This window comes from Burkholderia alba, from assembly GCF_034721475.1.
GTDB lineage: Bacteria > Pseudomonadota > Gammaproteobacteria > Burkholderiales > Burkholderiaceae > Burkholderia > Burkholderia alba.
The window spans coordinates 1-52408 of record NZ_JAWJWL010000037.1; the positions used below are offsets into that span (position 1 = coordinate 1).

Annotated in this window: 50 protein-coding genes and 1 pseudogene; 23 read left to right on the forward strand and 28 right to left on the reverse strand. The window is 66.8% G+C overall.

Features of this window, described 5'->3' with window-relative positions; translation table 11 throughout:
* The first annotated feature begins 716 nt into the window (after positions 1 to 716).
* From RZR99_RS28385 to RZR99_RS28400, 4 genes are all read left to right on the forward strand, one after another.
* Positions 717 to 1214 carry an LEA type 2 family protein gene (locus RZR99_RS28385; protein WP_407655515.1) on the forward strand — a complete coding sequence of 166 codons (498 nt, stop codon included), beginning with the start codon at positions 717 to 719 and terminating at the stop codon, positions 1212 to 1214.
* Between the two features lie 169 nt (positions 1215 to 1383).
* Positions 1384 to 1716: a YegP family protein gene (locus RZR99_RS28390; protein WP_323123097.1), complete on the forward strand. Its 333-nt coding sequence runs from the start codon at positions 1384 to 1386 to the stop codon at positions 1714 to 1716.
* Positions 1717 to 1850: 134 nt separating this feature from the next.
* Entirely contained in the window at positions 1851 to 2978 is a 1128-nt protein-coding gene (locus RZR99_RS28395; protein WP_323123098.1) for a class I SAM-dependent methyltransferase, read from the forward strand.
* A gap of 113 nt (positions 2979 to 3091) precedes the next feature.
* Positions 3092 to 3940, forward strand: coding sequence for a class I SAM-dependent methyltransferase (locus RZR99_RS28400; RefSeq protein ID WP_323123099.1), 849 nt, complete (start codon positions 3092 to 3094; stop codon positions 3938 to 3940).
* 30 nt (positions 3941 to 3970) lie between these two features.
* On the opposite strand, the gene RZR99_RS28405 is transcribed toward RZR99_RS28400, so the two are convergent.
* Entirely contained in the window at positions 3971 to 4549 is a 579-nt protein-coding gene (locus RZR99_RS28405; protein WP_323123100.1) for a DUF1415 domain-containing protein, read from the reverse strand.
* Between the two features lie 51 nt (positions 4550 to 4600).
* Positions 4601 to 5218: a TetR/AcrR family transcriptional regulator gene (locus tag RZR99_RS28410; protein WP_323123101.1), complete on the reverse strand. Its 618-nt coding sequence runs from the start codon at positions 5216 to 5218 to the stop codon at positions 4601 to 4603.
* Positions 5219 to 5378: 160 nt separating this feature from the next.
* Between RZR99_RS28410 and RZR99_RS28415 the strand changes: the two genes are divergently transcribed.
* The 3 genes from RZR99_RS28415 (at position 5379) to RZR99_RS28425 (ending at position 8890) form a co-directional block, all read left to right on the forward strand.
* A complete protein-coding gene (locus tag RZR99_RS28415; protein ID WP_323123102.1) occupies positions 5379 to 6662 on the forward strand; it encodes an MFS transporter in 1284 nt (427 codons plus the stop codon).
* A 145-nt stretch (positions 6663 to 6807) separates the two neighbouring features.
* The gene (locus RZR99_RS28420; protein WP_323123103.1) at positions 6808 to 7413 is read left to right on the forward strand and encodes a nitroreductase family protein; all 606 of its coding nucleotides are present in this window, start codon (positions 6808 to 6810) and stop codon (positions 7411 to 7413) included.
* Positions 7414 to 7630: 217 nt separating this feature from the next.
* Positions 7631 to 8890, forward strand: coding sequence for an Hsp70 family protein (locus tag RZR99_RS28425; protein WP_323123104.1), 1260 nt, complete (start codon positions 7631 to 7633; stop codon positions 8888 to 8890).
* Between the two features lie 149 nt (positions 8891 to 9039).
* Here RZR99_RS28425 and RZR99_RS28430 read toward each other — a convergent pair whose 3' ends face one another.
* Positions 9040 to 9243 carry a cold-shock protein gene (locus RZR99_RS28430; RefSeq protein ID WP_323123105.1) on the reverse strand — a complete coding sequence of 68 codons (204 nt, stop codon included), beginning with the start codon at positions 9241 to 9243 and terminating at the stop codon, positions 9040 to 9042.
* A gap of 430 nt (positions 9244 to 9673) precedes the next feature.
* Between RZR99_RS28430 and RZR99_RS28435 the strand changes: the two genes are divergently transcribed.
* On the forward strand, positions 9674 to 11272 hold the full coding sequence (locus tag RZR99_RS28435) for an APC family permease (RefSeq protein WP_323123106.1): 1599 nt from the start codon (positions 9674 to 9676) through the stop codon (positions 11270 to 11272).
* Positions 11273 to 11370: 98 nt separating this feature from the next.
* On the opposite strand, the gene RZR99_RS28440 is transcribed toward RZR99_RS28435, so the two are convergent.
* From RZR99_RS28440 to RZR99_RS28470, 7 genes are all read right to left on the reverse strand, one after another.
* A complete protein-coding gene (locus RZR99_RS28440; protein WP_323123107.1) occupies positions 11371 to 12162 on the reverse strand; it encodes a DODA-type extradiol aromatic ring-opening family dioxygenase in 792 nt (263 codons plus the stop codon).
* A 126-nt stretch (positions 12163 to 12288) separates the two neighbouring features.
* Positions 12289 to 12885, reverse strand: a complete 597-nt coding sequence (locus tag RZR99_RS28445) for a UbiX family flavin prenyltransferase (protein ID WP_323123108.1) — start codon at positions 12883 to 12885, stop codon at positions 12289 to 12291.
* 25 nt (positions 12886 to 12910) lie between these two features.
* Positions 12911 to 13222, reverse strand: a complete 312-nt coding sequence (gene grxD, locus RZR99_RS28450) for a Grx4 family monothiol glutaredoxin (protein ID WP_323123109.1) — start codon at positions 13220 to 13222, stop codon at positions 12911 to 12913.
* Between the two features lie 77 nt (positions 13223 to 13299).
* Positions 13300 to 14148, reverse strand: coding sequence for a peptide chain release factor N(5)-glutamine methyltransferase (gene prmC, locus RZR99_RS28455; protein ID WP_323123110.1), 849 nt, complete (start codon positions 14146 to 14148; stop codon positions 13300 to 13302).
* Positions 14149 to 14158: 10 nt separating this feature from the next.
* Positions 14159 to 15241, reverse strand: coding sequence for a peptide chain release factor 1 (gene prfA / locus RZR99_RS28460; protein ID WP_323123111.1), 1083 nt, complete (start codon positions 15239 to 15241; stop codon positions 14159 to 14161).
* Between the two features lie 82 nt (positions 15242 to 15323).
* A complete protein-coding gene (gene hemA / locus RZR99_RS28465; RefSeq protein ID WP_323123112.1) occupies positions 15324 to 16622 on the reverse strand; it encodes a glutamyl-tRNA reductase in 1299 nt (432 codons plus the stop codon).
* Between the two features lie 64 nt (positions 16623 to 16686).
* Complete coding sequence (locus RZR99_RS28470) at positions 16687 to 17409, reverse strand: response regulator transcription factor (protein WP_323123113.1); 723 nt, start codon at positions 17407 to 17409, stop codon at positions 16687 to 16689.
* A gap of 171 nt (positions 17410 to 17580) precedes the next feature.
* Between RZR99_RS28470 and RZR99_RS28475 the strand changes: the two genes are divergently transcribed.
* The 4 genes from RZR99_RS28475 to RZR99_RS28490 are packed head-to-tail and all read left to right on the forward strand — an operon-like array spanning position 17581 to position 20885.
* The gene (locus tag RZR99_RS28475) at positions 17581 to 17835 is read left to right on the forward strand and encodes a hypothetical protein (protein WP_323123114.1); all 255 of its coding nucleotides are present in this window, start codon (positions 17581 to 17583) and stop codon (positions 17833 to 17835) included.
* 20 nt (positions 17836 to 17855) lie between these two features.
* Positions 17856 to 19670: an aminopeptidase P family protein gene (locus tag RZR99_RS28480; protein WP_323123115.1), complete on the forward strand. Its 1815-nt coding sequence runs from the start codon at positions 17856 to 17858 to the stop codon at positions 19668 to 19670.
* 43 nt (positions 19671 to 19713) lie between these two features.
* Complete coding sequence (locus RZR99_RS28485) at positions 19714 to 20265, forward strand: cysteine hydrolase family protein (protein ID WP_323123116.1); 552 nt, start codon at positions 19714 to 19716, stop codon at positions 20263 to 20265.
* The gene (locus RZR99_RS28490) at positions 20262 to 20885 is read left to right on the forward strand and encodes an HAD family hydrolase (protein ID WP_323123117.1); all 624 of its coding nucleotides are present in this window, start codon (positions 20262 to 20264) and stop codon (positions 20883 to 20885) included. The genes RZR99_RS28485 and RZR99_RS28490 overlap by 4 nt, the downstream gene beginning before the upstream one ends.
* 97 nt (positions 20886 to 20982) lie before the next feature.
* On the opposite strand, the gene ettA is transcribed toward RZR99_RS28490, so the two are convergent.
* Together ettA and RZR99_RS28500 are read right to left on the reverse strand one after the other, a co-directional pair.
* Positions 20983 to 22650 (reverse strand): energy-dependent translational throttle protein EttA, encoded by a 1668-nt coding sequence (gene ettA, locus RZR99_RS28495; RefSeq protein ID WP_323123118.1) that lies wholly within the window; start codon positions 22648 to 22650, stop codon positions 20983 to 20985.
* A gap of 179 nt (positions 22651 to 22829) precedes the next feature.
* Positions 22830 to 23156, reverse strand: coding sequence for a DUF3761 domain-containing protein (locus tag RZR99_RS28500; protein ID WP_323123119.1), 327 nt, complete (start codon positions 23154 to 23156; stop codon positions 22830 to 22832).
* Positions 23157 to 23283: 127 nt separating this feature from the next.
* Between RZR99_RS28500 and RZR99_RS28505 the strand changes: the two genes are divergently transcribed.
* Positions 23284 to 24276, forward strand: coding sequence for a glycerophosphodiester phosphodiesterase family protein (locus tag RZR99_RS28505; RefSeq protein WP_323123120.1), 993 nt, complete (start codon positions 23284 to 23286; stop codon positions 24274 to 24276).
* Here the strand turns inward: RZR99_RS28505 and gcvA are convergent.
* On the reverse strand, positions 24273 to 25205 hold the full coding sequence (gcvA, locus tag RZR99_RS28510; RefSeq protein ID WP_323123121.1) for a transcriptional regulator GcvA: 933 nt from the start codon (positions 25203 to 25205) through the stop codon (positions 24273 to 24275). The two genes, RZR99_RS28505 and gcvA, sit on opposite strands and share 4 nt — an antisense overlap.
* A gap of 187 nt (positions 25206 to 25392) precedes the next feature.
* Here gcvA and RZR99_RS28515 point away from each other — a divergent pair, with 187 nt between their 5' ends.
* The 3 genes from RZR99_RS28515 (at position 25393) to gabP (ending at position 29215) form a co-directional block, all read left to right on the forward strand.
* Entirely contained in the window at positions 25393 to 26655 is a 1263-nt protein-coding gene (locus RZR99_RS28515) for an MFS transporter (protein ID WP_323123122.1), read from the forward strand.
* 274 nt (positions 26656 to 26929) lie between these two features.
* Positions 26930 to 27274, forward strand: a complete 345-nt coding sequence (locus RZR99_RS28520) for an MmcQ/YjbR family DNA-binding protein (protein ID WP_323123146.1) — start codon at positions 26930 to 26932, stop codon at positions 27272 to 27274.
* A 549-nt stretch (positions 27275 to 27823) separates the two neighbouring features.
* Complete coding sequence (gene gabP / locus RZR99_RS28525; RefSeq protein ID WP_323123123.1) at positions 27824 to 29215, forward strand: GABA permease; 1392 nt, start codon at positions 27824 to 27826, stop codon at positions 29213 to 29215.
* A gap of 115 nt (positions 29216 to 29330) precedes the next feature.
* Here the strand turns inward: gabP and ychF are convergent, their stop codons facing one another.
* Together ychF and RZR99_RS28535 are read right to left on the reverse strand one after the other, a co-directional pair.
* On the reverse strand, positions 29331 to 30425 hold the full coding sequence (gene ychF / locus RZR99_RS28530) for a redox-regulated ATPase YchF (protein ID WP_323123124.1): 1095 nt from the start codon (positions 30423 to 30425) through the stop codon (positions 29331 to 29333).
* A 232-nt stretch (positions 30426 to 30657) separates the two neighbouring features.
* Positions 30658 to 31023, reverse strand: coding sequence for a hypothetical protein (locus tag RZR99_RS28535; protein ID WP_323123125.1), 366 nt, complete (start codon positions 31021 to 31023; stop codon positions 30658 to 30660).
* A 575-nt stretch (positions 31024 to 31598) separates the two neighbouring features.
* On the opposite strand from RZR99_RS28535, the gene RZR99_RS28540 reads away from it, so the two are divergent.
* From RZR99_RS28540 to RZR99_RS28555, 4 genes are all read left to right on the forward strand, one after another.
* Positions 31599 to 32780, forward strand: a complete 1182-nt coding sequence (locus tag RZR99_RS28540; RefSeq protein ID WP_323123126.1) for a UbiH/UbiF family hydroxylase — start codon at positions 31599 to 31601, stop codon at positions 32778 to 32780.
* A gap of 99 nt (positions 32781 to 32879) precedes the next feature.
* Positions 32880 to 33608, forward strand: coding sequence for a DsbC family protein (locus RZR99_RS28545; RefSeq protein WP_323123127.1), 729 nt, complete (start codon positions 32880 to 32882; stop codon positions 33606 to 33608).
* A 92-nt stretch (positions 33609 to 33700) separates the two neighbouring features.
* Positions 33701 to 35503 (forward strand): M61 family metallopeptidase, encoded by a 1803-nt coding sequence (locus RZR99_RS28550; RefSeq protein WP_323123128.1) that lies wholly within the window; start codon positions 33701 to 33703, stop codon positions 35501 to 35503.
* 154 nt (positions 35504 to 35657) lie between these two features.
* On the forward strand, positions 35658 to 36254 hold the full coding sequence (locus RZR99_RS28555; protein ID WP_323123129.1) for an FMN-dependent NADH-azoreductase: 597 nt from the start codon (positions 35658 to 35660) through the stop codon (positions 36252 to 36254).
* Between the two features lie 220 nt (positions 36255 to 36474).
* Here RZR99_RS28555 and RZR99_RS28560 read toward each other — a convergent pair.
* The 8 genes and pseudogenes from RZR99_RS28560 to rpe form a co-directional block, all read right to left on the reverse strand.
* A pseudogene (locus tag RZR99_RS28560) lies at positions 36475 to 37275 on the reverse strand (uracil-DNA glycosylase); the annotation flags it as partial.
* Positions 37276 to 37293: 18 nt separating this feature from the next.
* Positions 37294 to 37920, reverse strand: coding sequence for a CYTH domain-containing protein (locus RZR99_RS28565; protein WP_323123130.1), 627 nt, complete (start codon positions 37918 to 37920; stop codon positions 37294 to 37296).
* A 12-nt stretch (positions 37921 to 37932) separates the two neighbouring features.
* Positions 37933 to 38718: an indole-3-glycerol phosphate synthase TrpC gene (gene trpC, locus RZR99_RS28570; RefSeq protein ID WP_323123131.1), complete on the reverse strand. Its 786-nt coding sequence runs from the start codon at positions 38716 to 38718 to the stop codon at positions 37933 to 37935.
* Between the two features lie 47 nt (positions 38719 to 38765).
* The gene (trpD, locus tag RZR99_RS28575; RefSeq protein ID WP_323123132.1) at positions 38766 to 39797 is read right to left on the reverse strand and encodes an anthranilate phosphoribosyltransferase; all 1032 of its coding nucleotides are present in this window, start codon (positions 39795 to 39797) and stop codon (positions 38766 to 38768) included.
* A gap of 19 nt (positions 39798 to 39816) precedes the next feature.
* On the reverse strand, positions 39817 to 40404 hold the full coding sequence (locus RZR99_RS28580; RefSeq protein WP_323123133.1) for an aminodeoxychorismate/anthranilate synthase component II: 588 nt from the start codon (positions 40402 to 40404) through the stop codon (positions 39817 to 39819).
* A gap of 13 nt (positions 40405 to 40417) precedes the next feature.
* The gene (gene trpE / locus RZR99_RS28585; RefSeq protein WP_323123134.1) at positions 40418 to 41911 is read right to left on the reverse strand and encodes an anthranilate synthase component I; all 1494 of its coding nucleotides are present in this window, start codon (positions 41909 to 41911) and stop codon (positions 40418 to 40420) included.
* Between the two features lie 335 nt (positions 41912 to 42246).
* Positions 42247 to 42963 (reverse strand): phosphoglycolate phosphatase, encoded by a 717-nt coding sequence (locus RZR99_RS28590; protein ID WP_323123135.1) that lies wholly within the window; start codon positions 42961 to 42963, stop codon positions 42247 to 42249.
* 5 nt (positions 42964 to 42968) lie between these two features.
* The gene (gene rpe, locus RZR99_RS28595; RefSeq protein WP_323123136.1) at positions 42969 to 43655 is read right to left on the reverse strand and encodes a ribulose-phosphate 3-epimerase; all 687 of its coding nucleotides are present in this window, start codon (positions 43653 to 43655) and stop codon (positions 42969 to 42971) included.
* A 183-nt stretch (positions 43656 to 43838) separates the two neighbouring features.
* On the opposite strand from rpe, the gene apaG reads away from it, so the two are divergent.
* Both apaG and mltA read left to right on the forward strand, forming a co-directional pair.
* Positions 43839 to 44213: a Co2+/Mg2+ efflux protein ApaG gene (gene apaG / locus RZR99_RS28605; RefSeq protein WP_323123137.1), complete on the forward strand. Its 375-nt coding sequence runs from the start codon at positions 43839 to 43841 to the stop codon at positions 44211 to 44213.
* Between the two features lie 100 nt (positions 44214 to 44313).
* The gene (gene mltA, locus RZR99_RS28615) at positions 44314 to 45543 is read left to right on the forward strand and encodes a murein transglycosylase A (protein ID WP_407655514.1); all 1230 of its coding nucleotides are present in this window, start codon (positions 44314 to 44316) and stop codon (positions 45541 to 45543) included.
* A 172-nt stretch (positions 45544 to 45715) separates the two neighbouring features.
* Here mltA and paaK read toward each other — a convergent pair whose 3' ends face one another.
* The 5 genes from paaK to paaN all read right to left on the reverse strand — a co-directional run bounded on the left by paaK (position 45716) and on the right by paaN (position 51355).
* Entirely contained in the window at positions 45716 to 47014 is a 1299-nt protein-coding gene (paaK, locus tag RZR99_RS28620) for a phenylacetate--CoA ligase PaaK (RefSeq protein ID WP_323123140.1), read from the reverse strand.
* Positions 47015 to 47053: 39 nt separating this feature from the next.
* A complete protein-coding gene (paaI, locus tag RZR99_RS28625) occupies positions 47054 to 47521 on the reverse strand; it encodes a hydroxyphenylacetyl-CoA thioesterase PaaI (RefSeq protein WP_323123141.1) in 468 nt (155 codons plus the stop codon).
* Position 47522: 1 nt separating this feature from the next.
* A complete protein-coding gene (paaG, locus tag RZR99_RS28630) occupies positions 47523 to 48308 on the reverse strand; it encodes a 2-(1,2-epoxy-1,2-dihydrophenyl)acetyl-CoA isomerase PaaG (RefSeq protein ID WP_323123142.1) in 786 nt (261 codons plus the stop codon).
* A gap of 49 nt (positions 48309 to 48357) precedes the next feature.
* The gene (pcaF, locus tag RZR99_RS28635; protein WP_323123143.1) at positions 48358 to 49560 is read right to left on the reverse strand and encodes a 3-oxoadipyl-CoA thiolase; all 1203 of its coding nucleotides are present in this window, start codon (positions 49558 to 49560) and stop codon (positions 48358 to 48360) included.
* Between the two features lie 88 nt (positions 49561 to 49648).
* Positions 49649 to 51355, reverse strand: a complete 1707-nt coding sequence (paaN, locus tag RZR99_RS28640) for a phenylacetic acid degradation protein PaaN (RefSeq protein WP_323123144.1) — start codon at positions 51353 to 51355, stop codon at positions 49649 to 49651.
* A 135-nt stretch (positions 51356 to 51490) separates the two neighbouring features.
* On the opposite strand from paaN, the gene RZR99_RS28645 reads away from it, so the two are divergent.
* On the forward strand, positions 51491 to 52267 hold the full coding sequence (locus RZR99_RS28645) for an enoyl-CoA hydratase (RefSeq protein ID WP_323123145.1): 777 nt from the start codon (positions 51491 to 51493) through the stop codon (positions 52265 to 52267).
* Positions 52268 to 52408: the final 141 nt, after the last annotated feature.

Consider the following 52408-nt stretch of genomic DNA (forward strand, 5'->3'; position numbering starts at 1 on the left):
TTACGTACGGTTATCCACATGCTGAAACCTCGAATGGGAAGAAGACAGATGAGTCCTGCATGAAATCGCCGGCAATAGTTATCCGGCGCCGTTAATCAACGGCGCGATGGAGTAATCCGGCGCTATTCGAGAAGATCGGTAACGGATTACGTGAAGATAATCATGATGTGTTGCCCCTTCCTGATTCTGGATTGTCGAATGAACAGCCGGCGGCGCCGTGGCGGACGCGCGTTCTTGAGTGAGGTCGACGCGCTGCACGCGATGGGCGGCGGGACGCGGAAGTCAGGCGGGAGGCCGCGTGCGCCGGTGGCTTTCGGCGGCCGGACAGCCTTCGGCGCCACTTGACGCATTGCATCCGCCGAAGCGGACGACAATGACTGTCAAGCAGTTTTAAGGTGTGTCAGGCGAAACGAAAGATGGCTAAATATACTTGATGGATTTCAGTAACGGAATCGAAAATTTTCAAAACTATAAATATTACGAAGCTTTCGATCGATTTTTATTTTGCGGTTGATAATCAATATTCGCGGCCCGTTCGATATTCGTAGTGCGGCCGCGGCTGATTTAAAGCCGCGCCGGGAAAACTACGGGAATCCCGCGCTTGTGTGCGCTGGGTTACACAAGCGGCATGACGGCGTGCGGCGGGGAGGGCGGCTCGGGGGCTGGGTACAATGCCTGCTCTCCTGTTCAGAATTCGAGGTTTGCCGCTCATGCCCATCCATTGCTCCGGAACCTTCGCGCGCCGCCTGCTGCTCGTATTTGCCGCGCTGCTGATGCTGAACGGGTGCGCGGCGCTGACGACGCGCGACGCGCCGCGGGTGAGTGTCGTGGGGCTCGAGCCGCTGGTCGGCCAGGGGCTCGAGATGCGCTTCACGGTGAAGCTGCGCTTGCAGAATCCCAACGACGCGGCGATCGACTACGACGGCATCGCACTCGATCTCGAGTTGAACGGCAAGGCGTTCGCGTCCGGCGTCAGCGACGCGCGCGGCTCGGTGCCGCGCTTCGGCGAGGCGGTGATCGCCGTGCCGGTGACCGTGTCGGCGTTCGCCGCGGCGCGCCAGGCGTTCAATCTGGCCGACGTCGCCAGCGCGGGCAAGCTGCCCTACGTGCTACGCGGCAAGCTGGCGGGCGGGCTGTTCGGGAGCGTGCGCTTCAACGACGAAGGCACGCTGAGCCTGCCGGCCACGCCGGCATTCGGCGCGGGCGGCTACTGATCGCCGGCCCGGCGCCGGCCTTCATCGTGTTGCGATCGTCGCTCAAGCAGACGTTAATTGACGACTTCTAACCTTTTTCGGGTGCGATAAGGCCGATTTCGCGATGCCGCTGAACTACACTGGCCGAGGTTTCATCCGACGGATCTTCCACTTTTCCAGGAGCGCGAGCATGGCGGCAAAATTCACGATCAAGAAAGCGACCGACGGCCAGTTCTTCTTCCACCTGCAGGCGGCGAACGGCGAAATCATCCTGCGCAGCGAGTTGTACAAGGCGAAATCGTCGGCGGAGAACGGCATCGCGTCGGTACAGCGCAACGCGCCCGACGATGCGCGCTACGAGCGCAAGGTCGCGAAGAACGGCGAGTTCATGTTCAACCTGAAGGCGGCCAATCACGAGGTGATCGGGACGAGCGAGTTGTACAAGAACGAAGCCGGCCGCGAGAATGGCATCGCGTCGGTGAAACAGAACGCACCGGGTGCGCGCACCGACGATCAATCGTGAGATCTCCGAAGCCGGCTGTATGCGCCGCCGGCTTCCTTTCCGCAGGTCTTTTCCTGCCCGGGTGCAAAGCGCGGTACTGTGTCGTCCGCGCGATGCGCCGCATCGTTTGCAGACCCAACCGTTTTCGATTCTGAGTGACTGATTCCACCTTTTTTCAATGGACCGACGCGGACGGCGCGGTGCGGACGGCGCGCTGGCATTCCGAAGCCGGTACGCCGGCGCCGAAGCGTGCCGTGCCCGCCGACGATCGCACCACCGCCGACGTTGCCTACCGACTCGCCAGCGAAGGCACGGCGCTCGTCTGGCAAGGCGATTACCAGAACGCCCGCCAGCTGTTGCAGGCGCTCGCGCGCCGGATCGACCGCAAGCCGAAGAAAGCGGCCGCGACGCCCGTCGATGCATTCAATTTCCATCGCCTTGCGCAGTCCCAGCGCGCCCGCACGCTCGGCATGCTGCTGATTCCGCTCGAAGCGGATTATTCGATCGCGCTGCGCCGCGCGCCGGACCTGAAGGCCGCATGCGAGGAGGCCTACGGGCCGGGCGGCGAGCGTTCGATCGCGTCGCTGCGCGAACTGCTGGGGCTGGTCGGCGCGCACGAATGGCGCAAGAAGGGCGTCGAAATCGCCGCGCTCGGCGGCCGCATCCATCCGCATTACGGCGTGTTTTCGCCGGTGCGCGGCGAGTACGTGACGCTCGTCGAGCGCGCGCCGCTGCCGTCGACCGCGCTGGCGTTCGATATCGGCACCGGGACGGGCGTGCTGGCCGCGCTGCTGGCGTCGCGCGGCGTGGCCCGGGTGGTCGCGACCGATCAGGATGCGCGCGCGCTCGCCTGCGCGGCGGAGAACGTCGCGCGCCTCGGCCATGCGGCGCAGGTCGAGGTGGTGGAGGCCGATCTGTTTCCGGCCGGCCGTGCGCCGCTGATCGTCTGCAATCCGCCATGGGTGCCCGCGCGGCCGAGTTCGCCGCTCGAGCACGCGGTCTACGATCCGGACAGCCGGATGCTGAAGGGTTTCCTGGCGGGCCTCGCCGCGCACCTGGAGCCCGGCGGCGAAGGCTGGCTGATACTGTCCGATCTTGCCGAACACCTGGGGCTCCGGACGCGCGCCGAACTGCTCGGCTGGATCGACGCGGCGGGTCTCGTCGTGTTGGGCCGCGACGATATCAAGCCGCATCATCCGAAGGCGGCCGATCCGGCCGATCCGCTCCATCGCGCGCGCGCGGCCGAGCTGACGTCGCTGTGGCGTCTGGCCGCGCGTCCGTGACGCACGGCGGTTTTCGGTAAACTGGCGCCTTCTCCGCTCGCTTTTCCGCCGCTGTCCCGCCGCCGCCGTCCCGTTCGACCGGGCGCGCGCGGCGGTCCGGCCGCTTCCCCACGATGTCGAACAAGACCTACGAAATCCGTCCGAACCAGTCGATCGAGCTGCTGAAGGAACTGCATATCCTGACGCGCGACGGCAAGATGAACCAGGACAGCCGCCGCAAGCTCAAGCAGGTGTACCACCTGTTCCAGTTCATCGAGCCGCTGCTCTCGAGCGTGCAGCAGGACAAGGGCGGCGTGACGCTCGTCGATCACGGCGCGGGCAAGTCGTATCTCGGTTTCATCCTGTATGACCTGTTTTTCAACGCGCATCCGGCCGCGGGCTCGCATATCTACGGGATCGAGACCCGCGAAGAACTGGTCGAGCGCTCCGCCGAACTGGCGGCGCGGCTCGGGTTCGGCGGCATGTCGTTCGTCAATCTGTCGGTGGCCGAGTCGATCACCTCGACCCGCCTGCCGGATGCGATCGACGTCGTTACCGCGCTGCACGCGTGCGATACCGCGACCGACGATGCGATCCGCTTCGCGCTCGCGAAGCGTGCGACGCATATCGTGCTGGTGCCGTGCTGCCAGGCCGAAGTCGCGGGCGTGCTGCGCAAGAACAAAGGCAAGTCGCTCGGCAACGCGCTGACCGAAGTGTGGCGCCATCCGCTGCACACCCGGGAGTTCGGCAGCCAGATCACCAACGTGCTGCGCTGCCTGCAACTCGAGGCGCACGGCTATCAGGTGAGCGTGACGGAGCTGGTCGGCTGGGAACACTCGATGAAGAACGAGCTGATCGTTGCGCAATACAAGGATCTGCCGCGCCGCAAGCCGGCCGAACGGCTGAACGAGCTGGTCGGGATGTTCGGGCTCGCCGAGCTGCACGAGCGCTTTTTCGCGCCCGCGCCGCTGCCGGGCGCCTGACACGGGCGGCGCCGCGCCGCGCGCATCGGCTCAGTCGGGCCGCTCGTCCGGGTCCCGCTGCGCCATCCAGTCGCGCCAGCCCGCGTGACCGAGCCGGCGCAGCGTGGCCTGGTTGCGTTCGTAGATATCCGCCGCGTCGGGTACCGCGTCGACCGCGCGCTCGATGCTGGCCTCGCGCAGCAGGTGCAGGATCGGGTACGGCGCGCGATTCGTGTAGTTTTCGATATCGTCGGGCGCGCTGCCGTCGAACTGATACTGCGGATGGAAGCTCGCGATCTGCAGCGTGCCGTCGAGCTTCAGTTGCAGCAGCAGACGGTCGGCGAACAGCAGCGCGTCGTTGTAGTCGGCGAAATCGGCGAGCGTGTCGGGGAAGATCAGCAGCGTCGTGTCGATCCGCTCGGGATCGGCGGCGTCGAGCAGCCGCAGCTCGGCTTCCAGATCGGTCAGCGCCGCTTCGAACGAGGCGGCCCGGCTGATCGCGTAGCGCACCTGCCGCTTCACGTGCACGCTCTTCGCGAACGGACACAGATTGAGCCCGATCACCGCACGCGTCAGCCAGTGGCGGGTGGCGTCGAGAATGGCGTCGTCGGCGGGGCGGGGATCGGTCATGTCAGCGGCGGCTCGGCGGGAAAGCCGGCATTGTAGCGGCGCAGGCGCGCGTCACGCGCACGCCGCGTCGATCAGCAGCCGCGCGACGCGCGGTGCGCTGTCGATCGGGCTCTCGTTCGGACGATAGGTCTGGCTGGCCGCGTAGATTCCTTCGATCAGCAACGCGAGCGCATCGGCGAGCGCCTGCGGCTCGCGCGCGCCGGCCGCCGCCGCGAGCGCGACGAGCCGCGCCATCAGGCGTTCCTTGTTGCCGACGACGAACTGGCGCGCCGGATGGCTCAGTTCCGGAAACTCCGCCGCGACGTTGACGAACGGACAGCCCCGGTAGTCGGGCTGCGTCGCACGTTCCGACAGATCGTCGAAATACTGGAGCAACTGGGCTCTCGGGTTGCCTGGATGCTTGCCGATGCTCGTGTCGAAACGCTCGAAGAAGCATTCGTCCATCCGTTCGAGGTAAGCGAGTACCAACTCGTCCTTCGACGAGAACTGCCGGTACAGGCTCATCTTGTTGACCCCCGCCCGTTCGACCACCGCGTCGACGCCCACCGCCCGCACGCCTTCGCGATAGAACAGATCCTCCGCCGCGCGCAGCAGGTGATCGTGGGCGTCCGCGCCCGCCATCTGCTGGCGCGGACGGCGGGCGGCGGGTTTGGCGGGGGTATCCGACATGGCGGCCTCGGGCGTGAATTTGATTGCTTGACATGTTACCGACCAGTCACTAGGATCGCAACCTGGATTGTGACTGATCGGTAACATGTCGGCGGATTCCCCTTCAACCTGCAGCAGGCCGGCGGGCTCGCACGAGCCGGATGGCCCCGGAGCGACACAGATGAACTGGGCGGCAAAAAGAATCAACGGGCGTTTCCATTACGGCTGGCTGGCGGCGGCGGTCGTGTTTCTGATCTTGCTGGCGGCGGCCGGCACGCGGGCGACGCCGAGCGTGTTGATGGTGCCCCTCGAGCATGAATTCGGTTGGAGTCGCGCGGCGATTTCGCTCGCGATCTCGGTGAACATCGCGCTGTACGGGCTGACCGGGCCGTTCGCCGCCGCGGCGATGCAGCGCTTCGGCGTGCGTCCGACGGTCCTGACCGCGCTGGTCGTGATGGGCGCGGGTGTCGCGCTGTCGTCGATGATGACCGCGCGCTGGCAGATGGTGCTGATCTGGGGCGTGATGGTGGGCGGCGCGACCGGCGTGGCGGCGCTGACGCTGTCGGCGACCTTCGTCACGCGCTGGTTCACCGCTCGGCGCGGCCTCGTGATGGGCCTGCTGACCGCCAGTTCGGCGACCGGCCAGCTCGTCTTCCTGCCGATGCTGGCGGCCGTCGCGCAGCGCTACGGCTGGCGGCCCGTGGTGCTGATCGTCGCGCTCGCCGCGGCGGTGGTGGTGCCGCTCGCCGCGTTCCTGCTGCCCGAACGGCCGGCGGACGTGCAACTGCGGCCGTACGGCGAGCCGGCCGACGCGCCCCGCGCGAGCGAGAGCGCGAAGCAAAATCCGATTGCCGTCGCGTTCGGCACGCTGTTTTCGGCGGGCAGGACGCGCGACTTCTGGCTGCTGTTCTTCAGTTTCTTCATCTGCGGCGCGAGCACGAACGGCTATGTCGGCACGCATCTGATCGCGATGTGCAGCGACTACGGGATGTCGGAAGTGCAGGGCGCGTCGCTGCTCGCCGCGATGGGTATCTTCGATCTGATCGGCACGACCTTGTCGGGGTGGCTGTCCGACCGCTACGACAGTCGGGTGCTGCTGTTCTGGTATTACGGGCTGCGCGGACTGTCGCTGATCTACTTGCCGCACGCGTTCGGGATCGACTTCTTCGGGTTGCCGCTGTTCGCGGTGTTCTACGGGCTCGACTGGATCGCGACGGTGCCGCCCACGGTGCGGCTCGCGACCGACGCGTTCGGCAAGGCCGCGGCGCCCGTCGTGTTCGGCTGGATCGTCGCCGGGCACCAGCTCGGCGCGGCGTTCGCGGCGCTCGGCGCGGGCCTGCTGCGGGCGAGCCTGGGCACCTACACGATGGCATCGATGATCTCGGGCGGGCTCTGCCTCGCGGGTGCGCTGCTCGTGCTGCGGATCAACCGCCGGCCGGCGCGGCTGCCGGCGCCGGCCGTCTGAACCGGGCGGGCCGGCAGCCGCGCGGCACTACGCAGAAATCGCCATTTGCATTGATGTGATGGATCGGGCGGGCGGCGCCGCAAGCGGTTATGCTTGCGGTTCTTCTCCGGGCGACCGCGCCCTTTTTGATTTCGCGAGGAAACGCATGTCCGTCAAACCCGCACCCACCTCTGTCTCGATCCACGAACTGATCGCCGGCCGCTGGAGCCCGCGAGCGTATTCGAACGAAGCCGTCAGCCCCGAACATCTGCATGCGGTGCTCGAAGCGGCGCGCTGGGCGCCGTCGGCGTACAACGTGCAGCCGTGGCGTTTCGTCGTGTTCGATCGCAACAAGGACGAGGTCGCGTTCAAGCGTGCGTTCGCGACGCTGGTGCCGTTCAACCAGGGCTGGAATGCCCCCGCGCCGGTACTGATCGCGGTGACCGCGCATACGCTGAACAACAAGGGCGAGTCGAATCACACGGCGCTCTACGACGCCGGCGCGGCGGCGATGTCGCTGGTGCTGCAGGCGCATGCGCTCGGGCTCGCCGCGCACCAGATGAGCGGTTTCGATCCGAAGGCGTTCCGCAGCGCGTTCGCGATCCCGGCCGATGTGGATATCATCGCGATCATCTCGCTCGGCCATTACGGCGATGCCGACAAGCTCGACCCGGTGCTGCGCGAGCGCGAACGCGCGCCGCGTACCCGCCACGCGCTTGGTGAAGTGGTCTACGCTCACGCGTGGAAGAAACCCTTTTCGTCGGCCGCCTGACGCAACCGGGACCGGGCATGCCGGCGGCATCCTTCCGGGGCCGGATCGGTTTCGAGCGCTGCCGCCGGCCCGCAGCGTACGGCTCGGGGCGGCGGCGGACACGGCCCCGGGCCGTTTCCGTGCCGGGTTCGGGCGCGGCCCGGTTGTGACAGGCCCGGCTTTCGTGATAAAAAGCCGGTCCTTCCGTTTTCGCGCCTGCCATGCGGCGGCTTGAGCCATGACTTATTGCGCGATTGACTTCGGCACGTCCAATTCTGCAGTGGCGTTGCCGCACGACGGCGGCGCGGGCGGCATGCGGCTTGCACCCGTCGAGGGCGAGCACCTGACGCTGCCCACCGCCATCTTCTTCAACAACGACGAGGGTCGGCGCGAGTACGGCCGCCAGGGGCTCGCGTCGTACATCGACGGCTTCGACGGGCGCCTGATGCGTTCGATGAAGAGCATCCTCGGTTCGCCGCTGGCGGAAACCACGACCGATCTGGGCGACGGTTCCGCGATCGCATACACCGACATCATTGCGCTCTTCATGCAGCACCTGAAGCAGAAGGCGGAAGCTTGCGCGGGCGAAGCGATCGGCCGCGCGGTGCTGGGCCGGCCGGTGTTCTTCGTCGACGACGACCCGCGCGCCGACCGGCTCGCGCAGCAGCAGCTCGAAGCGGCCGCGCACGCGGTGGGCCTGGCGGAAGTGCATTTCCAGTACGAACCGATCGCGGCGGCGTTCGACTACGAGTCGCGGCAGGACGCCGAGCGGCTCGTGCTGGTCGCCGATATCGGCGGCGGCACCTCCGACTTCTCGCTGGTGCGGGTCGGCCCCGAGCGGATGCACCGCATCGAGCGCAAGGACGACGTGCTCGCGCATTACGGCGTGCACGTCGCGGGCACCGACTACGACCGCCGCGTCGAGCTGGCGTCGATCCTGCCCGCGTTCGGCTACCGGTCGCTGGATCCCGAGGGCCGCGAACTGCCGAACCGCGTCTACTTCGATCTCGCCACCTGGCACCTGATCAACACGGTCTACACGCCGAAACGGATCGGCGAGCTGAAGCTGATGAAGCACCTGTACCTCGAGGTCCGGCATTTCGAGCGACTGCTGCGGGTGGTCGAGGAGCGGCTTGGTCATGCGCTCGCGGCGCGGGCGGAAGAGGCGAAGATCGGCGTGTCGGCCGGCGGCGAAACGATGATCGATCTGAATGATGTCGAGGAGGATCTGCAGATCGCCTTCGACGCGGCGCAACTGATCGACGCGAGCCGTGACGACACCGCGCGGATCGTCGACGCCGCGCGCGAGACGGTGCGGCTCGCGGGCATCGCGCCGCGCGACGTCGGCGCGCTGTACTTCACCGGCGGCTCGACCGGGCTCTCGTTCCTGTCCGGCGCGCTGGCGGCGGCCTTCCCGGGCGCGCAGCCGGTGTACGGCGATCGGCTCGCCAGCGTGGCGACCGGGCTCGGCATTCACGCGCAGCGCGTCTTTTCCTGATCCGGCGGCCTGGCGTTCCGGGCGTGCGCCGCGAGGCCCGCCGGGCGCTGTCGGCGTTACCTCCCCGCCGTCCTTTCCCATTCGACGCACATAAAACAAAAGCCCCGCCGAAGCGGGGCTTTTGAGGTCTTGCGAAATCTCGCGCTGTATTACAGCGGCTTGATGTTCGCTGCTTGCAGACCCTTCGGTCCGTTCTTGACTTCGAACTCGACCTTTTGGTTTTCTTGCAGCGTCTTGAAGCCGTCGACACGGATTTCCGAGAAGTGAGCGAACAGATCGTCGCCACCGCCTTCCGGCGTGATGAAACCAAAACCCTTTGCGTCGTTAAACCACTTGACGGTACCGGTTGCCATATTACTTGTTCCTAAAAATATAAACAGGGCCGAAGCCCGGGGAGCGCATGAAAATCAAGGAAGGGGGTAATGGGACCAACCGGAGTACCGTTGATGGGCGAACTACGAAAGTACCTATTCACTCGCCGCTTGAAATCCTGCTCGCACGTTATACGACTTATTTTTTCGGCGGTCAACCGGATTCCCCTATTCCAGGGGAAATTTCCGGGATAACCCTCAATTAGAGCTTACAAAGCTTGCAATTGTCATCACTTTTTTGTAGGGGGTGATCGATTTTGCCGCCATTGTTCAGGTGCAACCGTTTAAACTACGCGCCGCGCGGAAGGGTTGCTCCCAGCGGGCGATCCGTCCTCCAAGAATGCATGCGCGGACGCGCCGGGCAGTAGCCGGATACCGTGTCGACCGTGCGTGTTGAGACACAGGAGAGGTTGTGAAGAGTTCTATTCAACGGAACATCGGCCCGTTCGCTTTGATGCTGACCGGGCTGGGTTCGATCATCGGGTCGGGCTGGCTGTTTGGCGCCTGGAAGGCTGCCAAGATTGCCGGCCCGGCTGCCATCTGCGCCTGGATTATCGGTGCAGTCGTCATTCTCGCCATCGCACTGACCTACGCCGAGCTGGGCGCCATGTTCCCCGAGTCGGGCGGCATGGTGCGGTATGCGCGCTATTCGCACGGCGCGCTGGTGGGCTTCATCAGCGCATGGGCGAACTGGATCGCGATCGTGTCGGTGATCCCGATCGAGGCGGAGGCGTCGATCCAGTACATGAGCACCTGGCCCTATGAATGGGCGCACAACCTGTTCGTCAACGGGGAGTTGACGACACCCGGGCTGCTGCTGTCGGCGCTCCTCGTGATCGTCTACTTCATGCTGAACTACTGGGGCGTGAAGCTGTTCGCGCGGGCCAATACGACGATCACGATCTTCAAGTTCCTGATTCCCGGCCTGACGATCCTCGGCCTGATGCTGACGAGCTTCCACTCGGAGAACCTCGGCACCGCCAGCCATGCGAGCTTCGCGCCGTATGGCTGGTCCGCCGTGCTGACCGCCGTCGCGACGAGCGGCATCGTGTTCGCGTTCAACGGCTTCCAGAGCCCGATCAACCTCGCGGGCGAGGCGCGCAATCCGTCGCGCAGCGTGCCGTTCGCGGTGATCGCGTCGATCCTGATCGCGCTCGTGATCTACGTGCTGCTGCAGATCGCGTACATCGGCTCGGTGAATCCGGCCGACGTCGCGAAGGGCTGGTCGCATTTCAGCTTCGCGTCGCCGTTCGCCGAACTCGCGATCGCGCTGAACCTGAACTGGCTCGCGATCCTGCTGTATGTCGATGCATTCGTGAGCCCGAGCGGCACCGGCACGACCTACATGGCAACCACGACCCGGATGATCTACGCGATGGAGCGCAACAACACGATGCCGAAGATGTTCGGCAACGTGCACCCGTTCTACGGCGTGCCGCGCCAGGCCATGTGGTTCAACCTGATCGTGTCCTTCATCTTCCTGTTCTTCTTCCGCGGCTGGAGCTCGCTCGCGGCGGTGATTTCGGTTGCCACCGTGATCTCCTACCTGACCGGCCCGATCAGCCTGATGGCGCTGCGCCGGGCGGCGACCGATCTGGACCGCCCGCTGTCGATCCCCGGCATGAAGCTGATTGCGCCGTTCGCGTTCGTCTGCGCATCGCTGATTCTGTACTGGGCGAAGTGGCCGCTGACGGGCGAGATCATCCTGCTGATGGTCGTCGCGTTGCCGGTGTACTTCTACTTCCAGGGCAAGTCCGGCTGGAGCGGCTGGAGTCGCGACCTGAAAGCGGCCTGGTGGCTGGTCGCCTACCTGCCGACGATGGCCGTGCTGTCGCTGATCGGCAGCAAGGAGTTCGGCGGCCGAGGCGTGCTGCCGTACGGCTGGGACATGCTGGTCGTTGCGGCGATCGCGCTGATGTTCTATTTCTGGGGCGTCAGCACCGGCTACCGTACCGAGTATCTCGACGAGCGCGAGTCGCGCGACGAGATCCTCGAAGGGGTCGGCGCCTGAGTGTCTCTCCGCCCGCCGAACGGTGGCGGCGGACGACAAAAAGCCCGCCCGGGTTCGCCCGGGCGGGCTTTTTCTTTGGGCGGCCGGGGCGCCTTCGTTCAGGCCGGCGCGCTGCCGAACACGTAGTTCGTCATCGCCAGCACGCGCTGGTATGTGCCGAGCGACTGGATGCCGAGCTGATAGTCGTCGTCGGCCGCGCCGAGCGCCGCGTACACCGGCAGCAGGTGTTCGTCGGTCGGATGCATCAGCGCCGCGTGCGGCGCCTGGCGGCGATAGTCGAGCAGCGCATCGATGTCGCGCGCGGCCAGCCGGGCCTCGAACCAGTCGGTGAAGTCGGCGACGCGCGGATCGGCATCGGCGGGCGCGGCGCTGAAATCCGCTGCGCGCAGATTGTGCGTGATCTGACCCGATCCGATCACCATCACCCCTTCGTCACGCAGCGGGCGCAGCGCGCGGCCGATCCGGAAGTGATGCGCGGCGTCCGCGTTCGGCTGGATCGACAGTTGCGCGACCGGCACGCCGGCGTCGGGGAACATCAGCAACATCGGCACCCATGCGCCGTGATCGAGGCCGTGCGGCAGCGTCGCGGTCGCGATGCCGGCCGCGTCGAGCAGCGCGGCGGCGCGGAGGGCGACATCCGGTGCGCCGGGCGCCGGATAGCGGATGTCGTAAAGCGCCTGCGGGAGGCCGTAGAAATCGTGGATGGTGTCGGGCCGCTCGGCGGTGCTCGCGACCGGCTGCCGAGTACCCCAGTGCGCGGACAGCATCAGCACCGCGCGCGGGCGCGGCAGTTCGGCGCCGAGTTCGGCGAACGCGCCGGAAGGCAGCGACGGGTCGATCGGCAGCGTCGGCGCGCCGTGCGACAGATACAGCGAAGGTAGGCGGGTCATGGTGAAAGCCCCTGGGAGTGGTGATTTCCGACCACTATAGGCGTGCACTCCGTATTGATAAACGCTCAATACGGGAATTGATTGAATCTTATATGTTGTTAATGAGGGCTGCGGCCCGGCAGCGCTTCAACCGGCTTCGCGGAGGCCTTGCCACGGCGTCGTACGCGGCGCGCCGAGCGCGAACATATCCAGCACGCGCGTGACCGTGTGGTCGACCAGCTCGTCGATCGTCTTCGGCATCGCGTAGAACGCGGGCAGTGGGGGAAAGATCACGCCGCCCATCTCGGTGACGGCGGTCATGTTGCGCAGGTGGGCGAGATTGAAGGGGGTTTCGCGCACCAGCATCACGAGGCGGCGGCGCTCCTTCAGCGTGACGTCGGCGGCGCGCGCGATCAGGTTGTCGGATAGCCCGTGCGCGACGCTCGCGAGCGTTTTCATCGAGCAGGGCGCGACGACCATCCCGTCGGTCGCGAACGATCCGGACGCGATGCTGGCTCCCACGTCGCGTACCGAGTGGACCACGTCGGCGCGTGCATGCACGTCGTCCTTCGAGAGCCGCAGCTCATGCTGGATGTTGAGCCAGCCGGCGCTCGAGATCATCAGGTGAGTCTCGACGCCGCCCGATGCGCGCAGCATGTCGAGCAGGCGCACGCCGTAGATCGCGCCGGTGGCGCCGGTGATCGCGACGATCAGCCGACGCGGCGGCGCGATGCGCGGTCCCATCGTCGGGAGAACGGAACGGCGCGGCTCAGGCCGCGGCGAACAGTTGCTGCAGTTCGCCCGACTGGTACATCTCCATCATGATGTCCGAGCCGCCGACGAATTCGCCTTTCACGTACAGCTGCGGAATGGTCGGCCAGTTCGAGAATGCCTTGATGCCCTGGCGGATTTCCTCGTCCTCGAGGACGTTGACCGTCTTGAACTGGTCGACGCCGCAGGCCTTCAGCACCTGCACGGCGCGGCCCGAGAAGCCGCACATCGGAAATTGCGCGCTGCCCTTCATGAAGAGCACGACCTGGTTTTCGTCGACGATTTGCTTGATGCGTTGTTGGGTGTCCATGACTGACCTTGAATTGCGGGGCGGTAGATGCGAAATGATACTGGATTTCACCGGGGCCGGCCGGTGCCGGGTACGGGTCAGCCGGGCAGGCGCCCGCCCGTCGTGCGTTCGATGGCGGCGAGATCGGCGAGCGATTCGACGGCGACGAAACCCGCGGCCGTCAGGATCTCGCGGACCGCGTCGGCCTGATCGTAGCCGTGCTCGATCCACAGCGCGCCGCCCGGCGCGAGAAACGCGCCGGCGCCGGCCGCGATCACCCGGATGGCCGTGAGGCCGTCGGCTTCGTCGGTCAGTGCGCCGCGCGGCTCGAAGCGCAGGTCGCCCGCGTCGAGATGCGGATCCTGCCGCGCGATGTACGGCGGGTTGCTGACGATCGCATCGAAGCGCAGCGCCGGGTCCAGCGCCCCGTACCAGTCGCTTTGCAGCCAGTGCGGCGCGCCGCCGGGCCGGGCCGGGTCGAGCAGCCTGGACGCGTTGCGACGGGCGATGTCGAGCGCCTTTGCCGAACGGTCGAGCGCCCAGATCCGCGCGTCCGGCCGTTGCGCAGCGATGGCGATGGCGATCGCGCCGCTGCCGGTGCCGAGATCGAGCACGCATGGCGCGGGCAGGCCGTCGAGCGTGTCGAGCGCGATCTCGACCAGCAGTTCCGTTTCCGGGCGCGGAATCAGGACATCGGGCGTGACTTCGAATTCGAGGCCGAAGAACTCGCGCGTGCCGACCAGTTGCGCGACCGGTTCGCCCGCCGCGCGACGGGCTTCCAGCACCCGATAGCGCTCGATCGCGGCCGCGTCGAGCGGCTCGTCCGCGCGCGTGATCAGTTGCGTGCGGCTCCAGCCGAGCGCGTACGCGAGCAGGATCCGCGCGTCGACGGCAGCGAGCGGCGACGCGCGCAGCAGGTCGGCGACGGTGGCGGGCGTAGCGTGCATGGCGTCGTCGTCAGTCCGTCTCGCCGAGCGACGCGAGCAGTTCGGCCTGATGTTCGCTGACGAGCGACGCGATCAACTCGTCGAGATCGCCGTCCATGATGGCCTCGAGCCGATAGAGCGTCAGGTTGATCCGGTGATCGGTCATCCGGCCTTGCGGGAAGTTGTAGGTCCGGATGCGTTCCGAGCGGTCGCCCGAGCCGATCAGGCTCTTGCGGGTCGCGGCTTCCTTCGCGTGCTGCTCGTGGTACTGCTTGTCCTTGATCCGCGCGGCGAGCACCTTCAGCGCGCGATCCTTGTTCTTGTGCTGCGAGCGGTCGTCCTGGCACTCGACGACGATGCCGGTGGGAAGGTGCGTCACGCGCACCGCCGAATCGGTCTTGTTGATGTGCTGGCCGCCCGCGCCGGACGCCCGGAACGTATCGATGCGCAGATCCGCCGGGTTGATTTCGATTTCGCCGATCTCGTCGGCCTCCGGCATCACCGCAACCGTGCACGCGGACGTGTGGATGCGCCCCTGCGTCTCGGTCGCCGGCACGCGCTGCACGCGATGGCCGCCCGACTCGAACTTGAGCCGCGAGTAGGCGCCTTGACCGGCGATCCGCACGATCACTTCCTTGTAGCCGCCGAGATCCGATTCGCTTTCCGACATCATCTCGACCTGCCAGCGCTGCCGTTCCGCGTAGCGCAGGTACATGCGCAGCAGGTCGCCCGCGAACAGCGCCGATTCGTCGCCGCCCGTGCCGGCGCGGATTTCCACGAAGATATTGCGTTCGTCGTTCGGATCCTTCGGCAGCAGCATCGTCTGCAGCTCGGTTTCGAGGCGGCCCATCCGCTCGCGCGATTCGCGGATCTCGTCCTCGGCGAAATCGCGCATCGACGCGTCGCCCAGCAGCTCCTGCGCGGCCAGCTCGTCGTTGCGGGCGTGGCGCCACAGCGCGTAATGCTCGACCACCGGGCCGATTTCCGCATGCTCCCGCGTCAGCTTGCGATATTGGTCGAGATCCGCGGTGACGTTTTCGCGGCTCAGCAGGTCGTTCAGTTCGGCCAGCCGGGTTGACAGCTGGTCGAGCTTGCTTTGCATGCTCGTTTTCATGGTGTGGAGCGAGGCTCCCGAGGCGTGATGTCGAAAATGGGAAAAGGCAGCCGAACGGCTGACAGGGGGAGGCGGTTGGCCGCTAACGGTCGGAATTATCCGACGATCGGGGCGCGTGCTGGTAGAACCCGCGCATCAATTCGATCAACGCATCGCGGTCGGCGCCGTTCGTGCGGTTGAGCGCGCTCGTCGGGCCGTGGATCAGCTTGTTGGTGAGTGCCTGCGACAGCGCGTCGAGCACGGCGGCCGGGTCGTCGCCGCGGGCCAGCATCTTCTGCGCGCGCTCGACTTCCGCGCGGCGCAGCGCGTCGGCCTGCATGTGCATGTGACGGATCACGGGCACGATGCTGCGCGAATCGAGCCACTGCATGAAGTTCTGCACGCGGGTCTCGATGATGGTCTCGGCTTGCGCGACGGCGGCCTGTCGCGACGCATTGCCTTCCCGCACGATCGCGCCGAGGTCGTCGACGGTGTACAGGAAGATGTCCTTGAGTTTGCCGACCTCGGGCTCGATGTCGCGCGGGACCGCGAGGTCGACCATGAAGATCGGCCGGTGGCGGCGCGCCTTCACCGCGCGCTCGACCGCGCCGAGGCCGATGATCGGCAGCGTCGACGCGGTGCAGGACACGATGATGTCGAACTCGTGCATCCGCGCCGGCAGTTCGGAGAGCGGGATCGCGCGGCCGTTGAAGCGTTCCGCGAGCTTCGCGCCGCGCTCCGCCGTGCGGTTGGCGACCACCAGTTCCTTCGGACCTTGCGCGGCGAAGTGCGTCGCGCACAGCTCGATCATTTCGCCGGCGCCGATGAACAGCACGCGTTGATCTGACACTTTTTCGAAGATACGCTGGGCGAGGCGGACGGCGGCCGCCGCCATCGACACGGACTGCGCGCCGATCTCGGTCGTGCCGCGCACTTCCTTCGCGACGGCGAAGGTACGCTGGAACAACTGGTTCAGGTAGGTGCCGAGTGCGCCGGCCTCGGAAGCGGTGCGCACCGCATCTTTCATCTGGCCGAGGATCTGGGTTTCGCCGAGCACCATCGAATCGAGCCCCGATGCGACGCGGAACGCGTGTCGCACGGCCTCGGACTGCGGCAACGCGTAGACGTGCGGCGCGAGTTCGGCGGCGGGAATCCGGTGATAATCGGCCAGCCAGCGGATGGCGGCCTCGCGGGCCGCGCGGTCGTCGGTCGCGCAGTACAGCTCGGTGCGGTTGCAGGTCGACAGGATGGCCGCTTCGGGCGCATTGGGTGCCGGATGCCCAAGGAAGATGCTCTTGAAGGTCGTCAATGCAGGCTTGAGCTGCTCGAGCGGAAACGCCACGCGTTCGCGCAAGGCGACAGGCGCAGTGTGGTGATTGATTCCGATCGTGAGGAGCTGCATATCAGAGGCTATCGTTTAGCCCCGTATTATAGCGTTTCGACGGGGTCCTTACCGGAGACGCGCGTCAGACCCGCTCGGACCGAGGTTTGCGGGCGGGATCGACGGGTACGGTGTCGAGCTGGTAGCCATAGCCGTAAAGCGGCGTCAGGCGGTAGCCCCGCTCCGGATGAAGGCGCAGCTTGCTGCGCAGCCGGGACGCGTGGGTGTCGAGGGTACGCGACTTCATGCCGCGGCGTTTCTCCCAGACCGACTCGAGAATGTGCACCCGCGACACCGGCCGCGACTTGTTGGCGAACAGCAGCAGGGCGAAGCGGAACTCCTTCGGTGTCAGCAGCACGGTTTCCGTGCCGAAGCGGACGATGCTGCTGAGTGAGTCGAAAGAATATTCGCCGAAGGTGTCGCGCGGGCGGTTGTGCGGGCGCTGCACACCGGCGCGGCGCATCAGCGCGCTGACCCGGGCGAGCAGCTCGGGCCCGCGCACCGGCTTGCGGATGCAATCGTCGGCACCGGCCTGCAGGCAGGCGACGATCTCGCTTTCGCGCGGTTCGGACATGACGGCGATTGCCGGTACGCCGGGCTGGACGAGCCGCGCCCGGGGAATGACTTCCTCCGCGGGGAGATCGCCGGCCCAGCTGGCGACGAGGAAGAGATCGCAGGTTTCGGTGCCGAGCCAGTCGAGGAAGCCGGCGCTGCTCCGGAAGAGATGGCACAGATGGCCGCCCGCGAAAAGCAGCCGATTCACGAATTCCGCGTGGCGTACGTCTGGGTCTATCAGGGCTATTCGCATGGGCGTTTTGTCAGCAGGGTAACGAGGGTGCCCTTGCCTAACGTCATGCCGGACCCTAAACTCATCCGCTACGCGGAAAGGCTGCTGATCTTCTGAATGAGAAAAATCGATGCTAGTCGCGTGAGTCGTTCACGCCTATGGGACGAATCTGAAATTAGAAGAAGGCGCTGAATGAACTGGTTTGGAATCGTTGTTTTGGGCATGGCCGTGGGTTTGCTGGGCGGGTGGCTGCATCCGCTGCGCCGGATCCGGCGCGGCTCGGTGTGGAAGGCCGTGGCGGCCGGCGTGCTCGCTGCAGCCGCCGCCAAGATGGCCGGCAATGTCTCAGGACTCTTTTACGACGGGGAAACGCTCGAATGGCCGGTGTGTACCGGCGTGGCGTTCCTGGCCGTCGCCTTGACGGTGAGCTTGTCCTCCCGTCGCTGAACGCTCTCAGGTGAACAATCATGAATGCCCGACTCCCCGAAACCTCGTCCGTGCCCGTGCGCATTGCCTTGCTGCGCGGCGCGATGGCGCGCGAGGATCTGGCCGCCTATCTGGTGCCGTCCGCCGATCCCCATTTGTCTGAATATTTGCCCGAGCGCTGGCAAGCCCGGCAGTGGCTGTCAGGATTCACCGGCTCGGTCGGCACGCTGGTCGTGACCGCCGATTTCGCGGGGCTGTGGGTCGACAGCCGCTACTGGGTGCAGGCGGAAGCCGAACTGGCCGGCACCGGCGTGGAGTTGATGAAGATGATGGGCGGCCAGCAGACCCAGCCGCACATCGAATGGCTGGCGCAGCACGTGCCGGCGGGCGCGACGGTGGGCGTCGACGGCGCGGTGCTGGGCGTGGCGGCCGCGCGCGCGCTGACGAGCGCGCTGACGGCGCGCCGCATCGCGCTACGCACCGATCTCGACCTGCTCGACGCGATCTGGCCGCAGCGTCCGCCACTGCCCGCCGACGTCGTGTTCGAGCACGTCGCGCCGCAGGCCGACAAGACCCGTGCGGGCAAGCTCGCGCAGGTGCGGCGCGCGATGCAGGACCAGGGTGCGCAATGGCACTTCGTGTCGACGCTCGACGATCTCGCGTGGCTGTTCAATCTGCGCGGCGCCGACGTGAACTACAACCCGGTGTTCGTCGCCCATGCGCTGATCGGGCTCGAGCGCGCGACGCTGTTCGTCGCGGACGGCAAGGTGCCGGCCGAATTGGCGGAGTCGCTCGCGCAGGACGGCGTCGACGTGCAGCCGTACGCGGCGGCGGGCGCGGCGCTCGCCGCGCTGCCGGCGGGCGCCGGGCTGCTCATCGATCCGCGTCGGGTGACGTTCGGTTCGCTGCAGGCGGTGCCGAAGCCCGTGCGGATCGTCGAGGCCGTGAATCCGTCGACCTTCGCGAAATCGCGCAAGACGCCCGTCGAGGCGGAGCACGTGCGCGCGACGATGGAGCAGGACGGCGCCGCGCTCGCCGAGTTCTTCGCGTGGTTCGAGGGCGCGGTCAACCGCGAGCCGATCACCGAAGTGACGATCGACGAAAGGCTGACGGCGGCGCGCGCGCGCCGACCGGGCTATGTGTCGCTGAGTTTCGCGACGATCGCGGGTTTCAACGCGAACGGCGCGATGCCGCACTATCACGCGACGCGCGACTCGCACGCGGCGATCGAGGGCGACGGCCTGCTGCTGATCGACTCGGGCGGCCAGTACCTGAGCGGTACGACCGACATCACGCGAGTCGTGCCGGTCGGCACGATCACCGATGCGCACCGGCGCGATTTCACGATCGTGCTGAAGGCGATGATGGCGCTGTCGCGCGCGCGGTTTCCGCGCGGCATCCGGTCGCCGATGCTCGACGCGATCGCGCGCGCGCCGATGTGGGCGGCGGGCCTCGATTACGGGCACGGCACGGGGCACGGCGTCGGCTATTTCCTCAACGTGCACGAAGGTCCGCAGGTGATCTCCCACTACGCCGCCGCCGAGCCGTACACGGCGATGGAGGAAGGGATGATCACGTCCGTCGAGCCCGGCGTATACCGGCCGGGCAAGTGGGGCGTGCGCATCGAGAATCTCGTGCTCAACCGTGCCGCGGGACAGACCGAGTTCGGCGACTTCCTCGAATTCGAAACCTTGACGCTGTGTCCGATCGACACGCGCTGCGTGCTGCCCGGGCTGTTGCACGACGACGAGCGCGCGTGGCTGAACGCTTATCACGCGACGGTGCGCGAGCGGGTCGGCCGGCATCTGACGGGCGCCGCGAAGGCATGGCTCGACGCGCGCACCCAGCCGATCTGAAGCCGGGCGGGCGCGCGCCCGACAACGAATATCCGAGGTGGAGATGGCGAAAACCGCAGTGATCGTGATCGACATGCAGCGCGGCCTGCTGCAGCGCGCGAGGCCCGCGCATCGGCTCGCCGACGTGGTGGCGGGCATCAACCGGCTGACGGCGGCCGCGCGCGCAGCCGGCGCGCCGGTGTGCATCGTGCAGCACGACGGCGACGCGGACGACGACGTGGTGCCCGGCACACCCGGCTGGCAGCTGCATGCCGACCTGGAGCGCAGCGGCGACGACTGGCTGGTGCGCAAGCGCTTCAGCGATGCGTTCCACGACACGCCGCTGGCCGCCGATCTCGACCGGGCCGGCATCGACAGCGTGATCCTGTGCGGCTACGCGACGGAATTCTGCGTGGACTCGACCGCTCGCCGCGCGGCGCTGCTCGGCTACCGGACGACGGTCGTCTCCGATCTGCACACCACGAACGAGCGGTCGCACGCGAGCGCCGCCCAGATTGCCGAGCATCACAATTTCATCTGGAAAAACTGCTCGTTCTCGGGTAACGCGGTGACGCCGCGTCCGCTCGACGACGTGCTCGCGACGGAGTTTGCATGACGATCAAGGCGGTCGTATTCGATTTCGGCGGGGTGCTGATCGACTGGAGCCCCGAGTATCTGTACAGGCAGCTGATGCCCGACGAGACGGAGCGCCGCTGGTTTCTGACCCACGTCTGCGCAATGGAATGGGTGATCAAGCAGGACGGCGGCCAGACCATCGAGGAAGGCACCGAGGAGCTGGTGGCGAAGTTTCCCGGATATGAGGCATCGATTCGCGCGTTCTATGCGCGCTGGCACGAAATGATCGGCGGCGTGCTCGCGGGCGGGGAGGCGCTGGTGGACCGGCTCGACGCGCAACGGATGCCGTTGTTCGGCCTGACGAACTGGTCCGCGCAGACGTTCCCGTACGCATGGGAGCGTTTCCCGCTCCTGCATCGATTCAGGGAGATCGTGGTGTCGGGGCGCGTGAAGCTGGTGAAGCCCGATCCCGCGATTTATCGCGAGATGGTCGCGCGCATCGAACCGCATCTGCCGGGCATCGCACCGCACGAGCTGGTGTTCATCGACGACAATCCGCATAACGCGGCGGCCGCGACGGCGCTTGGCTGGCACGGCATTCACCACACCAGCGCCGAAACCACGGAAGCACGCTTGCGCGAGCTGGGCGCGCTGGCCTGAAGGCGGATCGTCGGCTTGTTGCGGCACCGGACAAGAAAAAAGCGGGCATCGCCCGCTTTTTTTGCGCCTGAGGCCGCCGCTCGGAGCGGGCCGCCCGTCAGCGGCTGATCGGCTTGTAGCGGAGCCGCTTCGGCTTGGCCGCTTCCTCGCCGAGGCGCGCGCGCTTGTCGGCCTCGTACTCCTGGTAGTTGCCGTCGAAGAACGTCACCTGCGAATCGCCTTCGAACGACAGGATGTGCGTGGCGATCCGGTCGAGGAACCAGCGATCGTGCGAGATCACCAGCACCGAGCCGGCGAATTCGAGCAGCGCGTCTTCCAGCGCGCGCAGCGTTTCGACGTCGAGGTCGTTCGACGGCTCGTCGAGCAGCAGCACGTTGCCGCCCGCGATCAGCGTCTTCGCGAGGTGCAGCCGGCCGCGCTCGCCGCCCGACAGGTTGCCGACGATCTTCTGCTGGTCGCCGCCCTTGAAGTTGAAGCGGCCGATGTACGCGCGCGACGGCGTTTCGTATTTGCCGACCGTCAGCACGTCCGCGCCGCCGGAGATTTCCTCGAACACCGTCTTCGAGCCGTCGAGCGCGTCGCGACTCTGGTCGACGTACGCGACCTTCACCGTCGGTCCCATCGCGATCTCGCCCGAATCCGGCTGTTCCTTGCCCGTGAGCATGCGGAACAGCGTCGACTTGCCGGCGCCGTTCGGCCCGATGATGCCGACGATCGCGCCTGCCGGGATCTTGAAGTTCAGGTTGTCGATGAGGAGACGGTCGCCGTAAGCCTTGCTGACGTTCTTGAACTCGATCACCTCGTTGCCGAGACGCTCGCCGACCGGAATGAAGATTTCCTGGGTCTCGTTGCGCTTCTGGTATTCCTGGCTGTTGAGTTCCTCGAAGCGGGCGATCCGCGCCTTCGACTTCGCCTGGCGGCCCTTCGGATTCTGGCGCACCCACTCCAGTTCCTTCTTGATCGCCTTCTGGCGTGCCGATTCGGTCGCCTCTTCCTGCTTCAGCCGGTCTTCCTTCTGGTCGAGCCAGCTGCTGTAGTTGCCCTTCCACGGAATGCCGTGGCCGCGATCGAGTTCGAGAATCCACTCGGCGGCGTTGTCGAGGAAGTAGCGGTCGTGGGTGACCGCGACGACCGTGCCGGGGAAGCGCGTCAGGAACTGTTCGAGCCAGTCGACCGATTCGGCGTCCAGGTGGTTGGTCGGTTCGTCGAGCAGCAGCATGTCGGGCTTTTCGAGCAGCAGCTTGCAGAGTGCGACGCGGCGTTTCTCGCCGCCCGACAGGTGCTCGATCTTCGCGTCCCACGGCGGCAGGCGCAGCGCGTCGGCCGCGATCTCGAGCTGCTGCTCGGGGCTGCCGCCGTCGCTCGTCGCGAGGATCGCCTCGTACTTCGCCTGCGCCGCGGAGAGCGCATCGAAATCGGCGTCCGGTTCCGCGTAGGCGGCATAGATCTCGTCGAGCTTCTTCTGCGCCTGGAACACGTCGCCGAGGCCGTCCTCGACGGCTTCGCGCACGGTTTTTTCCGGATCGAGCTGGGGTTCCTGGGGGAGATAGCCGATGTTGAGGTTCGGCATCGGCGTGGCTTCGCCTTCGATGTCCTTGTCGACACCCGCCATGATGCGGATCAGCGTCGACTTGCCCGAGCCGTTCAGGCCGAGCACGCCGATCTTCGCGCCGGGGAAAAACGACAGCGAGATGTCCTTCAGGATCTGGCGCTTGGGCGGCACGATCTTGCCGACCCGGTTCATCGTGAAAACGTATTGGGCCATGTGCGTGAGAAAGTAAAAAGTAGCGGCCGCCGCCGCTCGGCTGGCGGCCGGCGCGGCAACGGGATGCGTGATTCGGGCTGGAAGCCGCCGCGGTTGGATCCGGCGGAAAGGCTGCGGACCGGCGGCGCGAACCGTCATTGTACTTCGCGCCGCGCAAGCTTAACCGGGCCGCCGCCGCGTCACAGCCACGCAGCGACGCCGCCGTGGCCGGAGCAGGTGCCGCGGCGGTGGCGGCTGAAGCTGTACGCACCGTCCCGGCAGCGCGCGCTCGCGCCTTCGGGAACCCGGCCCGAGTTCGACCGGGCGGGCGAATGAACCGTGCGGCCGTCGCTGTTCTGGTAAGTGCGATGCGAGTCGAGATCGCTTTCGTCGGTCTGGCCCGGCGTGGAGGGCGAGTAGGCGAATGCCGGCGGCGCGGTGAGCGGCAGCGCGGCGACGCAGAGCGCGATCAGGCCCGGCGCGCTGAGCCGCCACGCACGCGGCGTGAACGTTCGGTGGAATGTCATGGTCTCTCGTGGTTCTTATCGGGTTATGGTCGGTCCGGCCGGACGGCATCTTAGCCGAGGCTGAAGAAACCGTACCGCGAATCGTCTTGTTAACAAGACCGGCTTTGCAGCACATCAAGGAGGGAACATGCGGCTCAAGCGTCATATCCATCAATCCGGGCTGGCGGCGATGCTTGCCTGCGCGCTCGGCTTGTCCGCGTGCGCGGGCGGGCCGGCAGGCCCGTCGTCCGCGCCGTCGGCGGCGCTGCCGCTGATCGTCGCGCATCGCGGCGGCACGGGCGACGCGCCGGAGAATACGCTCGAGGCGATCCGGCTGGCGCTCGCGCAGCGCGCCGATGCGATGTGGCTGACGGTGCAGTTGAGCAAGGACGGCGTGCCGGTGCTGTACCGGCCGGCCGATCTCTCCGCGCTGACGCCGGCGAGCGGAGCGGTGGCGGATCGTACGGCGGCCGAGCTGGCGCGGCTCAACGCAGGATGGAATTACAAGGATGCGGACGGACAGTACCCGTATCGCGTGCGTCCGGTCGGCATTCCGACGCTGCGCGATGCGTTGCGCGCGCTGCCGGCCGGCATGCCGGTGGTGCTCGACATGAAGGCGCTGCCCGCGCCGCCGCAGGCCGCCGCGGTCGCGCGGGTGCTGGACGATCTGGCGGCGTGGCCGCGCGTCATGCTCTATTCGACCGAAGCGGCGTATCAGCAGGCGTTCGCCGCCTATCCGCAGGCCCGTCTGTTCGAATCCCGCGACGCGACCCGCGACCGGCTGGTCAAGGTGCTGCTCGGCCAGGGATGCGAAAGCGCGCCGGCCGCGCCGGTGTGGACGGGGTTCGAACTGCACCGGCCACTGACCGTCACCGAGAAGTTCACGCTGGGCGAGGGGGTATCGCGGGCGACCGCGACCTTGTGGAACCCGACGACCGTCGCTTGTTTCCGGCGTCAGGCGCCGGTCCGGATCCTGGCGATCGCGGTGAACGACGCCGCCGGCTATCGGGCCGCGGCGTGTCTCGGTCTCGACGCGGTGCTGGCGGATTCGCCGCGCCGGATGACGCAGATCAGGGCGTCGCTGGCCGGGCAGCCGCTACGTTGCGACGCGCCTGACCGGGACGTCGCGGCCACGCATTAGGCGCGTTTGTCCGTTGATGGAGTCGGTCCGACGTCGCTTGGGCCGGCGGTCTCGGCCAGCAGCCAGGCGCGGAATGCCGCGAAGGGCGGACGTTGCGCATGCGACGGCGGATAGACCAGGTAATAGCCAAGGTCGTCGAGTTGCACAGGCGGTGCGAGCGGTATCAGCCGGTCCGTCGCCAGATCGTGCGCGACCATGGCGGACGGCAGCAGCGCCGCACCCTGGCCGTCCCGCGCTGCCTGCAGCAGTAAACCCGGGTCGTCGAACGAGGGGCCGCGCGGGGCCCCGACGTCGGCGACGCGTTGCGACAGGAACCAGCGTAGCCAGCCTTGCCGGTCCGCATCGTGCAGCAGCGGCCAGTCGGCGAGGCCGGCGGGTGCCGCCGGTGCGCCACCGCGACGGCCGACGAGGTCGGGTGCGGCAACCGGCACGATCGCCACGGTGAACAGCGGGTCGCCGCGCAGGCCGGCGTAGCGGCCGAGGCCGTGACGGATCGCGGCGTCGATGCCGCCGCGCGCGAAGTCGGCGAGTGCCTGCCCGGTCGTGACCTGCAGATCCAGGTTCGGGCACGCGGCCCGCAAGCCGGACAGGCGCGGCACGAGCCACGCGGATGCGAAGAACGGCGTGACGCTCACGGTCAGCACACCGCTGTCTGCCGACGCGGCGACCCGCTGCGACGCATCGGCGATTTGCCCGAACGCGTTGCGCACGGGCGGTAGATAATCATGCCCGGCCGGCGTGAGCCGCACGCCGCGATGCACGCGTTCGAACAGCGCGACGCCGAGGTGGGCCTCGAGCGTCCGGATCAACTGACTCACCGCGCCGGGCGTGACGTGGAGCTCCTCGGCCGCGCGCTTCACCGACAGGTGTCGCGCGGCGGCCTCGAAGGCCCGCAATGCGTTCAGCGGCGGCAGGCGAGAGCGGGTCATATAGGTTTTCTCAACTGAATGATTCAGTAAATCGGGTTTGAAGCGCGGCGCCGGGGCATGTAGGGTAGTGGCGTGATAGGCGTGTCCGCCGCCGCAACGATGCCGTGGCGCCACGCCCTCACCATAGTTCACCTATCGTAATGATGCCAATTCCGGCGGTGCCCGCCGACCTGAGAGGAGGACAAACATGAATCGCCCGCCCGCGCCCGCCGCGCCTCGCGTCTTCTATGGCTGGTATGTGGTGGCCGCCGCCTTTGCGGTGACCTTCATCGGGTTCGGCAGCGCGTACACGTTCAGCGCGTTCGTCGGCGCGCTGCAGCACGACTTCGCGGCATCGCGCGGACAGATCTCGCTCGTGTTTTCGCTCGCGGGCTTTCTCTATTTCGGCTTCGGCGTGGTGAGCGGGCCGCTCGCCGATCGCATCGGCTCGCGCCGCTTGGCGGTCGCCGGCATGCTGCTGACCGCCGCCGGACTCGCGGCGGCCGGCGCCGCGCGTACGCTGCCGCAAGTCTATGTCGCGTATGGCCTCGGGGTTGGGCTCGGGGTCGGCTGCGCGTATGTGCCGGCCGTCGGCGCGGTGCAGCGCTGGTTCGTGAAGCGGCGCGGCTTCGCGTCGGGGCTGGCGGTCGCCGGGATCGGGGTCGGCACGCTGGTGATGCCGCCGCTCGCGTCGGCGCTGATCGCGCAGATCGGCTGGCGCGGTGCGTACTTCGTGCTGGCGGCGCTGGCGGTCGTGGTTGGTGCGGGGATGTCGCTGCTGATCGAGAACGACCCGCGCGGCCGCGGCCTGCTGCCCGACGGCGCCGTGTCGACCGCCGATCGCGACGCGCGGCCGGCGGCCGGGACGGCGGCGGGCGCATCCGTCAGAGAAGCCGTGCTGTCCCGGCCGTTCGCCAGCCTTTACGCCGCCTGCCTCGTGTGCTCGTTCGGCGTTTTCGTGCCGTTCGTGCACTTGGTGCCGTACGCGCTCGATCACGGCGTCGGACCGTCGGCCGCCGTGCTGCTGCTCGGCGCCATCGGCGTGGGGAGCACCGCCGGCCGGTTCCTGCTCGGCGGGCTCGCCGACCGGCTGGGCCGCCGGACTTCACTGCTCGCGATGTTCGCGGGCATGGCCGCTGCGCTGCTGATCTGGGCCTGCGCGTCCGGGTTCTGGGCGCTCGCTGCGTTCGCGTTCGTCTACGGCGTGTTCTACGGCGGATGGGTGGCCGTGCTGCCCGCCGTCACGATGGATTACTTCGGCGGGCGCAACGTGAGCGGCATCATCGGCGTGCTCTATACCAGCGTCGCGTTCGGCACGTTGATCGGGCCCGCCGCGGCGGGCTTCATCTACGACAGCGGCAGCGGCTATCTGCTGCCGATTCTCGCGAGCGCCGCCGCGAACCTGATCGCTTTCGGGATCGTTGCCGGATCGTCCGGCGCGCCGGTGCGGGCCGGTCTGCCGGGCGCTTGAAGATGGCCGCCGAGCAGGCTCGACCGCATGCCCGCTGCCGGCGAGAGGGGTGCGCTTTCTGCTCGGCAAGGTGCTCGGCCCCGCTCGCGGGTTTCCGCGCGGCTGAATCGGTGTGATGATGGCGGCGGGTTGGGGCCGGGTGATCGGCACCGTCCGCCGCGCGTCGGGCAACCTGCTCGGGCCGACCGTCACGCGGGCGTTCGCCGGCGCGACGATATGCCGGATCCTTTATTTCATCGCGAGCGGCGCGGTGCGCTCGTGCCTGGGAGAGCGCATGACTTTCGACGAGGTGAGGCAGATCGCGCTCGGCTGGCCCGGCGTGGAGGACGGTACGTCGTACGGCACGCCCGCGCTGAAGGTGAAGGGCACACTGCTCACGCGCCTGAAGGAGGACGGGGACAGCCTGGTGGTGAAGGGCGTCGATACCGACGAGCGCGCGCTGCTGATGGAGACCGAACCGGACGTGTATTACATCACCGACCACTATCGCGGCTGGCCGATCGTGCTGGTGCGCTTGTCGAATGCCGATCCCGGCACCGTGTCGGCGTTGCTGCTGCGCGAGTGGAAAGCGATCGCGCCCAGAAAGCTGCTGGCGGAATTCGACGCCGTGCGCCGCTGAACCTCGCGCCGCCGATCTTCTCTCTGCATGAACGACGGATTTGCGCGCCGTGATCCGGGCTCGGCGCGCGTTGGCCGGCGGGTTTTCGCGGGCACCCGGTCGCGCGCCGAAAGCGTGCGCTGACGGGGCCGCCGGACGGATGGCATGACGCCCCGGACAGGATCCGACACGGTGGCCATGAGCCGGCTTCGTGGAGTGGTTCCATCAAATCATCGTAATTGGCTCTCATGAGCCGAACCATTGCTGCTTACACTGCACCGGTTTTGCATCTCGCAGACAATCGTCGGACAGATTCATTTTCGAGCGGCCGGGACTTGCCCGCACACCGGGATCGACGGCTCCGCTCATGCCTGCGCATCGCGCAATGCCGCTGAGCGGACCGCCTCGCGCGGATCCGCGACGAAACGAACGACATCCCCGATAGACGCACCGCCCGCGCGCAATCCAGCCGCACGGCCGCCGGAATTCGATTCCCGCCGCCGCATGACGAGAACTGGAGCGCGGGCGCACCCGATAGCAGGCTCTCGCAGCCGCCGTTTTGGAGGAGACATGAAGGAAGCTAGTGGTACCGGCTTGGGTACCGGCCTCAAGCAGCGTCACGTGACGATGCTGTCGATCGCGGGCGTGATCGGCGCGGGATTGTTCGTCGGGTCCGGTCACGCGATTGCGGAAGCCGGTCCCGCCGCGTTGATCGCGTACGGGATCGCGGGGCTCCTCGTCGTACTCGTGATGCGCATGCTGGGCGAGATGGCGATCGCCCATCCGGACAGCGGCTCGTTCTCGACCTACGCCGATCGGGCGATCGGCCATTGGGCGGGCTTCACGATCGGCTGGCTGTACTGGTGGTTCTGGGTGCTCGTCATTCCGATCGAGGCCACGGCCGCGGCGACGATCCTCAATGCGTGGTTCCCGGGCGTCGCGACGTGGATCTTCGCGCTCGGCATCACGTCCGCGCTGACGCTGACCAACCTGTTCTCGGTGAAGCACTACGGCGAGTTCGAATTCTGGTTCGCGCTGATCAAGGTGGTCGCGATCGTCGTGTTCCTGTGCGTCGGCGGCGCGGCGATCTTCGGCTTGCTGCCGGGCTCGAACGTGTCGGGGGCGGCGCGGCTGATCGATCACGGCGGTTTCATGCCGAACGGGCTCGGTGCGGTACTCGCCGCGATGCTGACGACGATGTTCTCGTTCCTGGGGACCGAGATCGTGACGATCGCGGCGGCGGAGTCCGACAATCCCGAGCGGCAGATCGTGCGTGCGACCCATTCGGTGATCTGGCGGATCACGCTGTTCTATCTCGGCTCGATCTTCGTGGTCGCGGCCATCGTGCCGTGGAACGATCCGCTGCTGCCCGCGCACGGCTCGTATCAGCGCGCGATGGAGCTGATCGGCATTCCGCACGCGAAGGGCATCATCGACGTGATCGTGCTGGTGTCGGTCGCGAGCTGCCTGAATTCGGCGCTGTACACGGCGTCGCGGATGATCTTCTCGCTGTCGAGACGGCAGGACGCACCCGCGTTCCTGCGCAGGACCGACGCGAGCGGCACGCCGCGGGCGGCGGTGCTCGCGTCCACCGCGTTCGGCTTCGTGACGGTGATCGCCAACTACGTGATGCCGGAGCAGGTGTTCGGCTTCCTGCTCGCGACGTCGGGCGCGATCGCGCTGCTGGTGTACCTGGTGATTGCCGTGTCGCAGCTGCGGATGCGCGCGACGCTCGACGCGGGCGGCGCGCACCTCGCGCTGCGGATGTGGTGTTTTCCGTGGCTGACTTGGGTGGTGATCCTGTTCATCTGCGGGGTGCTGAGCGCGATGCTGCTGCGCGCCGATCACCGGATGGAAGTGGGCGCGACCGCGGTGCTGGCGCTGCTGGTGGTGCTGGCGTCGTGGCTGAACCGGCGGGCGCGGGAAGCGCGGGCGCCGGCGGTGCCGGCGAATCCGCGGTGAGGATGCCGGTGTCCGGGGATCCGCGCGGCCGCTGAGCGCCGAACCCGGCCGCCCATGAAAAAGCCCGCTTCGAGCGGGCTTTTTCATGGGCGGACCGGCGCGGGGCCGGACGGGCTCAGACGTTGAACAGGAAGTTCATCACGTCGCCGTCGTGCACCACGTACTCCTTGCCTTCCGCGCGCATCTTGCCGGCTTCCTTCGCGCCTTGCTCGCCCTTGTACGCGATGAAGTCGTCATAGGCGATCGTCTGCGCGCGGATGAAGCCGCGTTCGAAATCCGTATGGATCACGCCCGCCGCCTGCGGCGCGGTGTCGCCGATGTGGATCGTCCACGCGCGCACTTCCTTCACGCCCGCCGTGAAGTACGTCTGCAGGCCGAGCAGCTTGAAGCCCGCGCGGATCACGCGGTCGAGGCCCGGCTCGTCCATGCCCAGATCGGCGAGGAACGCTTCCTTGTCGGCGTCGTCGAGATCTGCGATTTCCGCCTCGATGGCCGCGCATACCGCGACCACCGGCGATTTCTCGCCTTCCGCGTACTTGCGCACGGCGTCGAGATGCGGATTGTTGTCGAAGCCGTCTTCCTTCACGTTCGCGACGTACATCGTCGGCTTCGCGGTAATCAGGCAGAACGGCTTGAGCAGCGCGACCTCGTCGTCGGACAGGTCGAGACTGCGCACGGCCTTGCCCTGGTCCAGGTGGGCGCGCGCCTTCTCGAGCACGGCGGCGAGCTTGACGGCTTCCTTGTCGTTGCCCGACTTGGCCGCCTTCGAATAGCGCGTGAGCGCCTTCTCGACCGTCGCGAGATCGGCGAGCGCGAGTTCGGTGTTGATGACTTCGATGTCGTCGAGCGGGCTGACCTTGCCGGCGACGTGGATCACGTTCTCGTCCTCGAAGCAGCGCACGACGTGCGTGATCGCGTCGGTTTCGCGGATGTTCGCGAGGAACTGGTTGCCGAGGCCTTCGCCCTTGCTCGCGCCGGCGACCAGGCCGGCGATGTCGACGAATTCGACCACGGCCGGCACGATACGCTCGGGCGTGATGATCTCGGAGATCGCCTTCAGGCGGGCGTCCGGCACCTCGACCACGCCGACGTTCGGCTCGATCGTGCAGAACGGATAGTTCTCGGCGGCGATGCCGGCCTTCGTCAGCGCGTTGAACAGGGTGGACTTGCCGACGTTGGGCAAGCCGACGATGCCGCATTTGAGGCTCATGGGATCCTTCGGTAATTCAATGGGTTGGGCGTGACGCGGCGGGGCTGGCGAGCATCGCCGGCGCGCGAGCGCCGATCGCGGCGGCCCACGTCGGGCCGGACGAAGCCGCCTGTCCAGGCTGCGCGCCGCGCCGGGCGCCGCGCTTGCTTCGTCGTCGAAAGCGGCAATTGTAACTCTTTCGGAATCGCCGGACGGCAGGCCGGATCGCGATGGGGGGCGCCGCGCCGTCGCCTCAATCCGCCGGCCGCCGATCCTCCAGCGCCGCCCGGCAGTCGTCGAGCACCAGCGCCACGAGCCGCGCGTCGAGGTTCAGGTCGTCGGTATCGATGATTTCCTCGACCGCGTCGCGCGCCCAGGCGGCGTTCACGAACGCCTCGTGCCGGCGGGCGATGTCGAGGGCCGTGGCGGAGAGTTTGGCGAGCGTCAGCCAGTCGGCTTCCCGCATGTGCCGGTCGAGCCACTTGTGAGCCGCCTGAACCTGGAAGGTCGATGCCGGCCACGACTCGTTCAGATAGTAAGCGCCGAGGTTGCCGATGGTGAGCCAGCACAGCAGCTCGACGCGATCACGTTGGCTGAGATTCGGGCGGACATCGCTCATGACCAGGCTCACGACGGTGGTTGGGTTGCGCTTCCCGGGGTCGGCCGCCGCGCGGCTCCGACACTAAAAAGATAGCACGCCGCCGGCGAAACCATCCATGCTCCGAAAACCTGCCCCGCCGCCGGCCCGCCACCGCACCCCGTCGTTCGGCCGCCGTCATGGCGCACACGCTGCCGGCATCAATAACGATAGTAGTCGTGGCGGTGGTAGTAGCCGCCGTCAGGCACCACGATGCATCCGCCCAACACGCTGCCCAGCACGACGGCCAGGGCCGCGAGAACCGCAATCCGTTTCATGGGGATCTCCCGTTGTTTCGTGGAACCCAATGTAGCGGCGGCCCGGATGACAAGCGGTGTGCGTTTGTAAGGAAAAGTGTGGCGTGTAATGCCTGCCCGTGCGCCGGCCGGACGCCGATGGGCGGGCCGGTTACCGATGCAATCGTTTGGTACGGCGGCCGCCCCGTACCCGGCTCGCGCGACGGGATAGAAGCGGTTCGCGGCACGACGTCGCAGCCTGTGCGTCCGCCTGATTTGCCGCAAATCCCCGCAGCGAAGCGGCCGGATGCCCCGGCTATAATGCCCGCCATGACTGCCCATCATCAGAATTTCGACGTCGCCGTGGTCGGCGGCGGGCTCGTCGGCAAGACGGCCGCGCTCGCGCTGACCCAAGCGGGTTACAAGACCGCGCTGCTCGCGCAACAGGCCGTGCCGCGCCCGGCGAACCTCGCGTTCGATTCGCGCATCTATGCGCTGTCGGCCAGCTCGCAGGCACTGCTCGAACGGCTGCGCGTCTGGCAGGCGCTCGATCACGACCGGCTCGCGCCGGTGTATGACATGCGCGTCTACGGCGATGCGCAGGCCGAGCTGCACTTCTCGGCGTTCCAGGCGTCCGTGCCGCAGCTTGCATGGATCGGCGAATCGACGCTGGTCGAAACCGCGCTCGACGCCGCGCTGCGGTTCCAGCCGAACCTCAACTGGCTCGACACCCGCGCGCAGGGCTTCGACGTGAAGCCCGGCGGCGCGATGCTCGCGCTCGCGAACGGCAACGTGATCGAAGCCGACCTGGTGGTCGGCGCGGACGGCGCGCATTCCTGGGTCCGCTCGCAGATGGGCTCGAAGGTCGAGCGGCGCGACTACCGGCAAACCGGCGTCGTCGCCAACTTCAAGGCGGCGCTGCCGCACCGTGAAACCGCGTACCAGTGGTTCCGCGACGGCGAAATCATCGCGCTGCTGCCGCTCCCGGACGGTCATGTATCGCTCGTATGGTCCGCGCAGACCGCGCATGCGGACGACCTCCTCGCGCTCGATCCGGCGCAACTGGCGGCCGAAGTCGAGCGCGCGACGCACCGGCAGCTCGGCGCGCTCGAATGCGTGACGCCCGCGCAGGGCTTCCCGCTCGCGCTGCAGACCGTGGATCGCCTGATCGCGCCGCGCGTCGCGCTGGTGGGCGATGCCGCGCACCTGATTCATCCGCTGGCCGGCCAGGGGATGAATCTCGGGCTGCGCGACGTCGCCGCGCTCGTCGACACCATCGCCGGCAAGGAAGCGTTCCGGGACCTCGGCGATACGGTGCTGCTGCGCCGTTACGAACGCGCGCGCCGCGAGGACATTCGCGCGCTGATGGTCGCGACCGACGGCCTGCAGCGGCTGTTCGCGCTGCCCGGCACGCTCGCCCGCGTCGTGCGCAACACCGGCATGGCGCTGGTCGGCGCGCAGCCGCTCGTCAAGCGCTTGCTGGTGTCGTCGGCGCTCGGATAAACGCCGCCCGCGAACCTTCGGACGGCCCGGCAGTCGGACACAGTCTTGTCGCCGTCGTACACTGTGGCGGTGCCCCGATTGATCTGAAGGAAGATTTACATGAAAAAAACGATTCGCATCGCCGCCGTCGCGCTCGCCGTCGCGACGGTCGCGCTCGGCTGCAGCGCGCAGGCCGACCAGACCACCGACAAGCTGAAGGCGACGCTGCAATCCCGTCTCGGCGCTGAAGCGCCGATCAAGAGCGTCACCAAATCGCCGGTCGCCGGTCTCTATGAAGTGAATCTCGGCTCGCAGATCGTCTATAGCGACGCGACCGGCGACTACATGCTGCTCGGCGACCTGGTCGACACCAAGTCGCGCAAGAACCTGACGGAAACGCGTCTGTCGGAAATCAACAAGATCGATTTCGCGAGCCTGCCGGTCGCGAACGCGATCAAGGTCGTGAAGGGCAACGGCGCACGCAAGATCGCGGTGTTCTCCGATCCGAACTGCCCGTACTGCAAGAAACTCGAAACGACCCTCAAATCGGTCGACAACGTCACCGTCTACACCTACCTGTATCCGGTCCTGTCGCCGGATTCGACGGTGAAGTCGAAGTCGATCTGGTGCTCGACCGATCGCGTCAAGACCTGGGAGGCATGGATGCTCGATCACCGCGCGCCGTCCGGCGCGGCGAGCTGCGACACGAGCGCGCTCGACAAGAATCTCGCGCTGGGTCGCGGGATGAACGTCACCGGCACACCGACCATCTTCCTCGCCGATGGCACCCGTCTGCCGGGCGCGGTGTCTGCCGACCAGCTGAATCAGGCGTTGTCCGCGGTGAAGTGACGCGGCCGTTCCCCTGAGCAGTGCGACAGAGGCGCCGGCGTTCCGCCAGGCGCCTCTTTTCATAGCCGTTCCGTTTTCCACCGATTCCGACGATGAAGCCGATTCGCTACACGATCGTTCCGAAAGATCCTGCCGCCCACCTGTTCGAAGTGACCCTCACCGTGGCCGATCCCGATCCGGCCGGCCAGCGCTTCATGCTGCCTGTCTGGATTCCGGGCAGCTACATGGTGCGCGAGTTCGCGCGCAACATCGTGACGCTGCGCGCGGTGAACGACGCGGGCCGCAAGGTGCCGGTCGACAAGACGGACAAGCACACGTGGCAGGCCGCGCCGACGAAGGGCGCGCTGACGCTGCGCTATGACGTCTATGCGTGGGATCTGTCGGTGCGCGCCGCGCATCTCGGCGACACCGGCGGCTTCTTCAACGGCACCAGCGTGTTCCTGTCGCCGGCAGGGTGCGAGCAAGCGCCGTGCACGGTGGAGATCGCGAGGCCGGCGGGAGAGGCGGGCCGGCGCTGGCGCGTCGCCACGTCGCTGCCGGAGGCGCGCGGCACGAAGCGTTATGGATTCGGCACGTACCGGGCGGAGAACTACGACGACCTGATCGATCATCCCGTGACGCTCGGCGAGTTTGCGCTGACGACGTTCGACGCGCATGGCGTGCCGCACGACGTGGTGATCGCCGGGCGCGTGACCGGGCTCGATCTCGACCGTCTGGCCGCCGACCTGAAGCGCGTGTGCGAAGCGCAGATCGCGCTGTTCGAACCGAAAACGAAGCGGGCGCCGATGGAGCGTTATGTGTTCATGACGCAAGCCGTGAGCGACGGCTACGGCGGCCTCGAGCATCGCGCGTCGACCGCGCTGATCTGCAACCGCGGCGATCTGCCGGTCAAAGGGCGGCCGGAGGCGACGGAAGGCTATCGCACCTACCTGGGCCTGTGCAGTCACGAGTACTTCCACACGTGGAACGTCAAGCGGATCAAGCCGGCGGCGTTCGCGCCCTACGATCTGTCGACCGAGAACTACACGTCGCTGCTGTGGCTGTTCGAGGGCTTCACCTCCTATTACGACGATCTGATGCTGGTGCGCAGCGGCCTGATCAACCAGGCCGATTATTTGGGCTTGCTCGGCCGCACGATCGGCGGCGTGCGGCGCGGCAGCGGCCGGCTCAAGCAGAGCGTCGCGGAAAGCTCGTTCGATACCTGGATCAAGTATTACCGGCAGGACGAGAACGCGACGAACGCGATCGTCAGCTATTACACGAAAGGCTCGCTCGTCGCGCTCGCGTTCGATCTGGCGATCCGGGCGCAAACCCGCAACCGCAAGTCGCTCGACGACGTGATGCGGCTGCTGTGGCAGCGCTACGGCCGCGATTTCTATCGCGGCAAGCCGGACGGGATCGGCGAAACGGATGTCGAGGCGCTGATTGCCGAAGCCACCGGCGTGACGCTCGGGCGGCTGTTCGACGACGCGGTACATGGCACGCGCGACCTGCCGTTCGACTCGCTGTTCGAACCGTTCGGCATCGTACTGACCCCCGATACGGGTTCGAACGGCGATGCCGCGGCGAAACCGACGCTTGGCGCACGCATGCGCGGCGGCGCGGAATGCGTGCTGGCCGCGGTGTACGAAGGCGGCGCCGCTCACAAGGCGGGCCTGTCGGCGGGCGACGCGCTGGTCGCGCTCGACGGCCTGCGCGTGACGGGCTCGAACCTCGACGCCTTGCTCGCGCGCTACCGGCCGGGCGACAAGGTCGAACTGCACGCGTTCCGGCGCGACGAGCTGCGCACCGCTCGGCTGAAGCTCGACGGCCCGGAAATCATGCGCTACAAGCTGACCGCGCAGGATAAGCCGGCCGCCCAGCGGACCTCGCGCAAAAGCTGGCTAGGTATGTGAGGCCGACGGTTCGCCGTTTGCCGGGCGGGCGCGGGGGGCGGATTGTTCTATTCGTGCAACAATCCGTCGCTGCTGGGGTGCTTTTTCGGGAAGATGGTCGTCCGCACAATGGCGTCACTCGCGCTACTCAAGCGCAAGCCCAACGGAGCCCGACATGACGACCATCCTGCAAATCAATTCCGCCGCCCGCTCGCAAGGCGCGCAATCCACGCTGCTTGCCGACGAACTGACGGCCAAGCTGCAAAAATCGCATCCCGCCGCGACGGTGACGGTGCGCAACCTGCTCGCCGACGCACTGCCGCATCTCGACGACGCCGTGCTGGGCGCGTTCTTCACGCCCGCCGACAAGCGCAGCGCCGAGCAGAACGCGATCGTCGCGAAGAGCGATGCGCTGATCGCCGAACTGAATGCGGCCGACGTGATCGTGATCGGCGCCCCGCTGTACAACTTCGGCGTGTCGTCGCAGCTCAAGACCTATTTCGACTGGATCGCCCGCGCCGGCGTGACGTTCCGCTATACCGCGAACGGTCCGGAAGGTCTGATCAACGGCAAGAAGGTGTATGTGGTGTCGGCCCGCGGCGGCAAGTATTTCGGCACGCCGAACGATACGCAGACGCCGTTCCTGAAGACCTTCCTCGGCTTCGTCGGGATGACGGACGTGAGCTTTATCTACGCGGAAGGCCTGAACCTCGGCCCCGAATCGGCAAGCGCGTCGCTGGCCGGTGCCCGCGACGCGATCGCCGCCGTCTGAGCGGAGCGCCCGGCGCCCGCGCGAATCCGTCGCAAAAAGAAACGCCGCGAACCTTCGGGTTCGCGGCGTTTCTTTTTTGAGGTGCGGCGACGGGGCTCAGGCCAGCGTGGCCGCTTCGTCGGGCAGGCGCCAGTCGATCGGCGCGCGGCCGTGCCGGGTGAGGTATTCGTTCGCGAGCGCGAAGTGACGGCAGCCGAGGAAGCCGCGGTGCGCGGACAGCGGCGACGGATGCGGTGCTNTCGGGCAGGCGCCAGTCGATCGGCGCGCGGCCGTGCCGGGTGAGGTATTCGTTCGCGAGCGCGAAGTGACGGCAGCCGAGGAAGCCGCGGTGCGCGGACAGCGGCGACGGATGCGGTGCTTCGAGCACGCAGTGCACGGCGGTGTCGAAGAGCGCGCGCTTGGCCTGCGCGTGCGCGCCCCACAGCATGAATACCCGCCCGCGATGACGCTGCGCCAATTCGCGGATCAGCGTATCGGTGCACGGTTCCCAGCCCCGCTTCGCGTGGCTCGCGGCGGACGCCTGCTCGACCGTCAGCACGGTGTTGAGCAGCAGCACGCCTTGCCGGGCCCACGTGTCGAGACAGCCGTGGCGCGGCGTGTCGTGACCGAAGTTCGCGCCGATCTCCTTGAAGATGTTGCGCAGCGACGGCGGTGTCTTGACCGCGGGCGGCACAGAGAACGCCAGCCCGTGTGCTTGCGGCGTTCCCCGGTCGTCGCCGTGATAGGGGTCCTGGCCCAGGATCACGACCTTGACTTCGTCGGGGCTTGTGAGACGCAGCGCGCGGAACACGTCGTCAGGGTAGACCGTCTTGCCGGCGGCGCGCTCGCCGTCGACGAAGCGGCACAGCGGCGCATATGCGTCGCTGCGAATGAACGGGTCGAGCAGTGCGTGCCATGCGGGCGGCAGCGCATCGAACTGCGCGGCGAGCGATGACGTGCCCGCGAGGGGGACGGCTGCGTTGTCGGCTGCGTCGAACAGTGACGATTGCTGCGTCGGATGGGGTGAGGTGCGAGTGGCCATGCGGGTGCGGTGGGTGTTTCAGGCTGCGCGCAACTGGTAGCCGCGCTGCGCCTTGCTCAGATTGTCCGGTGCGAGGCCGGGCAGGGCGGCGGCGAGTCCGGCGGCGAGCGTCTGCAATGCCGCTTCGTTGCCGTCGAGGAGTTCCAGCTCGATTTCGAGGATCGGTGCGCGGCGCGTATCGGCGCCGACCTGCGCGACGATCTCGCCCTGGTCGAGCGCCGCTTCGATTCGCGCGCCTTGATGATCGACGTGCCACAACGTGCGCGAGAAATCCGTGCGGAACAATGCGATCAGCGTGGGGGCGGCGGCGCGCAACGCGGCCGCTGCCGCCGGGACGTCGCACGCGGCGGCCAGCGCGTCGAGTTCGAGCCGGTCCCGCTGGACGGGCATTTCCCACTCGTGCCGGCGGTGCAGCCCGCCTTCGGCGCTGCCGACCGTCTTGAAGGTCTGCAGCCAGCCCTGCGGCGCGAGCCGCAGGCGCAACGCGCTTTTCGAGCGGGCGAGGGCGAGATCGGGCGTGTCGAAGTAGAGGTTCGACAGCACGATGTCGCGGCCGGCCGCGCCGGCACGTGCATCGAGCCAGCGCCGGGCCGCGTCGATCTGAGCGGCCGGCAGCGCCAGCTTGATTTCCTTCTCGATTGCCATGACGCGGGCCGCTCAGAAGAACATCCGCGCGAGTTCCTCGCCCGGATGCTCGGCCCGCATGAACGCTTCGCCGACGAGGAACGTCCGCACGTCGGCGGCCTGCATCCGTTCGACGTCCGCCCGCGCCAGGATGCCGGACTCCGTCACCACGATCCGGTCCGGCGGAATCATGTCCAGCATGCCGAGCGTCGTGTCGATCGTCGTTTCGAAGGTGCGCAGGTTGCGGTTGTTGATGCCCAGCAGCGGGGTTTTCAGCGTCAGCGCCTCGGTCAGCTCGTCACGGTTGTGCACTTCCACGAGCACCGCGAGTCCGAGCGAATGAGCATACGCTTCGAGATCCTGCATCGCGGGCGTGTCGAGCGCGGCGGCGATCAGCAGGATCGCATCCGCGCCCATCGCACGCGCTTCGAGGATCTGATAAGGGTCGACGATGAAGTCCTTGCGCAGTACCGGCAAACTGCACGCGGCGCGTGCTTCCTCCAGATAGCGGGCGCTGCCCTGGAAGAACTGCTCGTCGGTCAGCACCGACAGGCAGGCCGCGCCGTGCGATGCGTACGAACGGGCGATATCGGCGGGTACGAAGTGCTCGCGCAGCACGCCTTTCGACGGACTCGCCTTCTTCACTTCGGCGATCACGGCGGCCTTGCCTGCCGCGTGCTTGGCGCGCAACGCACCGACGAAATCGCGGTGATCGCGCGCCGACGCCTCGAGTGTCAGGGCTTCGAGCGGGGCGCTACGCATCGCGGCGGCGATTTCTTCGCGCTTGACGGCAATGATTCGGTCGAGGATGTCGCTCATGAGTATCTCGCGGACGTGATTCGGATTCGGATGGGACGGGGCCCGGCTCAGTGCTTGAACTGCTGCGTGAAGCGCACCAGTTCGTCGACCTTCGCACGTGCGCGGCCGCTCGCGACCGCCTCGCGGGCGAGCTGGATGCCGTCGGCGATCGATGCGGATACGTTCGCCGCGTACAGCGCGGTGCCCGCGTTGAGCGTGACGATCTCGCGGGCGACGCCCGGCTTGTTGTCGAGCGCTTCGAGCAGCATGCCGCGCGATTCGTCGGCGTTCTGGACCTTGAGCGTGCGGTTCGACACCATCTGCAGACCGAAGTCTTCCGGATGGATTTCGTATTCGTGCACGTTGCCGTCGCGCAGCTCGCCGACGAGCGTCGCCGCGCCGAGCGAGACCTCGTCCATGCCGTCCTTGCCGTAGACGACCAGCACGTGCCGCGCGCCGAGGCGCTGCATCACGCGCACCTGGATCCCGACCAGATCCGGGTGGAATACGCCCATCAGCTGGTTGGGCGCATCGGCGGGGTTCGTCAGCGGCCCGAGGATGTTGAAGATCGTCCGCACGCCGAGTTCGCGGCGTACCGGCGCGATGTTCTTCATCGCGGGATGATGGTTCGGCGCGAACATGAAGCCCATCCCGGTCTCGTCGATCGATGCCGCCACCTGATCCGGCTGCAGGTCGATGTTGACGCCGAGCGCTTCCAGCACGTCGGCGCTGCCGGACTTGCTGGATACGCCGCGGTTGCCGTGCTTCGCGACCTTCGCGCCCGCCGCGGCGGTGACGAACATCGTCGCGGTGGAGATGTTGAACGTATGCGAGCCGTCGCCGCCCGTGCCGACGATGTCGACGAAATTCGAGTTGTCGGCCACCCGCACGTGATTCGCGAATTCGCGCATCACGGTGGCCGCGGCGGCGATCTCGCCGATCGTCTCTTTTTTGACGCGCAGCCCCGTGATGATCGAGGCCGCCATCACGGGCGACATGTCGCCGCGCATGATGAGCCGCATCAGGTGGAGCATCTCGTCGTGGAAGATTTCGCGATGCTCGATCGTGCGCTGCAGCGCTTCCTGTGGAGTGATGGTCATGGTGCCCGGTGCCTCGTCGTCAAGCGGGATGAGCGGCCGCGCGCGACTGCTTCAGGAAATTTTCGAGGAGCGCGTGGCCGTGCTCGGACAGGATCGATTCCGGGTGGAACTGCACGCCCTCGATCGGCAGCGTCTTGTGACGCAGGCCCATGATCTCGCCATCGTCGGTCCACGCGGAGATTTCGAGGCAGTCGGGCAGCGATTCGCGCTCGACCGCGAGCGAGTGATAGCGGGTGACGTCGAAATGCCTGGGCAGATCGGCGAATACGCCGCGGCCGTCGGTTTCGATCCGGCTCACCTTGCCGTGCATGATGGTCTGCGCGCGCACGACCCGGCCGCCGAATGCTTCGCCGATCGCCTGATGGCCGAGGCACACGCCGAGGATCGGCTTCTTGCCGGCGAATTCGCGCAGTACGTCGAGCGTGATGCCGGCGTGCTGCGGGTTGCTCGGGCCGGGCGACAGGCAGAGCGTGGCGGGGTCCAGCTTCGCGATCTCGTCGAGCGTGATTTCGTCGTTGCGGTAGGTGCGCACGTCTTCGCCCAGCTCACCGAAGTACTGGACCAGGTTGTAGGTGAACGAATCGTAGTTGTCGATCATGAGCAGCATGGTCAGTCTCCGGTCAGAAGTCGCTATCGAGGCCGTCTTGGACCTGTTCGGCCGCGCGCAGCACCGCGCGCGCCTTGTTCTCGGTCTCTTGCCATTCGGATTCCGGCACGGAATCCGCGACGATGCCCGCCGCCGCCTGCACGTACAGGTTACCGTTGTGGATGAGGCCGGTACGGATCGCGATCGCCAGATCCATCTCGCCGGAGAACGACAGGTACCCGACCGCGCCGCCGTAGAGGCCGCGCTTCACCGGCTCCAATTCGTCGATGAGCTCCATCGCGCGCACCTTCGGCGCACCGGACAGCGTGCCGGCCGGGAACGTCGCGCGCAGCACGTCGTAGTTGGTCATGCCCGGCTTCAGCTTGCCTTCGACCGAACTGACGATGTGCTGCACGTGCGAGTATTTCTCGATCACCATCTTGTCGGTGACGGCCACGGAGCCGATTTGCGCGATCCGGCCGACGTCGTTGCGGGCCAGATCGATCAGCATCACGTGCTCGGCGATTTCCTTCGGATCGTTCAGCAGTTCGGTCGCGAGCTCGGCATCGCGCTCGGGCGTATTGCCGCGCGGGCGGGTGCCGGCAAGCGGGCGGATCGTGACGATCTGGTCGTCGCCGCGCTTTTCCTGGCGGACCAGGATCTCGGGCGATGCGCCGACGACGTGGAATTCCCCGAAATTGTAGTAATACATGTACGGCGACGGATTCAGCGAACGCAGCGCGCGGTACAGCGACAGCGGATTGTCGCGATACGGCTTGACGAGGCGCTGGCCGACCTGGATCTGCATCAGCTCGCCGGCCGCAACGTATTCCTTCGCCTGGCGCACGGCCGCCAGATAGTCGTCCTTCGCGAACTCGCGATAGGTTTCGGTGCGCACGCTCGCCGACGTGACGGGCGGCTGCACCGTCGTGCGCAGCCGCTGCTTCAATTCGCGCAGCCGCTGCTTCGCCTTCGTGTAGGCCTCGGGCGTGCCCGGATCGGCATAGATGATCAGGTAGAGCTTGCCCGCGAGATTGTCGATGACGGCGACTTCCTCGGTCAAAAGCAACTGGATGTCGGGCAGGCCGAGATCGTCGTGCGGTGCGGTGGTCGCGAGCTTCTTTTCGATGTAGCGCACCGCGTCGTAGCCGAAATAGCCGGCAAGGCCGCCGCAGAAGCGCGGCAGGCCGGGGCGCTGGGCGACCTTGAAGCGGTTCTGGAAGGTCGCGATGAATTCGAACGGATCGCCGTCGTGCGATTCGACCACCTTGCCGTCCTTTACCACTTCCGACAGGCCGTTGCGGGTGCGCAAGAGCGTGCGGGCCGGCAGGCCGATGAACGAGTAGCGGCCGAAGCGTTCGCCGCCCACCACCGATTCGAGCAGGAACGAGTTGGCGCCGCTGCGTTCCGGCTGGGCGAGCTTCAGATAGAGCGACAGCGGCGTTTCGAGATCGGCGAGCGCTTCGGCGATCAGCGGAATGCGGTTGTAGCCCTCGTTGGCGAGCGATTGGAATTCGAGTTCAGTCATGTTCCGGTCCTGTTGGGACGAACGGCGGAGCGCGCCGGGGATCACGTGGCGCTGCGCGGTAGCCGGGGCGTTGACTCGCAACCGGGATAAGGCGCCGGTCGATCGCGTGCCGAGGCTTGGCCTTCGGCCCGAACGTCGTGTGTTCGGGCGCGGCAAACCAGCGGATCGGACGATGATCGGGGCGCGAGCGCGCAGCGAAATAAAAAACGGGGCTGAAGCCGAGCTTCAGCGTACCTCAACGAGGTTAGCGCGACCAGCGACGCCAGGGCCAGGCTCCCCGGTCGATGCTGCTCAGACTCCGTTTTTTATTCAGAAACATGCGGATGGAAGAAAAATCAGGTGGATGGCTGGGTCGCGTTGTGCGCGGCAATGGCCTGCGCTGCGATCAGCAGTGAATCGACTATACCATCCGAATTTATCGTTTGTATAGCGTTGCCGTGGTTGTAGCCATACGGCACCGTGAGCGTCGCGGTGCCGGCTGCGCGGCCCGCGAGTGCATCGTTCTCCGAATCGCCGATTGCCACCGCCGCTTGGGGCGCGACGCCGAGCGCTTCGCACGCGGCGAGCATCGGCAGCGGGTCGGGCTTCTTGCGCGGCAGGCTGTCGCCGCCCAGCACGATCGAGAAATAGCCGTCGAGCCGGTACTGTTCGAGCAATTCGACCGCGAACCGGTAAGGCTTGTTGGTCACGCACGCGAGCCGGATGCCGGCGTCACGCAACGCTTTCAGGCCTGCTTCGACATCCGGATAGAGCCGGGTCTGGCGGCCGTTGATCTTCGCGTACTCGGCCTGATAGAGCGCGAGCGCCTCGTCGAAGCGAGCCTGCGCGTCGGCGGCCGGGAAGCGCGGCGACAGCACCTGCCGGATCAGGCTTTCGGAGCCCTTGCCGACATACTGCATCACCTCTTCGCGCGTCGTTTCCTCCGCATCGAGCTGGGCGAGCATGCCGTTCAGGCCGGCGGTGAAATCGTCGGCGGTGTCGATCATCGTGCCGTCGAGATCGATGAGCGCCGCGCCGATGCGCGGCGCGGCGAAGCGGATCGGCGGCGTCATGGCGCTCAGTCGCGCCGCACGGCGGCCAGCGCGGTGCGCATGTCGTCGATTACTTGCTTGTAGTCGGGCTTGCCGAAGATCGCCGAGCCGGCGACGAACGTATCGGCGCCCGCTGCGGCGATCTCGGCGATGTTGTCCACCTTCACGCCGCCGTCGACTTCGAGATGGATCTCGCGGCCGGTGCGCTCGGTATACGCGTCGATCCGTGCGCGCGCCTCGCGCAGCTTGTTGAGCGCTTCGGGAATGAACGACTGGCCGCCGAAGCCCGGATTCACCGACATGATCAGCACCAGGTCCACGCGGTCCATCACGTGATCGAGGTAATTGAGCGACGTGGCCGGATTGAACACGAGGCCGGCCTTGCAGCCGTGGTCCCGGATCAGGCTCAGGGTCCGGTCGATGTGATCGGAGCCTTCCGGGTGGAAGCTGATCAGGTTCGCGCCCGCTTTCGCGAAATCCGGCACGATCCGGTCCACCGGGCGCACCATCAGGTGTACGTCGATCGGGACCTGCACGTGCGGGCGGATCGCCTCGCAGACGAGCGGGCCGATCGTGAGATTCGGAACGTAATGGTTGTCCATCACGTCGAAGTGGATCCAATCGGCGCCGGCGGCGACTACGTTGCGGACTTCTTCGCCGAGCCGCGCGAAGTCGGCCGACAGGATGCTGGGAGCGAGGCGGAATTGCGTCATGACGTTGGTGTGGGGGAGCTGCTGCGGGGCAAAACCGTCATTCTACCGCCGCGGCGGGCCGGGCGCGGTTGCGGGCGGGGGCTGCATCAAGCAGAATGCCGAACCAAAGCGGCGCTTTGGCCGCACGGGGCTTGACGCGCCGGGGCGCCGTCGGCGCGGAATGACCATCGAAGCGGGATCATCATGAGCCAGTATCAATTCACCGTATCGGTGAAGACGAGTTATTTACCGGAACAATCCGACCCCGAACGCCGTCAATACGCATTCGCGTACACGCTGACGATCCGGAACACGGGGCAGGTGGCGGCGCAACTGATCGCGCGGCACTGGATCATCACCGACAGCGAAGGCCACGTGCAGGAAGTGAAGGGGCTGGGCGTGGTCGGCCACCAGCCGCTGCTGCAGCCGGGCGAGCATTTCGAGTACACCAGCTGGGCGGTGATCGAGACCCCCGTCGGCACGATGCGCGGCGCGTATTTCTGCGTGGCGGAAGACGGGGAGCGCTTCGAGGCGCCCGTCGAGGAGTTTGCGCTGCATATGCCGCGCACGCTCCATTGAGCGGCACGGCGCCGGAGCGTCGGTTTGGCAGGGCGCTTAGCGCTGGGGCTTATCGTGACCGCGTGGCGGCTTCTTCTTACCCGAGGCGGTCCACACCACGATGAAAATGAGCAGGGCGAGCGCCAGCAGCGATTCCAGCGCGAAGATGAGCATCGGGTATTCGTCGAACAGATCAGACATGGCGGTTTCCATCAAGAACGAACATTGTAGGTGGTTTGAGCCGCGCTTGGCCGGTTGGGCCGTCGCGATTGCAACCGCGGTGCTGCTGGCCGCCTGCGGCGGCGCGCCGGTGCGGCCGACCCTGAAGCCGCCCACGGGCGCCGCGATCGTCCCCGGACAGATCGCCGCCGAGCGGCTGACGCCGGTGGTCTGGCAGCAGGTGCCGGGCTGGCAGGACGATACCTTGATCGGGGCCACCGTCGCGCTGCGGCAAAACTGCGCACGTCTCGCGCGCCAGGCGAATTGGCAGCGCGCGTGTGCGGCGGCCGAGCGGCTCGACGATCTCGACGTCGGCGGTGCCCGCGCCTTCTTCGAAACGTATTTCACGCCGTTCCAGTTCGCGAACAACGACGGTTCGCTCGACGGACTCGTCACCGGCTATTACGAACCGCTGCTGCGCGGCTCGCGGGTGCGACGCGGCCCGTACCAGTACGCGCTGTACCGCTGGCCGGCCGGCTACCGGACCGGCGCGGCGCTGCCCGTGCGGGCGCAACTCGAACGCACGGGCGTCCTGAACGGCAACGAACTGGTCTGGGTCGACGATCCGATCGAAGCATTCTTCTTGCAGGTCCAGGGGTCCGGCCGCGTGGTGCTCGACGACGGCAGCGTGATGAGGGTCGGCTACGGCGGCACCAACAATCAGCCGTATCGGTCGATCGGCAAGTGGCTGCTGGATCGCGGCGAGTTGACCGCCGGGCAGGCGACGATGCAGGGCATCAAGGCGTGGGCGCGGGCAAATCCGGCACGGGTCGATACGTTGCTCGATACGAATCCGCGCTTCGTGTTTTTCCGCGAAATGCCTTCGAAGGAAGCCGTGCCGCAGGGTGGCGCGGACGGCCCGGTTGGCGCGTTGGGCGTGCCTCTTACGCCCGAGCGCTCGATCGCGGTGGACCCGTCGGCGATTCCGCTCGGCACGCCGGTCTTCCTGCAAACCACCCGGCCGTTGACCAACACGCCGTTGAACCGGCTCGTATTCGCGCAGGATACCGGCAGCGCGATCAAGGGCGGCGTGCGCGCGGATTATTTCTGGGGGCTCGGCGACGATGCGGGCGATCAGGCCGGCCGGATGAAGCAGGTCGGCCGGATGTGGCTGCTGTTGCCGAAATCGTAGCGGGAATGGCTCGCGCCGCGCGAGCGGCCCGGCTTGTTGAAACCGCGCGCCTCGCGTCGACTCGAACCGGTCGTCGCGGGGCGTTTTGCTTTGACGGGTTGAAGACGGTGTTCTCCCCGTCGGAAATTCGGGAAGGGCAGCCGCGTGTTGCGGCCGCCCATTCTTGAGCGCGCTACGCGTTACGTTTGTCGACAATCCGTCGTGCCTTGCCGACCGAGCGCTCGATGCCGTTGATGGGCCGCACGTTCACGATCGCCGTCACACCGATCAAGGCCTTAATGTCGTAGGCCAGCGCCGCCTTGGCCGCGTCGAGGGCCGCGACGTCGGGCGCGCTTTCCGGACAGGGCTCGACGTTGAGCGTCAGTACGTCGAGCGGGCCTTCCCGGGTCAGCACGATCTGATAATGCGGTGCGAGCGCGCGCTGCTTGAGCAATTGTTCCTCGATCTGGGTCGGGAATACATTGACGCCGCGCACGATCATCATGTCGTCCGAGCGGCCGGTGATCTTCTCCATCCGGCGCATCGTGCGGGCGGTGCCGGGCAGCAGGCGGGTCAGGTCGCGGGTGCGGTAGCGGACGATCGGCAGCGCCTCCTTGGTGAGCGATGTGAAGACCAGTTCGCCAAGCTCGCCGTCCGGCAGCACGGCGCCGGTGTCGGGGTCGATGATCTCCGGATAGAAGTGGTCTTCCCAGATCGTCGGGCCGTCCTTGGTTTCGACGCACTCGGACGCGACCCCCGGGCCGATCATCTCGGACAGGCCGTAGATGTCGACCGCGTCGATGCCCATCCGCTGCTCGATTGCCGCGCGCATGTCGTTGGTCCACGGCTCCGCGCCGAAGATCCCGATACGCAGCGAGCATTGCCGTGGATCCACGCCTTGCCGCTCCAGCTCGTCGGCGATCGAGAGCATGTAGCTCGGCGTGACCATGATGATGTCGGGCCGGAAGTCCAGGATCAGCTGGACCTGCTTTTCGGTCTGGCCGCCGCCGAACGGAATCACGGTGAGCCCCGCGCGCTCCGCGCCATAGTGCGCACCGAGGCCGCCCGTGAAGAGACCGTAGCCGTAGCTGACGTGGACCTTGTCGCCGCGCCGTGCGCCGGCCGCGCGGATCGAGCGTGCGACGAGGTTGGCCCAGGTATCGATGTCGCGGGCGGTATAGCCGACCACGGTCGGCTTGCCGGTCGTGCCGGATGACGCGTGAATGCGCGAGATTCGGTCTTGCGGCACGGCGAACATGCCGAACGGATAGTTGTCGCGCAGGTCGCTCTTGGTCGTGAACGGGAACCGCGCCAGATCGGCGAGCGTATTCAGGTCGCCGGGATGCACGCCCGCCGCGTCGAACTTGCTGCGGTAAACAGGCGAATGCCGGTACGCGTGGTCGAGCGACCATTTGAGCCGTTCCAGCTGGAGCGCGAGCAACTCGTCTCGGCTGGCTGTCTCGATCGGTTCGAGCGGAAGCTGGGGTGTCATGGATGTCTCCTGTCTTTGTTTTAGGGCGGCGGGCGGACGCTAGCAGTCTGCCGGAATGACCGTCCCCTTGATCTGTGCCGATTTCCCCCGGAACATCGCCACGGTTTCTCCGGCCTGATTCGTGATGCGGATGTCGTAGATGCCGTGCCTGCCGTTCAGCACACGCTCTTCGGCTTCGGCGGTCAGGACGTCGCCGGCGGGGACCGGCCGCAGGAATTCGATCGAGCAGCCGGCCGCGACGGTATTGATGTTGTAGGTGTTGCACGCGAACGCGAAGGTGGAGTCCGCGAGCGTGAAGATCAGGCCGCCGTGACAGATCTGATGACCGTTCAGAAAATCCTGGCGCACCGTCATGCGCAGGCGCGCGTAGCCTGGGCGGACTTCGAGCAGTTCCATCCCGAGCCCCCGGCTGCACGCATCCGCTTCGAACATTGCCTGCGCGACGGACTGGGCGAGCGCGTCGGCGGACGGTTCGGACGGATGCTTGTCGGGTGTGGCGGAAGTCATGTCAACGGCCCTCGAAGCGCGGCGCGCGCTTTTCGATGAAGGCCTGCACGCCCTCCGCGTAATCGTGCGACTGCCCCAGTTCGCGCTGCAGATCGCGCTCGAGGTCGAGCTGCTGGTCGAGTGTGTTCGTGGTGCTCGCGCGCATTGCGCGCTTGATCGCCGCGATCGCCCGGGTCGGTTGCTGCGCAAGCTGTGCGGCCAGCCGGGCAGCTGTACCCGGGAGATCGTCGTCGTCGACACTGCGCCAGATGAGCCCCCATTGTTCCGCCTGTTCTGCACCGAGCTTGTCGCCGGTGAGCGCGAGGCCGAGCGCGCGGGCCAGACCCGCGCGTTGCGGCAGGAACCAGGTGCCGCCCGAATCGGGAACGAGGCCGATCTTCACGAATGACTGGATGAAGCTGCTCGAGCGGGCCGCGAGGACGAGATCGCATGCGAACGCGAGATTCGCGCCCGCGCCGGCGGCCGTGCCGTTCACCGCGGCGATCACGGGCAGCGGCAGGGCTTGCAGGCGGCGGATCAGCGGATTGAAATGCGTGTCGATCAACGCACCGAGGTCGGTCATCGCTCCGGGTGTGAAGTCGAGATCGGCCAGATCCTGTCCGGCGCAGAAGCCCCGTCCCGCACCCGTGAGGATCAGGGCGCGCGCGGCTTCCGCTTCGTCGATCGCGGCGCGCAATTCCTGATGCATCGCGCGCGTGAAGCTGTTGAGCTTGTCGGGACGGTTCAGCGTGATCGTCGCGACCTGAGTCGCCTGATCGATTTCGATTCGAATCGCTTGGTAGGACATCGGGTGTCTCCTCCTTGACTCCGGGGTGGGCGGGGCGCCGGGTGGTGGCTTATACGCGCTCGATCGCGAGCGCGATGCCCTGGCCGACGCCGATGCACATCGTGCAGAGCGCGAGGCGTCCGCCGGTGCGCTCCAACTGGTACAGCGCCGTCGTGACGAGTCGCGCGCCGGACGCGCCGAGCGGATGCCCGAGCGCGATCGCCCCACCGTTCGGATTGACGCGCGGATCGCCGTCGGCGACGCCGAGTGCGCGCAGCACCGCGAGGCCCTGCGATGCGAACGCCTCGTTCAGTTCAATCACATCGAATTGATCGATGGTCATCTCGAGCTGCTTCAGCAGTTTCTGCGTGGCGGGTGCGGGGCCGATTCCCATCACGCGCGGCTCGACGCCCGCCGTGGCCATGCCCAGCACGCGGGCGCGGCGACGCAGCCCGTATTGGTCTGCCGCGGCCAGGTTCGCGAGCAGGAGCGCGCACGCGCCGTCGTTGACGCCCGATGCGTTGCCGGCCGTCACCGATCCGTCCGGCCGTACGACCCCCTTCAGTTTGGCGAGCGCTTCGAGCGATGTTTCGCGCGGATGCTCGTCGTGCGCGACGATGAGCGGATCGCCTTTCTTCTGTGCAATCGCGACCGGGACGATTTCCTGCGCGAGCGTGCCGTCCCGTTGCGCGCGCGCGGCCTTTTGCTGGCTGCGCAGCGCGAACGCATCCTGGTCGCCGCGGCTGACGTGAAACTCGATCGCGACGTTTTCGGCCGTCTCGGGCATCGAGTCGACGCCGTACTGCTGCTTCATTAACGGGTTGATGAAGCGCCAGCCGATCGTCGTATCGAAGATCTGCGCCTGCCGTGCGAATGCGCTCGCGGCCTTGCCCGTCACAAATGGCGCGCGCGTCATGCTTTCGACGCCGCCCGCGATCATCAGTCGAGCTTCGCCGGCCTTGATCGCGCGTGCGGCGGAACCGACCGCGTCCATGCCCGAGCCGCACAGCCGGTTGAGCGTCACTCCCGGCACGCCGGTCGGCAGGCCGGCCAGCAAGGCGGACATGCGGGCGACATTGCGGTTGTCTTCGCCCGCCTGATTGGCGCAGCCGTACAACACGTCGTCGACGGCCTGCCAGTCGACCTGCGGGTTGCGTTCGATCAGCGCCTTGATCGGCACGGCGCCGAGGTCGTCGGCGCGCAGGTCTTTCAAGGCACCGCCGTAGCGGCCGATCGGAGTGCGGATTGCGTCGCAGATGAAAGCGTCGGTCATGAGAGTGTCCAGCGGGAACGAACCCGCTCGATGGCGAGTTCGCTCATGGTAGTGGAGGGCGCGGTGGGCGGCACGTCGGCCGGACGGGTTAGGCCGTTTGGCCGACTTCCTGCGGCGCGGCCTTTGGCGCAACATGAACCCGGCTTTGTACAACCCGGAAGCGGTTCGCGACGAACGCGGCATCGGCGAGCGCCGCATTCGCCGCGGGATTTGCGCCGGTGCCGTGGAAGTCCGAGAACGCTGCGGACTGGTTGACGAACACGCCGCCCGTCAGGTTGATCGACAGCGCCACGCCTCCGCGCACCGCCGCATCGTGCGCCGCATCGATGACAGCTGCATCGGTGCTGTAGACGGACAGAGTGAGCGCGCCGTGTTCCTCGGCGATGGCGCCGGCGAGGTCGAGCGACTGGCGGGTCGAGTCGGTGGCGATTACGAACGAGATCGGTCCGAACCACTCCTGTGTGAACTTGGCGTGATCGGTCGCGTCCAGTTGCAGCACCAACGGCGTGTGCACGCGGGCGCCGGCGAATGTCGGGTGTTCGAGCTGCACGCTGTCGGCGAGTACGCGGCCGAGTTGCCGCGCCGCCACGATGCGGGCGACGACGCCTTCGTTCTGGATCGCACCGATCAACTCGACGGAACGCGCCGGGTCGCCCGTCAGTTTTTGTACCGCGCCGGCAATCGCCTGCGCGACATCGTCGAAGCTGACCTGACCTTCGGCGGTACGGATACCGTCGCGCGGCACGTAGATGTTCTGCGGCGCCGTGCACATCTGGCCGGAATAGAGTGCGAGCGAGAAAGCGATGTTCTTGACGGCGGCTTTCAGGTCGTCGACGGAATCGATCACGATCTGATTGACGCCCGCCTTCTCCGTATACACCTGCGCTTGGTGGGCGTTGCGTTCGAGCCAGGTGCCGTTTTGCGTGCTGCCGGTGAAATCGATCAGCTTGATGGCCGGACGCAGCGCCAGATCCTGAACCAGCGCGCCATCGTTCGGCTCTGTAGCGAGCAGCGTGACCACGTTGGGATCGAAGCCGGCTTCGAGAAGCACGTCGCGGGCGATCTTTACGGTGATCGCGAGCGGCAGGATCGCGCCGGGATGCGGTTTGACGATGACCGTGTTGCCGGTGGCCAGGTCGGCGAACAGGCCGGGATAGCCGTTCCAGGTCGGAAAGGTGCAGCAGCCGAGGACGAGGCCCGTGCCGCGCGGTGCGATCGTATAGCGCTTGTGCATCGCAAGCGGCGGGTTCTTGCCCTGGGGCTTTTCCCAGTGGGCGTCGGCCGGAATGCGTCGCAGCGCGTCCCATGCATAGGTGACCGCTTCCAGCGCGCGGTCCTGTGCGTGCGGGCCGCCTGCCTGGAAGGCCATCATGAAAGCCTGGCCGGTGGTATGCATGACGCTGAACGCGATTTCGAAGCTGGCGCGGTTCAGGCGGGCAAGAATTTCGAGCGCGACGCCCACCCATGCGGTCGGTCCGGCCGCGCGCCATGCGGCTTGTGCGTCGGCGGCGGCGGCGATCAGCGCGTCGGGCGACGATTTCGGATAACGGACGCCAAGCGCGAACCCATAAGGCGACTGCTCCGCGCTGATCATTTCGCCGGTGGCGGGCTGGTCGATCGGGAATGGCTTGTCGAGGTGCGCCTTGAAGGCGGCCTCGCCATCGGCGTTCGCGCTTTCCCCGTACACTTTGGGGCTCGGCATCTCGGCGAACGGGCTCCAGTAGCCGCGCGTTTCGATAGCGGCGAGGGCGTGCTTCAGCGTGTCTTCATGCTTCGCGAACAATGGATGTGTCATGACGGCGGGCCTGGTGAGCATTGCGTTGGGATGATCGGTTTCGATTAATTAACCGACCGGTTGGTCGGATAATGTTAGCATTAAATTATTCGCATGTGCGAGGCGTTTCGCGCCTCATTGATCGAGGAGGAGTAGATGACTTACGAGAACATCCTGGTGGAGACCCGGGGCCGGGTGGGGCTGATCACGCTGAATCGCCCGAAGGCGCTGAATGCGCTGAACGATGCACTGATGGACGAGCTGGGTGCGGCCCTGAGGGCTTTCGACGCGGATGACGGCATCGGTGCGATCGTGTTGACCGGCAGCGAGAAGGCGTTCGCGGCCGGCGCCGACATCGGCATGATGGCGACGTACACCTATATGGATGTGTACAAGGGCAACTACATCACGCGCAACTGGGAGACCGTGCGGGAGATCCGCAAGCCGATCATTGCCGCGGTCGCCGGATTCGCGTTGGGCGGCGGCTGTGAGTTGGCGATGATGTGCGACATCATTTTCGCGGCGGATACCGCCAAGTTCGGCCAGCCGGAAATTCGCCTGGGAGTGATGCCGGGAGCGGGAGGCACGCAGCGCCTGCCGCGCGCCGTGTCGAAAGCCAAAGCGATGGACCTGTGCCTGACCGCGCGTTTCATGGATGCGGCGGAGGCTGAGCGCGCCGGATTGGTGTCACGCGTGCTGCCGGCGGACAAGTTGCTCGACGAGGCGATTGCGGCGGCTATTACGATCACCGAGTTCTCTCTGCCGGCCGTGATGATGGTGAAGGAGTCGGTGAACCGCGCTTACGAGACGACGCTCGCCGAAGGCGTGCAGTTCGAACGTCGCCTGTTCCACTCGATGTTCGCGACAGAAGATCAGAAGGAAGGGATGGCCGCGTTTGTCGAGAAGCGCAAGCCGGTTTTCAAGCATCGGTGATGTTTGGGTGCGAGTGTTTCGGGCGCGCCAAGCGCGCTCGAAACACTGGTTAAAAAAACTTTCCGAAACCTCTTGCGCGAAGTGAGCAGGGTACCTACAATCACGCCTCTTTCGCAGTAACGGAGACGTGAAGCGGAAGGC

Bases quoted from the DNA above. Each gene is read 5' to 3' on its own strand.
- paaN (WP_323123144.1), bottom strand. From the start codon at position 51,355: ATGACACATCCATTGTTCGCGAAGCATGAAGACACGCTGAAGCACGCC.
- RZR99_RS28540 (WP_323123126.1), top strand. From the start codon at position 31,599: ATGCCCGCCATGACTGCCCATCATCAGAATTTCGACGTCGCCGTGGTC.
- RZR99_RS28535 (WP_323123125.1), bottom strand. From the start codon at position 31,023: ATGAGCGATGTCCGCCCGAATCTCAGCCAACGTGATCGCGTCGAGCTG.
- RZR99_RS28580 (WP_323123133.1), bottom strand. From the start codon at position 40,404: ATGCTGCTCATGATCGACAACTACGATTCGTTCACCTACAACCTGGTC.
- RZR99_RS28520 (WP_323123146.1), top strand. From the start codon at position 26,930: ATGACTTTCGACGAGGTGAGGCAGATCGCGCTCGGCTGGCCCGGCGTG.
- grxD (WP_323123109.1), bottom strand. From the start codon at position 13,222: ATGGACACCCAACAACGCATCAAGCAAATCGTCGACGAAAACCAGGTC.
- trpD (WP_323123132.1), bottom strand. From the start codon at position 39,797: ATGACCATCACTCCACAGGAAGCGCTGCAGCGCACGATCGAGCATCGC.
- RZR99_RS28415 (WP_323123102.1), top strand. From the start codon at position 5,379: ATGAACTGGGCGGCAAAAAGAATCAACGGGCGTTTCCATTACGGCTGG.
- RZR99_RS28505 (WP_323123120.1), top strand. From the start codon at position 23,284: ATGCGGCTCAAGCGTCATATCCATCAATCCGGGCTGGCGGCGATGCTT.
- trpE (WP_323123134.1), bottom strand. From the start codon at position 41,911: ATGACTGAACTCGAATTCCAATCGCTCGCCAACGAGGGCTACAACCGC.
- RZR99_RS28550 (WP_323123128.1), top strand. From the start codon at position 33,701: ATGAAGCCGATTCGCTACACGATCGTTCCGAAAGATCCTGCCGCCCAC.
- pcaF (WP_323123143.1), bottom strand. From the start codon at position 49,560: ATGACCGACGCTTTCATCTGCGACGCAATCCGCACTCCGATCGGCCGC.
- gabP (WP_323123123.1), top strand. From the start codon at position 27,824: ATGAAGGAAGCTAGTGGTACCGGCTTGGGTACCGGCCTCAAGCAGCGT.
- RZR99_RS28425 (WP_323123104.1), top strand. From the start codon at position 7,631: ATGACTTATTGCGCGATTGACTTCGGCACGTCCAATTCTGCAGTGGCG.
- RZR99_RS28430 (WP_323123105.1), bottom strand. From the start codon at position 9,243: ATGGCAACCGGTACCGTCAAGTGGTTTAACGACGCAAAGGGTTTTGGT.
- RZR99_RS28645 (WP_323123145.1), top strand. From the start codon at position 51,491: ATGACTTACGAGAACATCCTGGTGGAGACCCGGGGCCGGGTGGGGCTG.
- RZR99_RS28405 (WP_323123100.1), bottom strand. From the start codon at position 4,549: ATGACCGATCCCCGCCCCGCCGACGACGCCATTCTCGACGCCACCCGC.
- gcvA (WP_323123121.1), bottom strand. From the start codon at position 25,205: ATGACCCGCTCTCGCCTGCCGCCGCTGAACGCATTGCGGGCCTTCGAG.
- paaK (WP_323123140.1), bottom strand. From the start codon at position 47,014: ATGACACCCCAGCTTCCGCTCGAACCGATCGAGACAGCCAGCCGAGAC.
- ychF (WP_323123124.1), bottom strand. From the start codon at position 30,425: ATGAGCCTCAAATGCGGCATCGTCGGCTTGCCCAACGTCGGCAAGTCC.
- RZR99_RS28470 (WP_323123113.1), bottom strand. From the start codon at position 17,409: ATGCGAATAGCCCTGATAGACCCAGACGTACGCCACGCGGAATTCGTG.
- prmC (WP_323123110.1), bottom strand. From the start codon at position 14,148: ATGCACGCTACGCCCGCCACCGTCGCCGACCTGCTGCGCGCGTCGCCG.
- paaG (WP_323123142.1), bottom strand. From the start codon at position 48,308: ATGTCCTACCAAGCGATTCGAATCGAAATCGATCAGGCGACTCAGGTC.
- rpe (WP_323123136.1), bottom strand. From the start codon at position 43,655: ATGACGCAATTCCGCCTCGCTCCCAGCATCCTGTCGGCCGACTTCGCG.
- hemA (WP_323123112.1), bottom strand. From the start codon at position 16,622: ATGCAGCTCCTCACGATCGGAATCAATCACCACACTGCGCCTGTCGCC.
- RZR99_RS28475 (WP_323123114.1), top strand. From the start codon at position 17,581: ATGAACTGGTTTGGAATCGTTGTTTTGGGCATGGCCGTGGGTTTGCTG.
- RZR99_RS28555 (WP_323123129.1), top strand. From the start codon at position 35,658: ATGACGACCATCCTGCAAATCAATTCCGCCGCCCGCTCGCAAGGCGCG.
- RZR99_RS28590 (WP_323123135.1), bottom strand. From the start codon at position 42,963: ATGACGCCGCCGATCCGCTTCGCCGCGCCGCGCATCGGCGCGGCGCTC.
- RZR99_RS28420 (WP_323123103.1), top strand. From the start codon at position 6,808: ATGTCCGTCAAACCCGCACCCACCTCTGTCTCGATCCACGAACTGATC.
- RZR99_RS28485 (WP_323123116.1), top strand. From the start codon at position 19,714: ATGGCGAAAACCGCAGTGATCGTGATCGACATGCAGCGCGGCCTGCTG.
- RZR99_RS28410 (WP_323123101.1), bottom strand. From the start codon at position 5,218: ATGTCGGATACCCCCGCCAAACCCGCCGCCCGCCGTCCGCGCCAGCAG.
- RZR99_RS28545 (WP_323123127.1), top strand. From the start codon at position 32,880: ATGAAAAAAACGATTCGCATCGCCGCCGTCGCGCTCGCCGTCGCGACG.
- RZR99_RS28390 (WP_323123097.1), top strand. From the start codon at position 1,384: ATGGCGGCAAAATTCACGATCAAGAAAGCGACCGACGGCCAGTTCTTC.
- paaI (WP_323123141.1), bottom strand. From the start codon at position 47,521: ATGACTTCCGCCACACCCGACAAGCATCCGTCCGAACCGTCCGCCGAC.
- apaG (WP_323123137.1), top strand. From the start codon at position 43,839: ATGAGCCAGTATCAATTCACCGTATCGGTGAAGACGAGTTATTTACCG.
- mltA (WP_407655514.1), top strand. From the start codon at position 44,314: ATGAAAATGAGCAGGGCGAGCGCCAGCAGCGATTCCAGCGCGAAGATG.
- RZR99_RS28440 (WP_323123107.1), bottom strand. From the start codon at position 12,162: ATGACCCGCCTACCTTCGCTGTATCTGTCGCACGGCGCGCCGACGCTG.
- RZR99_RS28445 (WP_323123108.1), bottom strand. From the start codon at position 12,885: ATGGGACCGCGCATCGCGCCGCCGCGTCGGCTGATCGTCGCGATCACC.
- RZR99_RS28565 (WP_323123130.1), bottom strand. From the start codon at position 37,920: ATGGCAATCGAGAAGGAAATCAAGCTGGCGCTGCCGGCCGCTCAGATC.
- trpC (WP_323123131.1), bottom strand. From the start codon at position 38,718: ATGAGCGACATCCTCGACCGAATCATTGCCGTCAAGCGCGAAGAAATC.
- ettA (WP_323123118.1), bottom strand. From the start codon at position 22,650: ATGGCCCAATACGTTTTCACGATGAACCGGGTCGGCAAGATCGTGCCG.
- prfA (WP_323123111.1), bottom strand. From the start codon at position 15,241: ATGAAAACGAGCATGCAAAGCAAGCTCGACCAGCTGTCAACCCGGCTG.
- RZR99_RS28480 (WP_323123115.1), top strand. From the start codon at position 17,856: ATGAATGCCCGACTCCCCGAAACCTCGTCCGTGCCCGTGCGCATTGCC.
- RZR99_RS28490 (WP_323123117.1), top strand. From the start codon at position 20,262: ATGACGATCAAGGCGGTCGTATTCGATTTCGGCGGGGTGCTGATCGAC.
- RZR99_RS28500 (WP_323123119.1), bottom strand. From the start codon at position 23,156: ATGACATTCCACCGAACGTTCACGCCGCGTGCGTGGCGGCTCAGCGCG.
- RZR99_RS28400 (WP_323123099.1), top strand. From the start codon at position 3,092: ATGTCGAACAAGACCTACGAAATCCGTCCGAACCAGTCGATCGAGCTG.
- RZR99_RS28515 (WP_323123122.1), top strand. From the start codon at position 25,393: ATGAATCGCCCGCCCGCGCCCGCCGCGCCTCGCGTCTTCTATGGCTGG.